The sequence below is a fragment of the Paenibacillus sp. J45TS6 genome (assembly GCF_018403285.1).
In the GTDB taxonomy this organism is placed as follows: domain Bacteria; phylum Bacillota; class Bacilli; order Paenibacillales; family Paenibacillaceae; genus Paenibacillus.
In genome coordinates this window covers 1-57671 of sequence record NZ_BOSJ01000011.1, presented here as the reverse complement: position 1 = coordinate 57671, position 57671 = coordinate 1, and the positions used below count along the sequence as shown (strand labels likewise).

Annotated in this window: 55 protein-coding genes and 1 pseudogene (1 of these 56 running past the window's edge); 49 read left to right on the top strand and 7 right to left on the bottom strand. The window is 42.2% G+C overall.

Going from position 1 to position 57671, the window contains the following annotated elements; translation table 11 throughout:
* Positions 1 to 913, bottom strand: the 5' portion of a protein-coding gene (locus KJS58_RS16390; RefSeq protein ID WP_213534006.1) for an aminotransferase class I/II-fold pyridoxal phosphate-dependent enzyme. The gene continues 386 nt to the left of window position 1, outside the view; only the first 913 of its 1299 coding nucleotides appear in the window; it begins with the start codon at positions 911 to 913; its stop codon lies beyond the left edge, outside the window.
* A 353-nt stretch (positions 914 to 1266) separates the two neighbouring features.
* On the opposite strand from KJS58_RS16390, the gene KJS58_RS16385 reads away from it, so the two are divergent.
* Entirely contained in the window at positions 1267 to 2052 is a 786-nt protein-coding gene (locus tag KJS58_RS16385; protein WP_213534004.1) for a helix-turn-helix domain-containing protein, read from the top strand.
* 283 nt (positions 2053 to 2335) lie between these two features.
* On the opposite strand, the gene asd is transcribed toward KJS58_RS16385, so the two are convergent.
* Together asd and KJS58_RS16375 are read right to left on the bottom strand one after the other, a co-directional pair.
* Positions 2336 to 3157 (bottom strand): archaetidylserine decarboxylase, encoded by an 822-nt coding sequence (gene asd, locus KJS58_RS16380; protein ID WP_213534002.1) that lies wholly within the window; start codon positions 3155 to 3157, stop codon positions 2336 to 2338.
* A gap of 144 nt (positions 3158 to 3301) precedes the next feature.
* The gene (locus KJS58_RS16375) at positions 3302 to 4384 is read right to left on the bottom strand and encodes a YheC/YheD family endospore coat-associated protein (protein WP_213534000.1); all 1083 of its coding nucleotides are present in this window, start codon (positions 4382 to 4384) and stop codon (positions 3302 to 3304) included.
* 352 nt (positions 4385 to 4736) lie between these two features.
* Here KJS58_RS16375 and KJS58_RS16370 point away from each other — a divergent pair, with 352 nt between their 5' ends.
* The 16 genes from KJS58_RS16370 to KJS58_RS16295 all read left to right on the top strand — a co-directional run bounded on the left by KJS58_RS16370 (position 4737) and on the right by KJS58_RS16295 (position 24187).
* Positions 4737 to 5726: a glycosyltransferase family 2 protein gene (locus tag KJS58_RS16370; protein ID WP_249717463.1), complete on the top strand. Its 990-nt coding sequence runs from the start codon at positions 4737 to 4739 to the stop codon at positions 5724 to 5726.
* A 76-nt stretch (positions 5727 to 5802) separates the two neighbouring features.
* Positions 5803 to 6828, top strand: coding sequence for a glycosyltransferase family 2 protein (locus KJS58_RS16365; RefSeq protein ID WP_249717460.1), 1026 nt, complete (start codon positions 5803 to 5805; stop codon positions 6826 to 6828).
* Positions 6825 to 7598 carry a glycosyltransferase family 2 protein gene (locus tag KJS58_RS16360; RefSeq protein ID WP_213533996.1) on the top strand — a complete coding sequence of 258 codons (774 nt, stop codon included), beginning with the start codon at positions 6825 to 6827 and terminating at the stop codon, positions 7596 to 7598. Before KJS58_RS16365 ends, KJS58_RS16360 begins: the two co-directional genes overlap by 4 nt.
* Before the next feature lie 2 nt (positions 7599 to 7600).
* Positions 7601 to 8332, top strand: a complete 732-nt coding sequence (locus tag KJS58_RS16355) for a sugar phosphate nucleotidyltransferase (protein WP_213533994.1) — start codon at positions 7601 to 7603, stop codon at positions 8330 to 8332.
* Between the two features lie 13 nt (positions 8333 to 8345).
* Positions 8346 to 9383, top strand: a complete 1038-nt coding sequence (locus KJS58_RS16350) for a GT-D fold domain-containing protein (RefSeq protein WP_213533992.1) — start codon at positions 8346 to 8348, stop codon at positions 9381 to 9383.
* Between the two features lie 16 nt (positions 9384 to 9399).
* The gene (locus KJS58_RS16345) at positions 9400 to 10812 is read left to right on the top strand and encodes a glycosyltransferase family 2 protein (RefSeq protein ID WP_213533991.1); all 1413 of its coding nucleotides are present in this window, start codon (positions 9400 to 9402) and stop codon (positions 10810 to 10812) included.
* Positions 10813 to 10947: 135 nt separating this feature from the next.
* The gene (locus KJS58_RS16340; RefSeq protein WP_213533989.1) at positions 10948 to 11559 is read left to right on the top strand and encodes a DedA family protein; all 612 of its coding nucleotides are present in this window, start codon (positions 10948 to 10950) and stop codon (positions 11557 to 11559) included.
* Positions 11560 to 11682: 123 nt separating this feature from the next.
* Positions 11683 to 13209, top strand: coding sequence for a helix-turn-helix domain-containing protein (locus tag KJS58_RS16335; RefSeq protein WP_213533987.1), 1527 nt, complete (start codon positions 11683 to 11685; stop codon positions 13207 to 13209).
* A gap of 28 nt (positions 13210 to 13237) precedes the next feature.
* Positions 13238 to 15076, top strand: coding sequence for a sensor histidine kinase (locus tag KJS58_RS16330; protein WP_249717458.1), 1839 nt, complete (start codon positions 13238 to 13240; stop codon positions 15074 to 15076).
* Positions 15066 to 16604: a response regulator gene (locus tag KJS58_RS16325; RefSeq protein WP_213533984.1), complete on the top strand. Its 1539-nt coding sequence runs from the start codon at positions 15066 to 15068 to the stop codon at positions 16602 to 16604. Before KJS58_RS16330 ends, KJS58_RS16325 begins: the two co-directional genes overlap by 11 nt.
* Positions 16605 to 16731: 127 nt before the next feature.
* Positions 16732 to 18414, top strand: coding sequence for a type 2 periplasmic-binding domain-containing protein (locus tag KJS58_RS16320; RefSeq protein WP_213533982.1), 1683 nt, complete (start codon positions 16732 to 16734; stop codon positions 18412 to 18414).
* Positions 18415 to 18554: 140 nt separating this feature from the next.
* Positions 18555 to 19520, top strand: a complete 966-nt coding sequence (locus tag KJS58_RS16315; RefSeq protein ID WP_213533980.1) for an ABC transporter permease — start codon at positions 18555 to 18557, stop codon at positions 19518 to 19520.
* Positions 19517 to 20461: a carbohydrate ABC transporter permease gene (locus tag KJS58_RS16310; protein WP_213533979.1), complete on the top strand. Its 945-nt coding sequence runs from the start codon at positions 19517 to 19519 to the stop codon at positions 20459 to 20461. Before KJS58_RS16315 ends, KJS58_RS16310 begins: the two co-directional genes overlap by 4 nt.
* Positions 20462 to 22021, top strand: coding sequence for a glycoside hydrolase family 43 protein (locus KJS58_RS16305; protein WP_213533976.1), 1560 nt, complete (start codon positions 20462 to 20464; stop codon positions 22019 to 22021).
* A gap of 53 nt (positions 22022 to 22074) precedes the next feature.
* Positions 22075 to 23112: an endo-1,4-beta-xylanase gene (locus KJS58_RS16300; protein WP_213533974.1), complete on the top strand. Its 1038-nt coding sequence runs from the start codon at positions 22075 to 22077 to the stop codon at positions 23110 to 23112.
* 82 nt (positions 23113 to 23194) lie between these two features.
* On the top strand, positions 23195 to 24187 hold the full coding sequence (locus tag KJS58_RS16295) for a glycoside hydrolase family 43 protein (protein WP_213534168.1): 993 nt from the start codon (positions 23195 to 23197) through the stop codon (positions 24185 to 24187).
* A 125-nt stretch (positions 24188 to 24312) separates the two neighbouring features.
* Here KJS58_RS16295 and galU read toward each other — a convergent pair whose 3' ends face one another.
* Positions 24313 to 25194 carry a UTP--glucose-1-phosphate uridylyltransferase GalU gene (galU, locus tag KJS58_RS16290; protein WP_213533972.1) on the bottom strand — a complete coding sequence of 294 codons (882 nt, stop codon included), beginning with the start codon at positions 25192 to 25194 and terminating at the stop codon, positions 24313 to 24315.
* A gap of 388 nt (positions 25195 to 25582) precedes the next feature.
* Between galU and KJS58_RS16285 the strand changes: the two genes are divergently transcribed.
* From KJS58_RS16285 to KJS58_RS16205, 17 genes are all read left to right on the top strand, one after another.
* Complete coding sequence (locus KJS58_RS16285) at positions 25583 to 27226, top strand: lactate permease LctP family transporter (protein WP_213533970.1); 1644 nt, start codon at positions 25583 to 25585, stop codon at positions 27224 to 27226.
* Between the two features lie 42 nt (positions 27227 to 27268).
* Positions 27269 to 28222 carry an L-lactate dehydrogenase gene (locus KJS58_RS16280; RefSeq protein WP_213533968.1) on the top strand — a complete coding sequence of 318 codons (954 nt, stop codon included), beginning with the start codon at positions 27269 to 27271 and terminating at the stop codon, positions 28220 to 28222.
* Between the two features lie 134 nt (positions 28223 to 28356).
* Positions 28357 to 28644 (top strand): nucleoside-diphosphate sugar epimerase, encoded by a 288-nt coding sequence (locus tag KJS58_RS16275; RefSeq protein WP_213533966.1) that lies wholly within the window; start codon positions 28357 to 28359, stop codon positions 28642 to 28644.
* Between the two features lie 33 nt (positions 28645 to 28677).
* Positions 28678 to 29001, top strand: coding sequence for an alpha-helical endospore appendage domain-containing protein (locus KJS58_RS16270; RefSeq protein ID WP_213534166.1), 324 nt, complete (start codon positions 28678 to 28680; stop codon positions 28999 to 29001).
* A gap of 2 nt (positions 29002 to 29003) precedes the next feature.
* Entirely contained in the window at positions 29004 to 29297 is a 294-nt protein-coding gene (locus KJS58_RS16265; RefSeq protein WP_213533964.1) for a hypothetical protein, read from the top strand.
* 15 nt (positions 29298 to 29312) lie between these two features.
* Positions 29313 to 29651 carry a hypothetical protein gene (locus KJS58_RS16260; RefSeq protein ID WP_249717455.1) on the top strand — a complete coding sequence of 113 codons (339 nt, stop codon included), beginning with the start codon at positions 29313 to 29315 and terminating at the stop codon, positions 29649 to 29651.
* 216 nt (positions 29652 to 29867) lie between these two features.
* Complete coding sequence (locus KJS58_RS16255) at positions 29868 to 30971, top strand: CgeB family protein (protein ID WP_213533962.1); 1104 nt, start codon at positions 29868 to 29870, stop codon at positions 30969 to 30971.
* 44 nt (positions 30972 to 31015) lie between these two features.
* Complete coding sequence (locus KJS58_RS16250) at positions 31016 to 32167, top strand: CgeB family protein (RefSeq protein ID WP_213533960.1); 1152 nt, start codon at positions 31016 to 31018, stop codon at positions 32165 to 32167.
* Between the two features lie 276 nt (positions 32168 to 32443).
* A complete protein-coding gene (locus KJS58_RS16245) occupies positions 32444 to 33790 on the top strand; it encodes a glycosyltransferase family 4 protein (RefSeq protein WP_213533958.1) in 1347 nt (448 codons plus the stop codon).
* Positions 33791 to 33806: 16 nt separating this feature from the next.
* Entirely contained in the window at positions 33807 to 34898 is a 1092-nt protein-coding gene (gene wecB / locus KJS58_RS16240) for a non-hydrolyzing UDP-N-acetylglucosamine 2-epimerase (RefSeq protein WP_213533956.1), read from the top strand.
* Complete coding sequence (locus KJS58_RS16235; protein ID WP_213533954.1) at positions 34891 to 35877, top strand: polysaccharide biosynthesis protein; 987 nt, start codon at positions 34891 to 34893, stop codon at positions 35875 to 35877. The genes wecB and KJS58_RS16235 overlap by 8 nt, the downstream gene beginning before the upstream one ends.
* Complete coding sequence (locus KJS58_RS16230) at positions 35874 to 36704, top strand: dTDP-4-dehydrorhamnose reductase family protein (protein WP_213533952.1); 831 nt, start codon at positions 35874 to 35876, stop codon at positions 36702 to 36704. Before KJS58_RS16235 ends, KJS58_RS16230 begins: the two co-directional genes overlap by 4 nt.
* Complete coding sequence (locus KJS58_RS16225) at positions 36686 to 37645, top strand: NAD-dependent epimerase/dehydratase family protein (protein WP_213533950.1); 960 nt, start codon at positions 36686 to 36688, stop codon at positions 37643 to 37645. The genes KJS58_RS16230 and KJS58_RS16225 overlap by 19 nt, the downstream gene beginning before the upstream one ends.
* Positions 37642 to 38364 (top strand): glycosyltransferase, encoded by a 723-nt coding sequence (locus KJS58_RS16220; protein ID WP_213533948.1) that lies wholly within the window; start codon positions 37642 to 37644, stop codon positions 38362 to 38364. Before KJS58_RS16225 ends, KJS58_RS16220 begins: the two co-directional genes overlap by 4 nt.
* Positions 38365 to 38380: 16 nt before the next feature.
* On the top strand, positions 38381 to 38962 hold the full coding sequence (locus KJS58_RS16215) for a class I SAM-dependent methyltransferase (RefSeq protein WP_213533946.1): 582 nt from the start codon (positions 38381 to 38383) through the stop codon (positions 38960 to 38962).
* Between the two features lie 18 nt (positions 38963 to 38980).
* The gene (locus KJS58_RS16210; protein ID WP_213533944.1) at positions 38981 to 39682 is read left to right on the top strand and encodes a glycosyltransferase family 2 protein; all 702 of its coding nucleotides are present in this window, start codon (positions 38981 to 38983) and stop codon (positions 39680 to 39682) included.
* Between the two features lie 21 nt (positions 39683 to 39703).
* Positions 39704 to 40750: a glycosyltransferase family 4 protein gene (locus KJS58_RS16205; protein ID WP_213533942.1), complete on the top strand. Its 1047-nt coding sequence runs from the start codon at positions 39704 to 39706 to the stop codon at positions 40748 to 40750.
* Positions 40751 to 40824: 74 nt separating this feature from the next.
* Here KJS58_RS16205 and KJS58_RS16200 read toward each other — a convergent pair whose 3' ends face one another.
* Together KJS58_RS16200 and KJS58_RS16195 are read right to left on the bottom strand one after the other, a co-directional pair.
* The gene (locus tag KJS58_RS16200; protein ID WP_213533941.1) at positions 40825 to 42102 is read right to left on the bottom strand and encodes an MFS transporter; all 1278 of its coding nucleotides are present in this window, start codon (positions 42100 to 42102) and stop codon (positions 40825 to 40827) included.
* Positions 42103 to 42272: 170 nt separating this feature from the next.
* Positions 42273 to 43178 carry a LysR family transcriptional regulator gene (locus KJS58_RS16195; RefSeq protein WP_213533939.1) on the bottom strand — a complete coding sequence of 302 codons (906 nt, stop codon included), beginning with the start codon at positions 43176 to 43178 and terminating at the stop codon, positions 42273 to 42275.
* A 354-nt stretch (positions 43179 to 43532) separates the two neighbouring features.
* Here KJS58_RS16195 and KJS58_RS16190 point away from each other — a divergent pair, with 354 nt between their 5' ends.
* The 6 genes from KJS58_RS16190 to KJS58_RS16165 all read left to right on the top strand — a co-directional run bounded on the left by KJS58_RS16190 (position 43533) and on the right by KJS58_RS16165 (position 50275).
* On the top strand, positions 43533 to 45518 hold the full coding sequence (locus tag KJS58_RS16190) for an NAD(P)/FAD-dependent oxidoreductase (RefSeq protein WP_213533937.1): 1986 nt from the start codon (positions 43533 to 43535) through the stop codon (positions 45516 to 45518).
* A 139-nt stretch (positions 45519 to 45657) separates the two neighbouring features.
* The gene (locus tag KJS58_RS16185; RefSeq protein WP_213533935.1) at positions 45658 to 46521 is read left to right on the top strand and encodes a shikimate dehydrogenase; all 864 of its coding nucleotides are present in this window, start codon (positions 45658 to 45660) and stop codon (positions 46519 to 46521) included.
* Between the two features lie 97 nt (positions 46522 to 46618).
* The gene (locus KJS58_RS16180; protein WP_213533933.1) at positions 46619 to 47833 is read left to right on the top strand and encodes an MFS transporter; all 1215 of its coding nucleotides are present in this window, start codon (positions 46619 to 46621) and stop codon (positions 47831 to 47833) included.
* Positions 47834 to 47906: 73 nt separating this feature from the next.
* On the top strand, positions 47907 to 48680 hold the full coding sequence (gene aroD / locus KJS58_RS16175; protein WP_213533931.1) for a type I 3-dehydroquinate dehydratase: 774 nt from the start codon (positions 47907 to 47909) through the stop codon (positions 48678 to 48680).
* A gap of 131 nt (positions 48681 to 48811) precedes the next feature.
* Complete coding sequence (locus KJS58_RS16170) at positions 48812 to 49408, top strand: hypothetical protein (RefSeq protein WP_213533929.1); 597 nt, start codon at positions 48812 to 48814, stop codon at positions 49406 to 49408.
* An 84-nt stretch (positions 49409 to 49492) separates the two neighbouring features.
* Entirely contained in the window at positions 49493 to 50275 is a 783-nt protein-coding gene (locus KJS58_RS16165; RefSeq protein WP_213533928.1) for a copper amine oxidase N-terminal domain-containing protein, read from the top strand.
* A gap of 168 nt (positions 50276 to 50443) precedes the next feature.
* Here the strand turns inward: KJS58_RS16165 and KJS58_RS16160 are convergent.
* Positions 50444 to 50550 (bottom strand): annotated as a pseudogene (locus KJS58_RS16160) (IS3 family transposase); the annotation flags it as partial.
* A 102-nt stretch (positions 50551 to 50652) separates the two neighbouring features.
* On the opposite strand from KJS58_RS16160, the gene KJS58_RS16155 reads away from it, so the two are divergent.
* The 9 genes from KJS58_RS16155 to KJS58_RS16115 all read left to right on the top strand — a co-directional run bounded on the left by KJS58_RS16155 (position 50653) and on the right by KJS58_RS16115 (position 57556).
* Positions 50653 to 51189 (top strand): hypothetical protein, encoded by a 537-nt coding sequence (locus KJS58_RS16155; protein WP_213533926.1) that lies wholly within the window; start codon positions 50653 to 50655, stop codon positions 51187 to 51189.
* Positions 51190 to 51318: 129 nt separating this feature from the next.
* The gene (locus KJS58_RS16150; RefSeq protein ID WP_213533924.1) at positions 51319 to 52161 is read left to right on the top strand and encodes a tyrosine-type recombinase/integrase; all 843 of its coding nucleotides are present in this window, start codon (positions 51319 to 51321) and stop codon (positions 52159 to 52161) included.
* Between the two features lie 208 nt (positions 52162 to 52369).
* Positions 52370 to 52807, top strand: coding sequence for a hypothetical protein (locus tag KJS58_RS16145; RefSeq protein ID WP_213533922.1), 438 nt, complete (start codon positions 52370 to 52372; stop codon positions 52805 to 52807).
* Between the two features lie 424 nt (positions 52808 to 53231).
* Complete coding sequence (locus tag KJS58_RS16140) at positions 53232 to 53555, top strand: hypothetical protein (RefSeq protein ID WP_160037194.1); 324 nt, start codon at positions 53232 to 53234, stop codon at positions 53553 to 53555.
* A gap of 156 nt (positions 53556 to 53711) precedes the next feature.
* Positions 53712 to 53915: a hypothetical protein gene (locus KJS58_RS16135; RefSeq protein WP_213533920.1), complete on the top strand. Its 204-nt coding sequence runs from the start codon at positions 53712 to 53714 to the stop codon at positions 53913 to 53915.
* Between the two features lie 187 nt (positions 53916 to 54102).
* A complete protein-coding gene (locus KJS58_RS16130; RefSeq protein ID WP_213533918.1) occupies positions 54103 to 54513 on the top strand; it encodes a hypothetical protein in 411 nt (136 codons plus the stop codon).
* A 653-nt stretch (positions 54514 to 55166) separates the two neighbouring features.
* A complete protein-coding gene (locus KJS58_RS16125) occupies positions 55167 to 56105 on the top strand; it encodes a hypothetical protein (protein ID WP_160037224.1) in 939 nt (312 codons plus the stop codon).
* A gap of 13 nt (positions 56106 to 56118) precedes the next feature.
* Entirely contained in the window at positions 56119 to 56511 is a 393-nt protein-coding gene (locus KJS58_RS16120; protein ID WP_160037223.1) for a hypothetical protein, read from the top strand.
* Between the two features lie 760 nt (positions 56512 to 57271).
* Complete coding sequence (locus tag KJS58_RS16115) at positions 57272 to 57556, top strand: hypothetical protein (RefSeq protein WP_213533916.1); 285 nt, start codon at positions 57272 to 57274, stop codon at positions 57554 to 57556.
* The last annotated feature ends 115 nt before the right edge of the window (positions 57557 to 57671 follow it).

Sequence of the window (57671 nt, the reverse complement as noted above, 5' to 3'; positions counted from 1 at the left end):
TAATACCCAGCGTTTTTTGCTCCAGTGCAGATAATACATCAGCACTTTCATGACCATAGGTAATGAAGCCAACACGGAACCCCCATACGAATTCTTCCTTCGTTGCGCCGTCCACTTTAACAGGCAGAATACGCGGGTGAATGTTAGTCAGACTTCCGAACAGGGATTCATGCAGTGAGTCTTCAAAGAAGAGACCGAAATAAGCATCATCGGTTACGACAACCACGTTAATACCTGCGTCTGCGGCTTCCTTCACGGCAGCCACAATTTCTTTGCCTTCCTCAGCCCCTGGAGTATACCCTGTTGGGTTATTCGGGAAATTAAGTACAACAATCGCTTTTCCTTGATCTTTTTGAGCGAGAAGAGCTTCTTTGAGTCCTGCGCTGTTAAACTGATTGTTCTCATTAAACAGCGGATAGTTAATGAGTCTAGCCTGTCTGCGAACTCCAAAAGTCAGTTCGTAGTTCTCCCAGTTTTTATCTGGATATATAACAGCATCTCCCTCGTCTACGAATAGGTCAGCAACAATGCTGAGACCATGGGTGAGTGCATTCGTAGCGACGGGATTACCAAATGATTTTCCTTGTAAAGAGGGGGTCTCTTCGAGCATTTTCTTACGCCATGCTTCCCGGAGAGCCGGTTTGCCTGCAGGAGGTGCATAAGGATACAAATCCTGTGGTTTATAGGCAGATAATTTTTCTTGAATGACTTGAAGGTGCATCGGTTTACCGTGTTCAGTGGCGATTCCGATTGTAGCATTATATTTCTTGGCACGGCTAGAAGCTTCTGCTGATTGACTCAAAATACCTTCCTTCGGATAATAAAGTTCTTTGCCAAGCTTCGAGAGCATGTCGTACACATGATTACTGCTCGCTTGAATGCTTTCGTTCAGCTGTAAAGCTAGTGGATTCATTTTATTCATCCTTCCAAGTCTTTGAATTGCATCCGTTCTGACCTTCTAAGGTGTTAATATAAGACGCAGCCCGGATAGTCACCATTTACTGCCTCATATTATAGCATCAACACCTAGTGCCGTCACGGAAAAAAGGCTTTAGGGGCGAGCTCCGGCTGCATGAACGCGTTACTTTTATGTTAGATCTGTATGGAAGGGGCAAAATTCACTATAAGTTCGGTTCTCTACATCCTTATTCGTTCCTCGACTAAGAACCTTCACAGATCGCTGCAGCCGTCTGTTTTTTTTCAAGACGTTTCACGCTATAATAGAAAAAGTACATAGGAACCACTTTTATAAGGAGGAAGGACGACATGTTACAGGCGTCACCGTCGTCTTTTGTGATTTTGCCCGCCGTCGCCAAGATTGTCTGTGAGCCAGGCTGGAAATGGCAGAAGCGCGAAAAACCGATGCAAAACTATGATTTATTTTATGTGTGGAGCGGAGAAGGTACCGTTATCCTGAATGATGAACCTTTTTCTGCCCAAAAAGGAAGCTGTTTTTTATTTCGACCTGGTGACCATACGAGTGCGACTCATAATCCACAAAAACCGTTTGTCCTGACATATATTCATTTTGATGTGGAAGGTTTGGTAGAGGAAGTTCCTGATCCTTATCGCAAACTGAGAGAAACGGTTGACTTTGAACACATGCTGGCTAGGTATGTGCGTTTGTTCTTGTCTAATTCGTATGGCAGAGAGGAAGAAATCAAACTGATCCTTAAACAGCTGATGATTCATCTGCTTCGGGTTGACAAAGAGGAGCCTGAGGAAAGGAAAGTAAGTAATCAGCTTGCACAAGCGATCCAGGAGATTGCAAATTACGTAAGGCAGCATCCGGGAATTAACCATCGTGTGGAGGATTTGGCTGCACGTGCAGGGTTATCTCCGCGTTATTTTTCAATTAAATTTAAAGAACTGGTCGGTTATTCGGTACAGTCTTATATTATAAAGATGAGAATTGAACGTGCCGAGCATCTGTTGGTTCATGCAGGTATGAATGTTACTGAAGTTGCCGATGCGCTGGGATATCGTGATATTTTCTTTTTTAGCAGGCAATTTAAACAGTACACTGGAAAGAGTCCATCCGAAATTCGGTGAGACAAGACCGTTTCAAACTCTTTTGTGCAGGGTATTTACTTGAAATAGTAGATTGAAGATGCTTGTACAGTGAGGAGGGTGTAATCGTGAACGGCATACGGAGAATTCGTAATCGTTGCTGCTCGGGTAAAGGGTGGAATTTATTCCGCACGCGTATGCGCCGTAAACCAGCAGAAGACATATGGTTTTAATATTAATGATAATTAAATCTCAGTCCATAAGATGATTGGCCATAGATAAAAAGCAGCGAGCTTGTCAGGATATCCTGAAAGCGGCTGCTTTTTTAGGTATGTGGTTGAGTGGAAACGGAACGTGATTTTTTAGGCTTTAACAAGCCAAGAGGCTGCCCCATTTTCACATTTTGTCCTAGAGAAAGATCATGGTTCGGTTCAAAAGTTCCTTCTTCACAGAGGAGAACCACTGTAGAACCAAATTCAAAATAAGCAAGCTCATCTCCGCGTTCCCAGGCGGTTGCTGTATTGTCTGTATATTGAATGCTGCTTACATTCATGGCCCCGACTTTGACCACCGCGATCTCACCAAATTCGTGTTTGATATATGTAATCCGTCTTTCATTTCGGCTGAGCACCGATCTCATATGACGAAGACCAAAATCATTCACAGGATATACTTTACCGCGTATATGTTCACTTTCTACCAATTTTCCAGATACGGGAGAGTGGATTCGATGATAATCTTTGGGACTGAGATACAGGACAAAAGCCCAGCCATTCTTATACTTTTCAAGATGAGGCGAATGGTTGAGAAGGTCTGATAATGTGTAATCATGGCCTTTTACATTTAGGAGTGTTCCTCCCGTAATAGGACTCATCGCTGTAATCTTACCGTCCACAGGACTCAGGAGCATATTTGGTTCTTCGTAAATCATTCTTGCACCGGTCTGTAATCTCCTCGTAAAAAAGGCATTCAGTGAGGGATATTCTTTGGGTGAAAGTTCTGCTTCATGTGCAGGGATCTCATATGTTTTAATAAACCATGGAATCAGCAGTCGGCTTGCGCTGCTTTTCGAAAAAGTGCCGGTAATCCGGGAGATCCATTTACGTGAAGAAAGCTCTGTCATCAGACGAAGCAATGGTTTCGACATGCATATCCCCCTTATAAAACGTACCTTATAGACCGGGTTTCTACAGCCCGGCCACTCTGCATTATATTGACACAGAACGCAGGCGAAATCAATACAGCTTTTTTCGTATTCAAATGATCTGCATAGAGAGATTCAGAGGATGCCTTAGCCCTGATCCAACAAAAGTCTTGCATACGCTATAGGTCTTTTATAACTTTCCAGCCATTCCTTATCCATTCCTGCTTTACGAAAACCGTAGCGCTGGTCTCTGCCATTACATTCGATGAAATAGATTTCTCCCTGTGAAGTAAGCGCCATATCAAATCCTAGATCAGCTAGACCAGGTAACGTACGGGAAAGATGCCGAGCGGCTGTTACAGCCAGGTGATGGATCTGTTGGACAACAGCAGGTAATGAGTGCGAGGGAAGAACGAAGGGATGAATTACGTCGTAAGGCAATGCCATTCCGCCTTGAGCCACATTGGTCACAAAATGATCCCGCGGAGCAACCTTCGCATACATCCCTGTGACATGCCAGCAGCCCGTGCTTCCTCGCTGCACAGAGACACGAAGATCAATAGGACGCCCTACATAGGTGGCTAGGGGAATACGCTCTTGAACTAGGTAATTCTTTTCCCGAATACGAGCATATAGTTCAGGAGGCAATTTTCCTTTTTTGATCGGATAATGAACCTGCTTTTTATCTCGAGCCGATGAGATATAAATCTTCCCATTTCCATGTTCGTGAATGATACGCATGATTCCTTTTCCTATACTGCTGCTTACCGGTTTAAGTATCAAATCACGGTGTCTTTCGAGCATTCGCTGAATCGCCCCGATGGATGCAAGTTCTGTTTCCGGCAGATGAGTGGATAGTTCCGTGTTGTTCATGAGCAATCGGTAAATCTCATCTTTACCATAACGGTTTCGCACATTAAAAATAGTAATGCCGCGCTGAATGAGACCAGCAATTAAGTAATGACTGATTTTAGAGAAATGCATGGCCCGGTTGTGAATTACTTTAGGGATTTCGATATGATGCATTTGGTAACGTTGATTTTTACGAATGTAAGCTTTGCATTTTCCCGCAAGTAGGTCCACATCTTCTAATCTTAGATAACAGACAGTCAGACCATAGCTAGCAGCAGCAAGCTCATAACAAGCAAGAGATTCCTGTCTAGTTCTACCTGCAGGGATGCCCCGAAGTATACTCGAATCCAGTAAAATTCCTACACGGTTCATCACCATACCCCTTCCTCTTTATTTCCTGTCCTAGTTGTTATTCTTCTTATTCTATGAAAAAAGAGAACAGCCCGGGTAGGGCAACAGCTGAACTCGCAGAAATGATACAAGCCTGATTCGGGAGTCTGGGAGTTAACCCGCAGAGAGGCGGGGGAAGAGAGGAGATATGAATAACAGTGTCAGCCGCCCAAAGGGTAGCATAGAATGCTAAGATTACAGCCCTATGTTGATCTGTTCACCCGAGAAGGTTATTCAGAAAAGGAAGGGCAACTGCCGTTTCCAAAAATGACAATGGTCATAAGATGTACGTGATAACTCCATCTATATGCTGGAGGCCTGCAAGGGAGGTATACAGCGCATGGGAGATTTGAGCGAAAGACAGCAGAAGAGAAAAAACGGGTCAGGAAAAAATTCAGAACCTAAACGCCCGGGAATGATTAGAAAAAAAACAAAGAAAGGTTCCATGACACCTCATCGAACCCATCAAATAAAAAGATCTGGCAGTAAGAACAAGAAACGCAGAAGCAAGAGAGCTAGACCCATCTGGGCGACGGTATCCCAACTAGAGCAGGATCAATTCATGGCACTGACCCGGAGTATTCCTTCTGATGAACCGGTAGTTTCGGTTATTATTCCTGCGATGAATGAAGAATCTACGATTGCAGAAGCAGTCCTCGAGGGCCGCCGAATACATCCCTCCAGTGAAGTAATTGTAGTGGCTAACGGCTCTACAGATGGGACAGCAGTACGAGCGGAGACAGCGGGAGCCCAAGTGTTATATTATCATGATCCGCTTGGTCATGATGTCGGGAGACATGTGGGGGCAGAAGCAGCAAAGGGACGTGTGCTTTTGTTTATAGATGGGGATATGGTCATACCGGCTCATCAGCTTCGGCCGTTTGTTCGGGCAGTTCTGTCTGGTGTTGATATTGCACTTAACGACTATAAAGGTCCGATACAGCGCACACCGGTTCATCCGGTCGTTGAAGCCAAGTATGTGTTAAATATTATGCTTGGAAGGTCCGACCTTGGGGGGGCTTCACTGACGGCAGTTCCTCATGCGATCAGCCGTAAGGCATATGAGATGATTGGATCAAGTATCCTTAGCTCTCCGCCGCTTGCACAGGCGATAGGAATAGCAAGAGGACTGAATGTTCAGGCGGTTCATCCTATTCCCGTGGGTCAGCTGAATCCAACTCGGCGCAAAGGCGGAGCAGATCTACTGACAGAGGTTATTCTCAGAGACCATCAAGAAGCGGTACATTGGCTGACCGAGAACTATGGTCCAAGAGCAGGTTACACCGATCTATATCGAGATCGGCAGTTAGTTCGAAGTGAAGTGAAGTGAATGAGACGAGGTGAGGAGAATGAGAAACTCCACTGCAAAGAAAACGATAAAGCCGCGAAAGCGGAAAAATAAAAGCGTGAAGCGAATCCATGTTTCTCGCACCTCATCTGTCCCTAAGACCCTTCGGATACTAGGAGTAAAGGCAGGTCTCGCTGCTTCGAAGAAACTGCGTCGCCAGTCCTCAAAATCCATACAAAATGTGCATGCGGAATTTACGTCATGGTATTTTCAATCCGTAACGAAACCCCTGCCATATGGTCAAGTTAGACAGATTGCAGAAGCCTATCAGCATGCTTTTTATCTCAAAAAGAAAAGTACTAACCTGCCTATATTGCTGCCACTTGCGCATTCAGCTGCAGCCGTTGTATCCGCATCAGATGAAGAAAAAACGCTGGGTGCTGTTTTAAATGAACTAAGCAGACTGCCTTTGCAAGAGATCATCGTAGTACTCAATGGATGCAGCGACAATAGTTATGCTTTGGCGAGAGAATACCCCCTCGTGACAATTATCTATGAGCCGGAGCGGGTCGGTCATGATGTCGGGCGGGCGATCGGTGCTCAAATGACGACCGCAGATACGGTATTGTTCACAGATGGTGATATGGTCATCAAAGCAGAACAATTGGCTCCTTTTCTATATGCTGTAGATACAGGGGTAGATATGGCTCTAAATGATCTTCGTTCCTACTTACCGTCTTTTGCAAATCAGGATGCGGTAACACGTCTGAAAAGTTATCTGAATTCGGTACTGAACAGGCGAGATCTGGGTGCAAGTTCCCTTATCTCTGTTCCGCACGCCCTGTCAAAAAAATGTATACAAACGATAGGATACTCTAGCTTGGTTGTTCCGCCGCTTGCTCAAACGACAGCAATCCAAAAAGGGTGCACTGTACAGGTGGCTGCATCTGTTGATGTCATTACAAAAAATCGCCGCAGAATAGGGAATGTGGGGAAAGGGAATTCGGTGGAACAAATGATTATTGGAGATCATGCAGAGGCTCTGTCATCGCTGCTAAGCACTTTACATGCGGAAGCTGAGGCAATAACCGAAGCCTCTCTCTTAAGCAGAGTAGAGGTAGCGCGCTGGAGGAATGCCAAATGAACCATTACCCTCTAACGAGTATAGTGATCCCCTCATTTAATGGGAGAGGTTGGCTAAAGCAATGTATCGATTCCATCCGTCAGTACACGGATGAACCTTATGAAATTATAGTCGTCGATGATGGTTCTACGGATGATACATTTGGCTATTGTGCTTCGGAGAAGGTTCGTTTCATTTCTTTACCGAAGAATGGAGGGTTTCCTGCCGCCTGTAATGCAGGGTTAAGATTGGCAAGAGGGGAATCACTGCTGCTGCTTAACAACGATGTAACGGTTACGAAAGACTGGCTTACCTTGCTCTTGCAAGGACTTTATAGTGACCCTTCTATTGGAATTGTAGGTCCGGTCACCAATTATGCGAGTGGGATTCAGCAGATTCCGGTGGAGTTTCACTCGGTGGAACAGTTTCAACAAATAGTGACTGAACATAATAGGCCGGACCCTCAGAAATGGTTAGAAGTAAACCGGATTGTAGGCCTCTGTTTTTTGTTCAAACGTGAGGTTCTTGAGACAATCGGCTATCTTGATGAACGATTCAGCCCAGGTCATTATGAAGATGATGATTATTGTTATCGTGCTCGGCTTGCGGGATATCGTCTCCTCGTTTTGGGTAATATTCTGGTCCATCATGAGGGAAGTGCAAGTTTTAATAAAGAAAAAAAGGATAAATTACAGCAAATTCTTAACCGCAATCGGATGTTATATATGGAGAAGTGGAAGGTCGATCCACTGCAATTTATTGATAAGTCACATGATGCGAAGGAGGGATAGACTTGAAAGGAGTAATCCTTGCAGGAGGAACAGGAACACGTCTTCGTCCGCTTACCCTGTATTTAAATAAACACCTGTTGCCAGTCGGGAAGTATCCTATGATTGTGTACGGAATTAAATCTTTGCGTAAAGCGGGAATAAAGGATATTTTTATGGTCATAAGTAAGCAGTCTTCAGGTCTATACACCGACTTTCTAGGCAGCGGAGCAGCTTTTGGCGTGAGCATTACCTACCGAATCCAAGAACAGGCGGGTGGAATCGCTGAAGCGCTAGATCTAGCCAAAGGATTTATTTTGCCAGAGGAGAAATTCGTCGTACTGCTGGGGGATAACCTGTTCGCAGATGATCTAAGTCCCTATGTTGCGTCTTATGCAAAACAGCCACAAGGAACGGCCCGGGTGCTGCTGAAAGAAGTGGATGATCCGAGAAGGTACGGCGTCCCTGTATTTGACACAGCTAACAAAAACCTTATTTCTCATATTGAAGAAAAACCGGATCAACCTAAGTCTGATTATAGTGTAACTGGGTTCTACATGTTCGATGCTTCCGTATTTCAGCTCATCAGCGGACTTGCTCCCTCGGCAAGGGGAGAACTTGAAATTACGGACGTGAACAATGTTTATGCCGCAGCAGGAGGATTAGAGTATGATATTGTTCCTGGATTTTGGAGTGATGCAGGGACTTTTGAATCTTTACAAGAGGCCGCCGAAAAAATGAAAGACCTGCTGCCATAGGAGAGTGGTCCAAATGAGTCGCAAGCAAGTCTCCAAACATAAGAAAGGGAGTCGTTCCAATAAAAACTTGTTCAAATTAAGGGCCAAAGCGAGAGGAAGAGGTAACTTTCGCGGCTCTAGATCAACCTCTGCAGGGTCAAAGCGCCGTCGTAAGGCTTCTAAGCAACCGGCTGACAAGCAGTTAACAAATAAAAGAAAGCAGGCTGTGAAAGCTGAATCAAAAAATCAACCTTCTCTTCATTCCTTATATAGAGAAGCAATTTATTCAGGTGGAGAGGCCCTCGTAGAGAAATGGATGCCTGACGGGATGCTGCTGCCTGATGTCACTTGTGAAGATATAATCCAGGCAGGACTTGAGTATTATCGATCTCATATGTTGCAACTTGCAGGCATCTCGGAGGTTAGAGATCTCTTGTGGACTGCAATCGTTGAGAAAAGGCCGTTATCGCTGGTAAGGATTGGTGATGGGGAGCTGCTAAGTCTTGCTTATGATACAGTGATGTCTCCAGCAGAAGTCGATGAGTTAGGGGCATTCCTACCTTATGCTGGAGTGCCTGTACCTGATGCTTCTGTACAGATGTCTTTAATCGAAGCGATTAAATCTGCTGATTATATCGGGGTGCCTGTATCACGTAAGCCAGCTTTTCAGATGCTGATGTTTCGTATATTCAAGCATTACCAGCTGCCTATCAGAGAGATGAGACTCACGACTTCTACTATAAACTACAGCCTGTATCACACAGGGTATTTGATACCGCTTCTGTACGGAAGGCGCATACTGCTGATCGGGAACAAAGCTGTAAGTACAGCGCAGGTCCTGCGGGAAAAAGGAATCAATGTGACCGGTACAATCTATCCGGTCTCTGATTTTTCTGACATCGACCAGGTTCTTGCTTCCTGTTTGGAATACGAATATGATATTGCACTTGTAGCAGCGGGTGTCCCAGCTGTCGTCATCTGTCAGCGGATTGCTTCAACGTACCGAAAGGTTGCTATTGATATAGGTCATGTTGCGGATGAAATGATAAAGAATGAAGCAGCACCTGGCTGATAAAAGGGGAATCCGTATGAAAAAAAGTTTCAGCAATAAAGGGATCATCTCTAGAAAAAGGAAGCAAAAACAAGGAGGAGCAGTCACACAGCGATCCAACCCTGCTTATCAAGATGGATACCTGCTGGGCTATGAAGAGGGCCTAAAAGCAGGGACAGTATCATATGGGAACTACATGGATGGGACCAGCATTGTTATTCCTACATTTAATCAGCTTGCTTATCTTAAAGAATGCATTAACAGTATAAAGGCAAACACCGACGTGCCGTACGAGATCATTGTCGTGGACAATGCATCAAGTGATGGCACAGCAGCTTATTTAAGGAATCAAAAATTAGGGATACGCTATACAATTCTTGAAGAAAACCGCGGGTTTTCAGGGGGAATTAATCACGGGCTGATGATGGCACGAGGCAACTATATCGTCATGCTGAACAATGATACAGTAGTAACAAAAGGGTGGTTAACTCATATGCTCCATTGTCTACAGAGTGATGAGCAGATCGCAGCCGTGGGTCCCGTCACGAATTACATTGGAGGAGACCAGCAGATTGAAGTATCTTATCAACGGATCCAGGACATGTGGGCATTTGCGGAAAGATACAGTGTCCCCGATCCTTCTCAGTGGCGGATAACAGACAGGCTTGTGGGATTCTGTCTATTGTTTCGGCGTGAGCTTATCTCAGAAGTTGGATATTTGGACGAAGGATATCGCATCGGAAACTATGAAGATGAAGATTGGAACATTCGTATTCGCTTACTAGACCGCAAATTAGCTGTGGCAGGAGACAGTTTTATTCACCATTATGGCAGTGTGAGTATGAAAAGACTTGCGGATCAGTTCCAGCAGACGAATGATCATAATGCGAAGTTCTATGCAGCCAAGTGGGGAAATCCCCATGAACTTGTTCTGAGAACAAAAGAAATACGAAGAACAAAAAACGCTCCTGAATTAAATAAATACGCCTACCATCTATATCCAAACTATCGATGGATTCAGAGTACAGCAGGAAGTCTACACTGGTTAGCTGATGGACAGAAACATCGCGTTAGCTTTGTTGGAGAAGAGGCGGACTATCATCAGCTTCAGAAGAAAGCGGTCACTTTATCAAGACCGGAGCTTCGCCAAATTCCTACAGGGATGGACATTACGGCAAGCACTGAACAAGAAATTACTGAAATAATAAGGGGGCAAAACTACACTTTTGGCTTACCCGAGGGAAGTATCATTACGGAGGATTCCCTGAACGGAAATTCGGAATGGTTTCAACTGTGTCGTGGGAAGCGAAGACCGTTTGTTACCAGGTATGCTGCGGAGTACTGGTTGAACGATACGGATACCGTTCATATTCTTAGCAGTCAAGTCATTCAAACCTTACCGCTGGGGCTTCCCCTGATTGCACCTTCTGTGATGAAACATCCGCTATAAACCATGCGCAAGAACCTTCTGCTTTTCTCTATGATTCTTTTGAAAGGCAGAAGGGTAAACTTGATTAAAGTTCTACATTTGGATTACTATTTCTAGAAGAGAAAATACATTTATTTCTGTACATAAGGAGACTTCATGAATCTGATTGATGTAGTAGAAAGATTGTTCGATCAATACGGGTACTATGTATTACTTATCGGATTGCCTTTAGATTTTATTGCTTTGCCCATTCCTCCGGGAAATAGTACGTTAACATATACGGGATATTTAGTATACCTAGGTCTGCTGCACTGGCTTCCTGCTTATTTATTTGCCCTGGCAGGTGCCATTCTAGGTGTAACGATTACATATAGTATTGGTTATCGGTTTGGAACTCCGCTTGTATATCGGTTTGGAAAATGGCTGTCTATTCATCCGGAGTTCCTAGAGAAGACAAGGAAACGATATGATAAATATGGGGACAAGCTGTTGCTATACGTCTTTTTTGTTCCCGGCGTGAGACAATTTATCGGCTATTTCATCGGCATTATCCGTCTCCCTTACCGTACAGTAGCAACGTACGCCTACGCAGGCACAGCCATCTGGGTCACTGTATTTTTCTCTATTGGTTACGTGTTTGGTGAACAGTGGAAGCAAGTATTTCAGATCGTTGAACGTTCGCTGACCCGGACGCTTATTTTGCTTGGAGTCATATTTGTACTGTATCAGCTCATCCGCTGGGTCATCCGTCGCTCACGTAAGCGATAATCATAGTCTGGGCAATTCATGCGAAAATGTGATATATTACAATAAATATTGTTATTTTAACAAGTATTTACATTCGCTTTCGAACACCGTGAAAGCTTCATTCAAATGAAGGAGGAAGCAAGTATGATGAATGTTTTATTGGTGGATGATGAGCCATGGGTGCTGGAGGGCTTGCGAACCATGGTGAATTGGGACAAATATGGATTTCAAATCTGCGGAGAGGTCGAAAACGGACATGCTGCCTGGTCCTTAATCGAGGATCTTCAGCCGGATCTGGTGCTTACAGATATTCATATGCCTTCTCTGAGTGGTCTCGAACTGATTGACCGTTCTATGCAGGAACTGGCTAAGCCGCCTAGATTCGTCATATTAAGCGGTTATGATAGCTTTGAATATGCGAAAACAGCGCTTGAACAGCGTGTCGAGGATTATTTGCTTAAACCCATTGATGAAGTTGAGATAGAAAATGTTCTGGAACAGATCAGCCGTAAAATTCAGGAAGAGCAGGCTTTCGAGGATGTACATCAACGCGAGCATGCTTTATATGTAAATAGCTTGTTCAATCGACTGCTCCAGGGCGAAGACTGCAGCATACTAAAAACGGAAGTAGAAGCGATACTGCAAATGAAAGGCCATGAGAATATCGCCTGTCTCTTAATTGAGACGGAGACTTATAAGGAAGACATAAAATCGCAGGTTCGCAGCCTAACGTGTGCTTATCGCGCCGAGCTCTTTACGGATGCAGAAGGAAGAGTAGGAGTATTCTCTGCGATGGCAGAACCATCCCAGGAGCGGATGGAGGTACTTGGAAAAGAACTCTATGAGCTGTACTCCAGTCATACGCAAATGACTATGGCACTTGGACATCATCCAGGCGGAGCAGGGGCTACGAAGCAGGCATACGAAAAAGCATTATTTGCACTTAAATGGAAGCGCTATCAAAGAGAAAATGGCATTATTCATTATGAGGATCTACCACAGAATGAGGGTATGACGAGTGTGAATCAGAAAGCGTTGACGATTCTGATGGAAACGATTTTGTCGGGTGAACAGGAAAAATTGGAAGGAGCAGTGCACGATCTGCTTGCTAACTCTGATTCTAGGATGCCGGTATCGGATATTGAATATGCCCGGGTTCAATTACTTGCACTCGAAATGGGTGTTCGTAAGCAGTTGAAGGAGCTGGATGGAGATGTGGATCACTTTATGCGGGACATGCAAAATACGCTGGGTCTTACTACCGGAATGAGCTCCTATTCTGCGTTTCGGGAATATGCGCTCGAGTTATCTCAGAATGCGATGAAGATGCTGATGGAGCTGCGGAAAGAAAAAGAGTACAGCACGATTTTCCAGGTAGTACAGTATGTTAATCAGGAGTTTCGAGAGAAATTACAACTACAGGAACTTGCACAAAAATTCCATATGAATGCTAACTATTTGGGGCAAGCATTCAAACAGCAGACCGGCAAATCTTTTCGTGAGTATCTAAATGACAAACGAATGGAGGAAGCAAAGCGATTGTTGCGCCAGAGTCGTTTCAATATCGCTGAGGTTTCAATGAATTCAGGGTATCCCAATGTCGACTATTTTGTAAGTCAGTTCAAACGAATGACCGGGATGGCACCTTCTGCATATCGAAAACAACGATGAGGACGACTTGATAAGTAACAAATGGAGGATGGCGATAGCAACCATGTTTAAGAAATTTCGATTTCGCGGCATCGTGAATGATATTCCTTTGAACTACAAGTTTATGCTGATCTATATTATTGGAATTTTGCTTCCTATCATCGTGAGTAATTCTCTGTTCATGGATCGGATGTCTGGGCTGATTAAAGAACGGGAAGAGCAAAATTTACAAATATCCCTGGAGCGGGCAAGAAAGGATATCCATACAATGATTGATGGCGGTGTTGCTGTCAGTCATGCCTTGATCACGGACAAGGTGTTGTCTGAAGCCATGGACCGGCAGTACGACGGCCAATTAGATTTCTACAGGACGCTTGATGCGCAGCTTCGTCACCGAGTGACCTCTTATATTCCTGTAAATAACCAAATTCAGCGAATTGGTATTTACACAGACAATCCAACCATCGTGCCCGGAGGTGATTATTACAATCTGGATAGTTCGGTGCGCTTGAGCAACTGGTTTAAGACTTGGGAAGCGGTGGGGGAACCTCTGCAAGTGGTCGCTTACCGCGATCAAGCTGCTAATGATCGGACTATGACCTCGTCTTATTTTAGCGTTATTGAAAAAATGGACTATTACTATGCGGATAATGCCTATCAGAAGCTGGTGCGCATCGATTTTTACCTAAATCGTTTTTACGACGTGATTGCGAGAGAAGAGAGCTCGCTCGATCTGTATCTAGTCAATGCCCAGAATCAAATTATCGTGTCTGCAAATGACAAGTACCAGGGCGAGATGGGCAGCGATTATGCGCTATTTGATACGAGCAAGACGACAGAGCAGGACTTACATATTGTTCCGATTGGCAATGCCAGCTATGTGAAGGGATGGAAACTGATTGGCGTGCCTCAGGAAACGCGTACGAAACAAGCGATGCTGTCCATGCAGCTTTATTTTGGCATGCTGGCAGGCATCATTACTTTGATTACCTCGATTTTCATATATATTATGCTGCGTTCGTATAATTACCGAGTGAAGCGCCTGTCCAGGCATATGCAAAAGGTGGGGAACGAGAAATTCGATCTGATTAACATCGATGGTGGAAAAGACGAAATCGGTGATTTGATCCGGAATTTCAATATGATGACCGCTCAGATCCAATCCTTGATTAACAACGTGTACAAGCTTGAAATTCAGCAACGAAGTTTAGAGGCTGAGCGTATTCGTGCTGAGCTTAATTTGTTGCAAAGCCAAATGAATCCCCATTTTTTATTCAATACATTGAATGCGCTGCTAGTGGTTAGTACCAAGAACAATTATGTGGATGTTAAGGACATTATCAAAGACCTGTCCAAGCTGCTTCGTCGTCTGCTGAATTGGAAGGATGATTTGGTCACCTTGGAAGAGGAGATGAGTTTTACGGTAATGTACCTGGGGATTGAGAAATTCCGTTTTCGGGACAAGTTTGAGTATTACATTGATATCAGTGATGAGGCGCGGCACTATAAAATACCAAAAATGAGTATCCAGCAATTGGCGGAAAATGCTTGCAAACATGGGATACAAGCCACTCCGGGGCTTGGTTATGTGAAGATCCAAGCGGAAATCATGAGCGATTGCCTGCGTATCGTTGTATCTGATAATGGCAAGGGCATGGATAAAGAACGGCTGCAAGAGGTGATGTACCATATGAGGGGCAAAGAGGAAAGTGGAGGAAATAACATTGGCATGCAGAACGTTTATCGCCGTCTCGAATTGTATTATGACGATAAAGTAAATTTTAGAATTGTGAGTAAATTGGGTGAAGGGACCGAGGTGTCCTTTGAAATTCCTCTACAGCTGCTTGAGAGTCAAGGTGGAGAAGGAGGCAGAGACAATGACATTTAAAGTGCTGCTGATTGATGATGAGCCATGGGCGCTCGAGGGCTTGGAGCTCTGGATTCCCTGGGAACAGCTTGGGTTTGAAATATGCGGTGTCTGTGAGAATGGGGCGGAAGGACTGAAACGGATGGAGGAACTGAATCCTGATCTTGTCATGGTCGATATCCATATGCCAGTGATGGATGGATTAGAAATGATTGAGGAGTGGCGGCGCAGAGGTAACGGGACGACTAAATTCATTATTATAACGGGGTACAGTGATTTCGAATATGCAAGAAAAGCACTTAAATTTCGAGTGTCCCGTTATTTGCTCAAACCTCTTGATGAGGACCAGGCAGTGCTCGAAATTCGTGCGGTAGTGCAGGAACTGATCAAGGAGCAGGAACAGCTTCATATTGGACAAGTCGTACAGAGAGAACACGAGATTTTGTCGATAAAGGAGGCGCTCATGGGGAAAGAGTTATCCATAGAAGCGAATCAGGTTATAGAGTCTCTCTCCCCGTCCGCCGCAGAGTGGAATGTATGCCTGGTTCAGGTGCCCCAAGAGAACGCTGCCCGGTGGATCAGCCTTGCTGCAGACTTTCTAAACAAATGGGATACCGTTTATTTGGTTCGTTTGCGAAATAATCTGGTTTCCATTGTATTCGGTGATGTTGCTCATGAAACGAGTGAACCCATCAGAAAACAATTGGAAATAATGGCTCGCCGTCTGGCGAGCTTTCGTGCATTTATGGCTGCTGGTTCTGCCGTACCTTCACTGACTCATATTAGAAATTCCCAAATAACAGCAGAAGAAGCGCTGCTGCATGCCTTTTATGAACAGGAAAATAGTTTTATTTTGGATTATGACAAGCTCAAGGATCAGAACTTTTCTAAGCATTATAACCAGCTGGAGATACTGGAGCGCATACTGGCAGCATTTCAGCTCATTGATCACGCGGCCTACCGATCTGTCGTCGAGTATATGCAGCAGACCTTCCGGCAAACACGGGTCCACCCGGATGAAGCTCAGAAATTTGTGATCTATCTTCTTCATGAGATTCGGACGTATATGGATAAACAGATGACGCAGAATTCAGGGATTCCAAACCAATTGTTCGAAATTCCTAATCTAGATGAAGCCCTGCTGACCTTTGATGTTCTGATGGATATGCTGTATTCGTGCGGACGAGTCTGCTTTGAACTTTTGCTTAAGGAAAATCCAGCTGAAGCCCAAGGCATTGTGCAAGATATCAATGATTATATTCATGTGCATTTTCGTGAGGGATTGACCATTAAAATGCTGGCGGAACATTTCTTCCTGCATCCGGCCTACTTAGGGCAGTTATTAATACGTAAAAATGGGATTGGATTTAATGAAATGCTTCATAATCTGCGGATTGAGGAAGCTTGCCGTTTACTCCAGATGAATCAGTACAAAAACAGTGAAATTTCAGAAAAGATCGGGTATTCAAGCTACCCTCTTTTTTTAAAGCAATTTGAGAAACGGATGAACATGTCGCCTAATGATTACAAGAAAAATGTCCAAATATAAGAAAACCTGTACTTTTCTCGGAAAAAGCTATAATTCAGATATAGTTTCCATGACACGTTAAATCTATAATGAAATTACGCAATGTAAGGGCTTTCAACATGGCAAGACCAAAATTTGGAGGTGCTTTATGGGGGAAAGAAAAAAACCGTTTTTTCGCGCGGGGGCAACATTGTTGTTGTCACTGGGTGTAGTACTGGCCGGCTGCTCAGGCGGCAGTGCGAGTGAATCAGGCAGCGGAGAAACAAACAGTAAGGGCGGCGAAGTTGGAACTGATAATCCGATAGAAATCTCGGTATTCCTAAACGAGGCCGGACAACAGCCAACTGCAGACAACAAAATCTACAAGAAAATCAAGGAAGAGCTTGGCGTTACATTTAATTTCGAATTTTTGGCCGGTGACAAGAACCAAAAGCTCGGGGTTATGATTGCTGGCGGTGATTATCCAGACTTGATCTCTGCGGATACCAAGCTGACAGCGGCGGGTTCGGTAATTCCACTGGAAGATTTGATCGAGGAACACGCACCTAATTTGAAGAAACACTACGAGAAGTACTGGAATCAGATGAAGGACCCTAATGATGGACATATCTACTATCTGCCTAACTACGGGGCATATAACGGTGAAGTGTCTGATACTTATTACAGCGGACCTGCATTCTGGGTTCAAAAAGAAGTGTTGAAGGAATTTGGATATCCAAAACTGAAGACACTCGATGAGTACTTTGACTTGATCGAGAAATATAAGGAGAAGTATCCAACGATCGACGGCAAGCCAACCATTGGTTTTGAAGTACTGAACTATGACTGGAAAAACTGGGGCTTGCTAAACGCACCACAACATTTGATCGGTCATCCAAATGATGGCGGTGTGGTTGTAAATGATGGCAAAGCCGAGATTTTTGCGGATAAAGATTATGCCAAACAGTATTATCAAAAACTCAATGAAATTAATTCCAAAGGCTTGCTAGATAAGGAAGCGTTTGCGCAAAACTATGATCAGTACATGGCTAAATTGTCCAGTGGGGCAGTACTCGGCATGTTCGACCAGAAGTGGAACTTCCAACAAGCGGAAGATTCCTTGATAACGCAAAATAAAATCGAACGAACATATGTAGGTTTCCCGCTTGTATTTGACACCAGCACGCAAGACTATTACCGTGACCGTGCAGCACTGAACTTAAACAATGGATTTGGTATTACGGTAAGTGCCAAAGACCCAGTGAAAATTATCAAAGTACTTGATAAGTTGATCGAAGAAGATTGGCAGAAGTTATTCACTTGGGGTGTTGTGGACGAAGATTACTATGTTAACGACGAAGGACGTTTCATGAAGACACAAGAACAGCGTGACAAAGCAACCGACGCGACTTGGAAGCTTGCAAACAAAGCAGATGCTTTCTATGCAACTGCACCGAAGCTGGAAGGTTACTTCAGTGATGGAAACGCAACTTCGGCAAGTAATCAGCCGGAAGAATATCAAGCAAGCCTGAAACCGTTTGATAAAGAAGTTTTGGATGCATACGGATTTAACAGCTATATTGACTTCTTCAGTGCTCCACCGGAAAATCCGGTTTATTACCCAGCATGGTCAGTTGATCTGGTTGAAGGATCTCCAGCCAAGATTGCAAATACGAAGTTGACCGAAGCGTCTACCAAGTATTTACCTAGAGCAATTCTGGCTAAACCAACTGAATTTGACGGTGTTTGGAATGAATACGTTTCTGAGATTCAAAAACTGGACGTTAAAGCTTATGAAGATCGCATCAATGAAGTATTGCAGTGGAGAATTGATAACTGGTCTGCGAAGTAAGGCTATTTCTATCGGGAAGGAAGGTATCCTTCCTTCCCGATTTTTTATTCAAAAAGAATGTTTAACACGTTGTTATATGGAAGATGCGCTACTCTACGTTTTTCTTTTCATGACAAAGATGGATAGGGAGTTTGATATTTATGGAGGAAATTGTAGTGGGCACCAAGCCCCACAGCCCGAAGAAAAAACCGAAAAACAAGCGGCTGACCTGGCAAACGATTAAAGAACAGAAACAGCTCATATTCATGTCTGTTCCTCTGTTAGCATATATCATCACTTTTTCATATGTACCTGTCTGGGGTTGGACGATGGCTTTTCAGGATTACAAACCTGCACGAAGCTTCTCGGATCAAACTTGGGTGGGATTTAAACATTTTAAATTTTTGTTCACAGATGACAACTTTCTACGCGTACTTCGCAATACGCTAGGAATGAGTATTATCAACTTAATACTCGGATTTGTAACTGCCATTATTCTAGCCCTTCTGCTTAATGAGATCAAAAAGGTACTATGGAAGCGGACGGTGCAGACCATTTCCTATCTGCCTCACTTTTTATCCTGGATTATCGTTACCGGCATCGTGGCAACATCGCTTGCTTCCGATGGGATTGTCAATGATATTCTAATGAAACTGCATTTGATAGATCAGCCGATCCTGTGGTTGACGGAAGGAAAGTATTTCTGGGGAGTCGTCGCAGCCTCCCATGTATGGAAAGAAGTGGGATGGAATACAATCATTTATTTGGCAGCCATTGCCTCTATTGATCCGGCGCTGTATGAAGCATCCGACATCGATGGAGCTAACCGCTATCAAAAAATGTGGAATATTACTTTGCCAGGAATCAAGCCTACGATTGTCATCCTGTTGATTATGTCTATCGGACATATTCTAGAAGCGGGCTTTGAGGTTCAATATTTGCTTGGCAACGGACTTGTTGTTGATTGGTCAGAAACGATTGATATCTTCGTGCTTAAATACGGGATTGCACAAGGCAACTATTCACTCGCTACTGCAGGCGGGATATTCAAATCTGTGGTCAGCATTACCATGTTGCTCTTTGCGAATTGGACCGCCAAGCGGCTTGGGGAAGAGAGGCTGTTATGATGAAAAAAACACCATTGTCTGGTTCAGCGGTAGTTTCTACACGCCGCTCGGGAAACGGAACCATCGAACCAATCCTGTTCAATACCTTCAATATCATTTTCATGATCATGCTCGTGACAGTGACACTGTATCCATTTTTGAACACGATCGTTGTTTCATTTAATGCAGGAAATGATACCATTCGGGGAGGATTATACTTATGGCCTCGTGATTTCACCCTGCAGAATTACAAAGCAGTATTTGCTTCAGGTACCATTTATAGCGCATTCCTAGTTTCTGTGGCACGTACCGTTTTATCCACCGTGTTGAATATTTTCTTGACTAGTATGCTGGCCTATACGCTGAGCCGGCGAGATTATGTCTTCCGTAAGCTGATTACTACGATCTTTGTTCTCACAATGTATTTCAACGCAGGACTTATTCCAGGGTATTTCCTGATCAAAGACCTGCATTTAATTAATTCGTTCTGGGTGTATGTCTTACCATCACTTATCAGTGCATTTAACCTTATCGTTATTCGGACTTATATTTATACCATTCCAGAAGCCTTGATCGAATCAGCAAAAATCGACGGTGCGGGAGAATTCAAAATTTTTTGGAAAGTCATCTTTCCGTTATGTACACCTGTTCTTGCAACCATTGCCCTTTTTGTTGCGGTCGGTGCATGGAATACCTGGTTTGATGCATTTCTATACACGTCGTCTCGTCAAGAACTGAGCACACTGCAATATGAATTGATGAAACTTTTATCTTCCAGTATGAATGCCAACAGCAATCCTTCAGTTGCCAACGGTGTGGGAATGGAAAACGCAACCCAGGTGACGCCGATTTCCATCCGAGCAGCAGTTACCATTGTTGCGTCAGTGCCAATCTTAGTGGTTTACCCGTTCATGCAAAAATACTTTGTTGTAGGACTTAATGTAGGGAGTGTGAAGGAATAGATGAAGGATCAGCTATTATCAAAAACGATCCGTTACACGAATCCAATCCTTCCTGGGTTCTATCCCGATCCTAGTATCGTGAAAGCAGAAGATTATTTTTATCTCATCTGCAGCTCATTTGAATACTTCCCCGGCGTTCCGATTTTTCGGAGCCGGGATTTAATCCATTGGGAGCAGATAGGCAATGTGCTAGATCGGTTCAGCCAGCTTGATTTAACGGGACAGAAAAGTTCTGACGGGATTTATGCTCCTGTACTTAGATATCATGAAGGCATTTTCTATATGATTACGACAGATGTGAGAGGCATCGGTAACTTTTATGTTACGGCAACGAACCCCGCGGGGCCTTGGTCAGATCCGATTCGCATTCCTTATGGAGGGATCGACCCATCGTTGTTTTTTGATGATGACGGCAAAGTGTATGTTACTGCTCAGCAAGGCGCCGATTACGACTCTCACGCCATTCAGTATGAGATCAATATTGCTACAGGAGAGGCACTCTCTAATCCGCAAATCGTCTGGTATGGAGATGGCGGTCCATGGACGGAAGGACCGCATTTATATAAGATCAATGGTTTGTATTACATGATGTCCGCTTCTGGAGGTACGGCCAAGGAGCACCGTGAAATCATCGGCCGAAGTGACAAGCCGTATGGTCCGTTTGAACGCTACCCTGAGCCGATTCTAACTCATCGTGATCTGGATCATCCTATCCAGTATCTGGGTCATGCCGATCTAGTCGAAGATCATCAAGGCGACTGGTGGGCTGTATTCCTTGGTGTTCGATTGACAGATGGCGGATACAGCGTGCTTGGACGAGAAACGTTTCTCGCACCTGTCGTTTGGAAGGATGGTTGGCCGCACATCGACAACAATGAAGGGACAGTTAGCCTGGATATGTCAGTCCAGCGGTTAGAGATGACAGCACCTTCTATCTTAGACAGGAATGAAGCAATCGTTGTTGGCCGGGAGGACTTTGACGCAGAGCTTGGACCGCACTGGCTGTATGTTCGCAATCCAACAGATGGGAAATGTACGGTTACGGAAAGACCAGGTTTCCTTACTTTGTATGGTCATGAAGCAGGGCTTAACGACACCCGGCAGATCACATTTGTTGGCCGAAGACAGCAACATCTCAATGCCAGTTTTACCGCTAGCATATCATTCGTGCCGGTTCTCGAAGGAGAAGAGGCGGGGCTTTGTATTCGCCGAGATGAGGATGCACATTATGAAATTGGCATTAGGCGATCGGCAGGTCAGAATATTATTTTTGCCCGCCTGACGGAACGTGGAGAGTCCGAAATTGTGCATGAGAGCGAGCTAGGAACGGAGCAACTATTACTCCGAATCGAATCGACAGAGAAGGAATATACACTAACTTGTTCGGAGGATGGACAGAACTGGTTACGTTTAGGTTCAGGTACAGCCCGTGCAATCTCTCCAGAGGCTTTTGTGCATAAAATGTGCTTCACCGGGGCAGTGGTCGGGCTATATGCTACCGGTAATGGCCAGGAAAGTCAGACACCTGCTCGCTTCGACTGGTTTGAGTATCTTGTTTGATTCGCAGTAATGCATACGAGGCGGGTGAACGGCAAGAGAAGAGGAGGGGAAACATGGAACCGATCAGAACAGAAGCTTCACTGAAGGATTTATACAAGGACGCTTTCCAGATGGGAGCAGCGGTTAATCCGACAACAATTGTAACCCAAGAATCACTGCTAGCATATCACTTCAACAGCTTAACAGCAGAAAATGAGATGAAATTCGAAAGTTTGCATCCGCAGGAAGAGGTGTACACGTTCGAAAAAGCGGACATCATAGCTGCATTTGCCAAAGAGCATAACATGGCGCTGCGCGGGCATACACTGGTATGGCATAACCAAACTGCAGGCTGGTTGTTCGAGAATGGAATAGGAGGACTTGCGGAACGTGATGTATTACTTGCACGTTTGCGTAAGCATATTCAGACCGTCGTTGGCCGATATAAAGACGTCATTTACTCCTGGGATGTCGTGAATGAAGCGATTTCAGATGATGCGAATGATGAGAATGCATTTTTACGGCCATCGAAATGGTTGGATATTGCGGGAGAGGACTTCATTGCCAAAGCTTTTGAATTCGCCCATGAAGCAGATCCTCAGGCGCTTTTGTTCTATAACGATTATAATGAGTCCCATCCGCATAAGCGGGAGCGCATTTATCGCCTCGTTCGTTCCTTGTTAGATCAAGGTGTGCCGATTCATGGCGTTGGTTTGCAGGCACACTGGAATCTGTACGATCCATCTCTGGATGATATTCGTGCCGCGATTGAACGGTATGCAGAGCTAGGTCTACAGCTGCAGCTTACTGAGCTGGATGTGTCGGTATTTCGCTTCGAAGATAGGCGCACGGATCTTGCTCAACCTACGCAGGACATGCTGGAATTACAAGCCGCAAGATATGAGTCCATTTTCCGCGTGCTTTATGAGTATCGTGAACATATCAGTGCCGTAACCTTCTGGGGAGCTGCTGACGATTATACCTGGCTTGATGATTTTCCGGTCAGAGGACGCAAAAACTGGCCTTTCCTATTTGATGAGGCTCATCATCCCAAGGAAGCTTATCAGCGAGTTGCCCGAATTCCTGATCTAAATATGAACAAGAGGAACTAATGCAATAACTTGAACCTGTAGAACATCGATATAAAAGAGCAATTCATTATACCTTTTGGAAGGAGTTATTTGAATGTCTACCATGCCTAAACAGCCTAAACCGCATGAACCTTTAGTCACTCATATTTACACTGCCGATCCGTCAGCTCATGTGTTCGAGGGTCGTATCTATATTTATCCTTCCCATGATTTGGATCACGACGGTCCAATTAATGACAATGGTGATCAATATAAGATGGAGGATTACCATGTTTTATCAATGGATGATCTGGATTCACCCGTGACAGACCACGGTGAGGCGCTGCATGTAAAGGATGTCCCGTGGGCGTCTTGTCAGATGTGGGCACCGGATGCCGTCTTCAAAAACGGAAAATATTACTTGTTTTTCCCTGCACGGGATCATGAAGGTATTTTTCGCATCGGCGTAGCTACGTCATCGTCCCCGGCAGGTCCATTTAAACCCGAGGAACAGTATATTCAGGGCAGCTTCAGTATTGATCCTGCTGTCTTTATTGATGAAGATGAACAGGCTTACATGCTCTTTGGCGGGCTGTGGGGCGGGCAATTAGAGAAGTGGCAGACGGGAAGCTATGTGGAAGATGCAGAAGGTCCAGCTCCGGATGAGCCGGCGCTTGGTCCAAGAATAGCGAAGCTAAGTGAAGATATGCTCTCAATGGTTTCCGAAGCGATGGAGATTGTTATCGTGGACCAGGAAGGACAGCCGCTGACCGCAGGCAACGAGGAATGCAGGTATTTTGAAGGACCATGGATGCACAAGTATAATGACAAATATTATCTGTCCTACTCTACGGGTTCGACACACAAGCTGGTGTATGCGATCGGTGACAGTCCGATGGGACCTTTCACATATCAAGGCACCATTTTACCGCCTGTTATAGGCTGGACAACACATCATTCAATTGTGCAATTCCAGGAGAAATGGTATTTATTCTATCACGATTGTTCTCTTTCCGGCGGCATTGATTACAAGCGTTGCGTAAAATTTGCGGAGCTTACGTACAATTCGGATGGCACGATTCGTATGATTGATCCTTATCCCGAAGAAGTAAAGTAGATTTGAGGGCTAACACAGAATGTTGTCGGATTAAAGCAGCAAAGCAGAAACCTTAAAAGGAGTATGTCTCATAACATGGGACATACTCCTTTATTTTAATCAAAACATACTCTATCCTTGTAAAATTATCGATGTAAAGAGGGATTCTCAAGTTTGGTATGTAACATGCGTAATACCTCATCGCGGTACTTAGGATTAGCTAGGGCAAATTCAATATTCGTATCAAGAAATCCTAGTATATCACCTACATCATATCGTTTACCTTCAAATTCGTAACCGTATACAGGCGTAATTTGATTTAATCTCTCAATGGCATCAGTTAACTGAATTTCGCCGCCAAGACCAATGTGGTGATCTTCCAGCAACGGAAAGATATCAGGTGTCAGTACATACCGACCGATAATCGCAAGATTGGAGGGAGAGGATCCAGATTTCGGTTTCTCGACAAATCGCAGTGCTGAATAACTTCGACCTCTTTTTTCAAGCGGTTCCATAATTCCATATTTGTGTGTTTCTTCATCGGGTACTTGCATGACCCCCAGTACGGAAGCGCCTACCTTTTCATGCTCATCAATCAATTGTTTCAAGCAAGGTACAGGATTTACAACAATGTCATCTCCAAGTAAAACCGCAAATGGTTCATCTCCGACAAATTTACGAGCACACCAGATTGCATGGCCAAGACCTTTTGGTTCCTTTTGACGGATATAATGAATATTGGGCACGTTAGAGGAAGAGAGAACTTCTTCCAAAGCGAGGGATTTTCCTTTGTCAGCAAGCAGCTGTTCGAGTTCAAAAGCATGATCGAAATGATCCTCAATCGCTCTTTTTCCCTTTCCGGTAACGATAATAATATCTTCTACTCCAGCAGCGATCGCTTCTTCGACAATATATTGAATGGTTGGTTTATTCAGGATTGGCATCATTTCTTTTGGCATGGCTTTTGTAGCGGGAAGAAATCGGGTTCCAAGTCCTGCAGCAGGAATTACTGCCTTTTTTACTGTCATAAATCTCATCACCTTCCTAGTTTATCTGCTTATGATCATCATATCAAGATTAGGGAATAAAGTCACAGTGAGGGGAATTTGAGGGGATTATCATCTCATTATTAGAAAAAGTTAGAAAATAGTTCACTGGAATATAATGTATTATCTATATTGTGTGATGAAAATCACATACAAAACCTATAAGTATCGCTATAGTAAAAAAACGCGGCCGGGCATTGTGACAAACATCATAAATGAAAATGAGCGGCTTTTTTTAATCACTTCGAAGTGAAAGTTTTCACATACTTGGATTAGAAGACAAGCATCTCTATTTTGTCGGCAATGTGAATAGGATAATCTAGCGCGGCTCACAATATCTAAACAATTAGGATTAAGGAGTGGGATACAAGTGGGGGTTTGGAATCAAATATACGACCCGATGGGCAATATATGGCTATCTGCTTTGGTGGCTGCCATACCCATCATATTCTTTATCGTGGCTTTAACGGTCTTTAAAATGAAAGGTTATGTAGCAGGAATCCTCAGCATCGTTGTTGCAGCATGCGTTGCTCTATTCTTCTATAAAATGCCTTTCGTTAAAGTGATTGGTACTGGTTTCTATGGTGTACTTGCTGGTTTATGGCCAGTAGCTTCAATTGTACTTGCAGCAATTTTCTTGTACAAACTTACGGTAAAAACAGGAAAATTTGATATAATCAAGAATAGTATAGCAACAATTACCGAAGATCAGCGGTTGCAAGTACTCCTTGTTGCTTTTTCCTTTGGTGCATTCTTGGAAGGAGCGGCTGGCTTTGGTGCTCCTGTGGCAATTACAGCGGTAATCCTGATTGGTTTGGGATTCAAGCCTGTATATGCAGCTGGTCTTTGTCTTGTGGCTAACATTGCCGGAGGTTCTTATGGTGCGATGGGTATTCCTGTTACGACACCAGCTACGCTTACGGGACTTTCTGGACTTGATGTTGCAAGCCGAACATCGTATGTTATTCCGATTATCAGTTTAATGATTGCTTTTCTGTTGGTTTACTTAATTGATGGATTTAAAGGAATGAGACAAACTTGGCCAGCGATCCTGGTAAGCGGAGGTTCATTTGCTATCACTCAGTTTATTGTACTTAATACCCTGGGTGCTGAACTCGTAGATATTATCTCTGCCCTTGTCAGTCTGGTTGTGCTTGCACTCTTCCTGCGTGTATGGAAACCAAAAGAAATTTACCGTTTGGATAAAGAGGAATCAGCGAAACAAACGAAACAAGCGAAACAAGCGGTTAAGAAAGAAACATATAGTTTGGGACAAGTTGCTTTTGCTTGGTTACCCTTTATTTTGCTAACGATTATGGTTATTTTGTTCTCACTGAAACCAGTCAAAGCGTTGTTCGCAGCAGGTGGACCGCTTAACAATCTGGTCTTCAGTTTCCCTATAAAAGGAGTTCACAACCAAATTCTGAGACAACCTCCGGTTGTTCCGGAAGAGACACCTTACGCTGCTGTATTTAATCTTGATTTATTCTCATCTACTACCACCGCAATTGTCATTGCAGCGCTTCTAACCATTTTGATTTATCGAATCAAAGGAAGCATCATTAAAGAAGCAGCAGTAGAAACGTTTAAAGAATTGTACATCCCGATCATTACCATTTGCAGCGTGCTTGCATTTGCTTACATTTGTAACTATTCAGGTATGTCTTCAACACTCGGTCTTGCTTTTGCATCAACGGGCAGTATCTTCCCATTGTTCGCACCAATTCTGGGTTGGATTGGGGTATTCTTGACCGGTTCTGTTGTTAACAGCGGATCTCTATTTGCACCATTGCAGGCTGTAACGGCAAATCAAATCGGCATTTTGCCAGAAGCTATGGTTGCTGCGAACGTAATGGGTGGTGCAATGGCTAAAATGATCTCGCCGCAATCGGTAGCAGTAGCTGCAGCGGCAGTAGGTCTTGCGGGTAAAGAGAATGAATTGTTTAAATTTACAATCAAGATCAGTGTAATTTTACTCGTTGTTGTTGGGATAATAAACTGGGCTCTTTATTAAGAACAAAAATTCAGCTTTTGAGATTGAAGGGAGATTATTATTATGGTAGGTAATAAAATTAATCGTGTTGTATTGGTAGGTACTGGAGCAGTAGGTTGCAGTTACGCTTACGCTATGATTAACCAAGGGATTGCTGAGGAACTCGTTCTTGTTGACGTAAATGCTGCAAAAGCTGAAGGCGAAGCAATGGACCTTAATCATGGTGTACCATTCGCACCTTCTCCAACTAAAGTTTGGAGCGGTTCTTATAAAGAATGCAAAGATGCTGACCTTGTTGTTATTACAGCAGGTTTGCCGCAAAAACCAGGTGAAACCCGTCTTGATCTTGTAGACAAAAATGCGAAGATCTTCAAAACGATCGTACGTGAAATCATGGACAGCGGATTTGATGGCATTTTCCTAATCGCTTCTAACCCGGTAGATATCCTTACTTATGTAACTTGGAAAGAGTCCGGATTGCCAAAAGAGCGTGTGCTTGGTTCTGGTACAACTCTCGATACAGCTCGTCTTCGTTATATGGTGGGTGAATACCTGGAAGTGGATACACGTAACGTTCACGCAGCCATTATTGGTGAGCATGGTGATACAGAATTTGCTGTATGGAGTCAAGCTTCCATCGGTATCGAAACCCTTGATAAAGTAATTGAGCGTCGTAATAACCCAGAAGACCGCGCAAAACTTGATGAAATTTTCGTCAATGTTCGTGATGCAGCGTATCACATCATTGAGCGTAAAGGTGCAACTTACTATGCAATTGGTATGGCACTCGCTCGTGTTACCAAAGCAATTCTTGGTAATGAGAACAGTATCCTAACTGTTTCTTCGCTTCTTGAAGGACAATATGGTCAAGAAGATCTATATATCGGTGTGCCATCCGTTGTTAACCGCGGCGGTGTGCGTGAAGTCATCGAGATTGATCTGAACGAAGAAGAAAAAGCGAAATTCAATCACTCTGCAAAAGTACTCAAAGAATTGATCGCTAAAGTTTATAGCTAATCCCCTCCATATATAGGAACTGAGTTCCCCGGCCCGGCATATGCTACTTAAGGCAAATGCGAAGGCCGGGGATTTTTTTGTTCTTTCGAAAAATCAAATAACCGATCTCAAATTTTATATGGAGGGGCCGGGACATGCAAAACAAATTAGATGAAATGCTTGCACATATGGCGCATGCTCATCAACAAGTCGCCAGAGTACTCGATGCGGAACGAGAGGTCAATGTCCGTATGGCAGAACTCATGAATGAAATGCCAGATTTGATGCCGCAATTTGCAGATGCTCAAGGCTTGCTTGATGGTTCTGCTTCTGTGAATGCAGGGATTGTAGCTTATCTCAGCGGACTTGCTGATTTACAAGAGATGATTGCGGATTCCATTTCTCATTTGGTAAAGGAACTGGCAGTAGCTGATGAAGAGTAAATTTCTATATTTTAAAGGCAGGTGATCGTGGAAATGAACAGAGAGAAGTCACTGCTCCAAATGCTCGATGCTGCGGTCAAAGTCCAGTACAATATTTCCCTTATATTGGAAGCAAAGGCACTCGAAGCAGAAAAGATGAGAAACTGGTCCGTCAACCACTTAAGTGGTGCCACCTATGACAGTCATGAGGATCAACTAACCGTCTCCCTTAAATTACAGGAGCAGTTAATTGAACTGCTCGAGGGTATTAACCGAATGGAAGCAGGACTGAACAAGAATTTGAAAGCACTGCTTCATCAAAGTGAAGAGAATGGTTTTGATCAAATGATGATGGACTACGATAACGGTAAAGGATAGAGATGAATTTACTATCCAAAGAAAAAGAAGCGAAAATCGCATTTCTTGAATCCATGACAAGAAGTCAGCTAGCACTGTCACGGATATTGACCATCATTGCCGATCGCTATGAGCTAATTAGCTTCACCGAGGACATCGTACCTGAGCATATGCTTCTTATTGAACGCTGTCGCCTGGAGATGGCAGAGATGTCCGGAATGATCAAGTTTAGACCACTGAATAAGGGAACTCCAGCACCTCCATGGTATGCAAATCAGCTATTGCCATGCAAGGGCGCATCCCAAGACGGAGCTTAGACAGGAGGAATGATGGTGAAAAGAAAAAAGTCTTCAAAAGCGGGACCCTTAAAAAAAGGTACTGCCAAAAAGGTAACTCGTTCGGCGCCGAAATCAGGGGGATCAGCGAAGAAAAAAAAGAAGATGACAGGGCGGAAGACCAAATCTCTGTTAAGAAAGAAAACCTCTTCAATAATCAAAAAGAAGAACCGAAAACGAAAGATCTCACGAAAAACTACCGAGAGACGACACTCGCAAGCAAAAAAAACCGGACTCAAATCGTACAACGACGCTTACAACGAAGGGTTCAACGTCGGATTTGCCAAAGGGTTCGAAGATGGTCATGCACTCGCTTATCAAGGTGAAGAGATCTAAGCTCGTGAGGGCCGTCATCTTTGTCTGTCTTATGTAAAACAGACGTGCAAGATGACGGCTTAGGCTCTATTTTCGGAAGGACAAGTCACTCGAATAGACTTACATATACATAACGCAACATAGACAAATGTCTGCTGTACAAACGCCAATTTTCTTAGGCTCCGGACACACGTCCATGATGCATCTAACCTTAGGGCATATAGTTAGAAGGACTACATGAACTCATGTACAAGAGAGATAGGGGAGTGTGAGGTGAAACTTACAAGGAGGAAGCAGAGCTATCGTGACGGATATGCGGAAGGGGTTCGGTTCGGTGGGTGTGAAGCAATCCTTCAGAGAGTAAAGCAACCGGGGACCGTTATCCGAAACATGAAAGTATTTTATGTTCCGCAAGGTTTTGAAGCGATCGATGAGGGCGTGATTGCTGCGCTTCAAATGACGGTCTCTGAATGTATCGTAGTGGGTCCAGCTCATATGAAAGAATATGCAACGATCCATAGGCCGGATCTTGTGCTTGTCATGAATGGTCTTCATGTCTTTCCTGAGAATCATTTATCACAAATTGACGAGATTCGATCTTTGGGTATCCGCACAGCGATCTGGTTTGTAGATGATCCTTATTTTACAGAAGATACAGCAGACATTTGTCTGCACTACGATCTAGTGTTCACCCATGAAATTAGGGCGATACCATTCTATCAGAACCAGGGAGCTAAGCATGTCCATCATGTTCCACTCGGTGTAAATACATCCCTTTTCTCACCTCGTAAGACATCCTTAGATTATCAATATGATGTTTGCTTCATTGGCAATGGATTCTGGAATCGTATTTCTTTATTTGATGAACTCGCTCCTTTTCTGAGAAATAAACGTGTCCTGATTGCAGGAGGACAGTGGGGCAGACTGCAGAGACAAGACTTACTCGCTTCTTTTATCAAGCCGGACTGGATTCCTCCAGTGGAAACGGTAGATTACTACAACGGAGCAAAAATCGTGATTAATATGCATAGACCTCATGAATATGGGCTGGATAATCGGAACACTCATCAGATTACCGCAGGTTCTATTAATCCCAGAACGTATGAAATTAACGCCTGTGGAACCCTGCAAATCACAGATATTAGAGAGGATCTATCGAATTACTACAGGCCCGGATACGATATAGAGACTTATGAAAATGGTGCTGAGCTGCAGGATAAGATTGCCTATTATCTTAGGAATGAAAAAGAAAGGTTAGATGTTGCTTGGAGAAGTCTATATACAACACATGAGAATCATACCTTTCAGGCACGCATTCAGATGCTGCTGAGTTATGTGTAAACTATTCACCTCGTGAACAAACAAGAAGAAGGAGGGTGATCGTGATGGCCATAAAGCGAGTAAAGCCTTCGAAAAAGAAAACAGTACGAGCAAGACCGAAGCGGTTACCGTATTCAGTAAATCCAGCGAATCAGAGTACATCTTTCCAAAGAGGTTATGAAGATGGATATCTGCGCGGACGCGCTAATTTTATGATGAACCGAGCAGTAGAGCCTTTTCCTGTAAGCCCTGTTCATGTTCTATATATTTCTTCTGGCAAGGGGTTTCCTTATTCGCCGCTGGATGAGGCAATAAGAGGGACGTTGCAAGACTTGGTTACGACTCTTCATGTAGCTGAACCTCATGAACCTATTGCAGAAATGGCAGCTTTGCTGAAGCCTGATCTTGTGCTGGCCTTAGATGGAATGTACTTTCCGGTTGAACAGGTAGATGCGATTCGAAATCAAGGGATTAGAACTGCAGTCTGGCTGACAGATGATCCTTACTATACAGATATAACGCTAAATATTGCTCCCCGCTATGATTATGTATTCACACTTGAACTCAATTGTATCGAGCTATATGAGAGTCATGGATGTCCTGAGGTGCATTATTTACCTTTTGCTGCTTATCTCCCCCAGTTTCATCCGAATACGCTGCCTACCATTCATCGTAGAGACGTCAGCTTCATTGGGTCAGGATATTGGAATCGTGTGAATTACTTCAATCCTCTTCTCCCCCGCATGATGTCGCATCAAACCGTATTCAACGGAATATGGTGGGATCGACTCCCTGACTTTGAAAAATATAAACGGAAGATTGAACTGAATCGCTGGATGAGTCCAGAAGAGACAAAAGATGTATACAACGGAACAAAGATTGTGCTCAACTTACACCGTTCCCATGAAGACGATTCTGTAAATAATAACAGTCTTAAAATCCCCGCTTTATCACCCAATCCTCGTACTTTTGAAATTTCAGCCTGTGCAACCCTGCAGCTTACCGATGCCAGAGGAGATTTAGCCCGTTTTTATACACCTGGAGTAGAGATTGAGACGTACGAGACGGCTGCTGAGATGATGGACAAAATTGAATACTATCTTGCTAATGAAGATAAACGGAGAGAAATCGCGCTAAGAGGCTTTGAGCGCACTTGGAAAGAGCACTCGTATCATCACCGTATTCACTCCCTGCTTCAGACGATATTCGGCTCATAGCGAGCATGCTGTAAATTATGTGCGAATGATAGGGTTCATATGTCGTGCCGTCATTTGCCGTATTTCATATATTGAGGTAGAGCCATGATCCTTCAAACGCACAATCGAAGGAGGTGAACAACGCACATCCTTTCGCTGGCTAATAGTTAGGCAAGTAAGCAGGAAGGTTGTACGACCGAGATGACACGAAAGCCAAAACTAATGTTATTCAGTCATATCAGTCACAGCCAAAGTATTACGGGGGCAGAAAAGCTGTTGTTGCGTTTTTGCCAAGAAATGAGTTTTTACTTTCGCTGTGTACTCGTGGTCCCTAGTGAAGGATTGATCTCCTCGCTAGCTCGAAAGAATGGAATTCGGGTAAAAGTCCAGTCTTATGAACTGCTTCACACCATATACACCCCCTATGAGGGACTTAGGCATGAAGCAGATCGGTTAATGCATACCCCTTCTTCCCACGCTGTGATCCGTCTGCTGCAAAAAGAATCCCCCCAAATCGTACTCACGAATACCTGTGTGAATGCGGTACCTGCCATGGCAGCACGAATGCTTAACATCCCGGTGATTTGGAAAATTACCGAAACCATTACCATGAACGCGTATACTGGTGAATCCATAAAGATCATGGATGAGTTCAGCAACTGGGTAATCGGCATCTCGCAAACCGTCTTCGAACCTTTACAAGGCGGCAATATCTCCGCAAAATCCACCGTATTATCGCCCACATGGGATGCTTCTCTTGCTGCAATTCATCAGTGGAACGATCTTCGAGCAACAAGGCGCAGCATGATTGGACTATCGCCTGAACATTTCTGCATTGGTTATATCTCCACATTTATATACGATGCCAAAGGGTTGCTGCCTTTCGTACGAAGTGCTCTGTCTTTATGTGAATCATATCCCCATAGCAGGTTTTGGATTATAGGAAACCCTGTTGATGAAGTCTATTACAACGAGTGTGTGAGAATGATTGCTGAATCGAGGTACCGTCATCAATTCATCTTTACTCCTTTTCTTGAACAAGTTAGCGAAGCATACTGTGCGATGGATCTTACCGTCGTTCCGAGTATGGTCAAAGAAGGTTTTGGGATGACGGCACTGGAGAGTCTTTACTTTGGAACACCGGTTGTTGCCTTTGGGCAGGGAGGTCTTCAGGAGATGATGGAGGCAGTCGGTAATTCTCATCTACTCGCTGAGCCGGGTAGCGTTGAGGAACTAGCAAGCAGGATGGCTGTCTGTATACAAAATCCAGAAGAGACCGCACGTACGGGAGAACGAAGTAAATCAGCCGCAGAGCAGTTATATGGTGCAGAAGCTTATAAGAACCGCGCGGAAGAGATGATTCGTAACCTCATGAGCCGATTCCCGGATTGGTTTGGTACACCCTCTGCTTGTCTGCGAACTCATGCCAAAAAGCGTAAACCGGCGAAAAGTAAGAAAAAGATTATTCATCAAAGAAAGAAAAAATCAACCTCTGCGCGGTTGAGAAAAACCGTTAAAAAATCGAGGAATACAATGAAGATAAAGCCAATCAAGACAAAGCCAATGAAGAAGAATAAAAGGAAACAAACACGTTCTGCCATGAAGCCTCTGAGGTCTCAGAAAAAACGAAAGTTGACTTCATGAAAAAGGAGGGGTCACCTTGAAGATCATGACGGTACTTGGAACAAGACCGGAAATTATCCGGCTGAGTCTTATTATTCCTAAGCTGGACCGTTATGCAGATCGGCACATCCTAGTGCATACAGGACAGAATTTCACAGAAAGTCTCAGCGGCCAATTTTTTAGAGAATTAGGTCTGAGATCTCCAGATTATGTACTTCAGGATGAAGCAGCTACGCTTGGTCAGCAATTGTCTGTGATGTTCAGTCAGCTGGAAACAATTCTAATACAGGAAAAGCCGGATAAAATCTTGCTGCTAGGAGATACGAACAGTGCTTTATCGGCCATTCTTGCGGAAAGAATGGGTATTCCGGTCATTCACATGGAAGCAGGGAATCGGTGTTACGACCTCAATGTACCAGAAGAGAAAAACCGCCGGGTAATTGATGCCATATCAAGCATTAATATGCCATATACAGAACAAAGCAAAGCACACTTAATCCGGGAAGGTGTTCCTAGTCAGCGAATCGTACTCACGGGCAATCCCATATACGAAGTAATGAAGCATTATGAAAATCGTATGCTGGACAGCAAAATTATGAAAACCTTAGGACTTGAAAAAGGAGAGTACTTTCTCGTTACAGCCCACCGTGCAGAAAATGTAGATCATCCCGGGCATCTAGCAGCCATTATGACAGGACTCAATCTCGTAGCAGAGAAACATGGAAAACGGATCATTTGCAGTATTCACCCTCGTACAGCTGCGCGGATTAAAGAACATTTGAAGCTTACGATGCATCCGCTAGTAGAATTTCATGAGCCTTTCGGATTTTTCGATTTTCTTTTACTGGAGCAAAATGCATGCTGCGCCTTAACGGACAGCGGAACGGTCCAGGAAGAGTGCTGCATTATGGGAGTGCCTACCGTGACCATGCGTAAGACGACCGAACGGCCAGAGACCGTCGATTGCGGAAGTAACATTGTATCAGGGCTTGAAGCAGACCGCATTGCTGCATCCGCAGCGCTGATGATGGAACTAAATCGTTCCTGGGAGTGTCCCAAAGGGTATCTTGCCGAGGATGTATCGGATAAAGTAGTTAAATTTCTGCTTGGAGGGAAGCTGCATGTTTGAAAATCAACGAATTCTCGTTACCGGAGGTACCGGTTCTTGGGGGCATGAATTAATCACTCAATTACTGACTTTAAATCCTAAAGAAGTCATCGTATATTCTCGCGGTGAATCAAGTCAAGTAGCCATGAGCCGTGAATTTGAAGACAGCCGCCTCAGTTTTTGCATCGGAGATATCAGGGATAAGGAAGCGCTCGTTGCCGCTTGTAAAGAAGTCGATTATGTATATCATTTAGCAGCGCTGAAGCATGTACCTGTCTGCGAAGATCAACCCTATGAAGCGTTAAAGACCAATGTCATTGGTACTCAGAATGTAATTGAGGCAGCGGTAGAGAATGAAGTAAAGAAAGTGATCTATATCTCCACGGATAAAGCAGCAAATCCATCGAACTTTTATGGAATGACCAAGGCGATTGGAGAAAAGCTGATTGTATATGCGAACTTACTCCGCAGCAAAACAGCATTCGTAACCGTGCGGGGCGGTAATGTGCTGGGTACAAACGGAAGTGTAGTCCATCTATTTAAGGATCAGATTAAGAATAAAGGCGTAGTATCGATTACGGATATGGAGATGACACGATTCTTCCTTACGCTTCGCGATGCGATATCGCTTTTATTTGATGCTTCTGTAAAAAGTGTGGGCGGAGAAATTTTTGTGATGACGATGCCTACCTGCAAAATTGTAGATCTGGCAGAAGTATTAATCGAAGATGCAGGGGTATCTGGTGTTCAAATCGTGGAACGAGGTACTCGGCCAGGAGAAAAAATTCACGAAATTCTGATGAGTGAGTTCGAGAGCAGAACAACCGTTGTTTATGATGAAAAATATCTTGTCATTCTTCCGACGATTAATCTGCCTGAACTAAAAGAACACTATAAATACTACGAGCCGGTGACCTTCTCCAGTTTCAGTTCGGAATTTAATCTGATGTCGAAAGAGGAGATTAAGGAAATCCTGCAGCGCGGGGGGTTCCTTGGATGAAACTGCTCATCATTGGTGGTCAAGGTATGGCAGGACACATGATGGTTCAATACTTCAAACAACAAGGACACCACACGGTGTTTTATACATCTCGTAATAAGAAAGATCCGAACGGACTGATCCTGGATGTGAATGATATTCACAGTGTCGACCTGCTCGTAAAAGCGGTTCACCCTGATGTCATTATCAACGCAGTGGGGATTTTAAATCAGTACGCAGAGAAAAATATAATTCAAGCCTACCATGTAAATGGTTTTTTACCGCATCGCCTTGCAAATCTAGCTGATCAAATCGGTGCAAAACTCATTCATATCAGCACAGATTGTGTATTCAAAGGGGACCGGTTAGGAGGTTATACAGAAGAAAATTTACCAGATGGAGAGACGATATATGCGATTACCAAATCACTCGGGGAAGTTTGTTCCCCGGGTCATCTTACGATACGTACCTCCATTATCGGACCGGAAGTGCGTAAGAACGGGATCGGTCTCATGCATTGGTTCTTTCAGCAAAAAGGGGTTGTGCAAGGGTATGCGAAAGCAAGGTGGAATGGAGTGACTACACTCATGCTTGCTAAGGTGGTGGATGAGTACATGACTTCGAAAGTGTCGGGTCTGATTCATCTGGCTCATCCTGAACCCGTATCGAAGTATGAGCTATTATTACTTTTTAAAGAAATATGGGATCTGAAAGAAACAGTAATCGTCCCCAATAGTACATTTGTACAGGATCGAACCCTCGCTGTCACTCGGGAGGATGTAAACCCTCTTCTGCCGTCTTATCGTGACATGCTGAAGGAGTTGAAAGAATGGATACAACAAGGCTGAAAGACAAAGTCGTGCTGGTAACCGGCGCTTCTGGATTTACGGGTCGGCATGCAGTTCAGCTTCTTCGTGCCTGTGGTGCAAAGGTTGCGGCCGTCACCCGATCTCTTTCTGCAGATTTGCAAGATGATCACGTAACCGTCCATTTATGTGATCTCCGAGATCGTCAAGCAGTGAATCGGCTAGTGAGTCATACTCAGCCTGATTATATCTTACATCTAGCAGGTCAGAATTCCGTACCTGCCTCCTGGGCAGACCCCGTGTCTACGATTGAAATGAATGTGATGTCCCCGCTTTACCTGCTCGATGCCATGCGAACGCTGCCCGAATGCCGGGCAGTCATCGTTGGTTCACGTCTGAAATACATTCCTGTTCCCGATCTCCCTCTATCGCCTCCTCACCCTTATAGTCTCAGTAAGTACATGGAGGAACTCGTTTCTATGTCATTCTCAGCGATGTATAGCCAGCAGATGATCTACGCCGAACCAGGAAATCTGATTGGGCCCGGACCTTCCACTGGCATATGTTCATTACTTGCTGCACATGTCATTTCGGCTGAACAAGGGAAAAATCCCAATCCTTTTCGCTTATCATCCCGTGATGATGCTCGTGATTATTTAGATGTGCGGGATGCCGTTTGGGCATATCTTGCGCTTTTGCTAAATGGGGAGCCAGGCAGAATCTATCCTGTTATTTCAGGGAAAGAAAGAACGCTTGGAGAGATCGCTGACGTACTCCTTTCTAGTACAAAAGTGCAGGTACCACTGCTGTGGGGATCGCCTTCTTCTGGTCCTGGAGGTGTCTCTGCTATAGAGGATGATTCGGAGTCCTGCGCTTCTCTTACCAAATTAGGATGGAAACCAGAAATCCCATTTGCCTCTTCTATAGAAGATGTACTACAAGATCACCGTCATCGCCGAAGTAAGGAAGGAGGGCAAGCATGAATTCGCTCCCTCTGGTCACGGTGGTCATTCCTTTCTATAACTGTCCCTATATCTCGCAAGCCATTCGCAGTGCACTCAGCCAAACGTATTCTATGGTAGAAATTATCGTAGTGGATGACGGATCTACACAATATACAGAACAAATTCATCCCTATCTGCCTTTTATTTATTATCTTGGTAAGGCGAATGGCGGAACGGCTTCCGCACTCAATCACGGAATTCGGTATGCCTCTGGAGAGTACATCGTTTGGCTCAGCTCGGATGACCGGTTCTATCCAGAGAAAATAGAGAAACAAGTGCAGTTCATGATGAATCAGCAGGCTGTCATTTCTCATACCAATTTTAATTATATTAATGAAGATAACAGTGTCACCCAGCACCGTGCCGGTATTTCTCCCATGACAGACAAAGAAATGCTGCGAGTTTTTCTTACAGGGAATCCGGTGAATGGATGTACGGTTATGTTTCATAAATCACTGGTTCAGAACATCGGATTGTTCGATGAATCTCTTCCGTATACGCATGATTATGATTTATGGTACCGTGTTCTGCTAAAGGGATATTCAGTTCCTTATTTGCCAGAACCGCTGACGGCCTACCGTAAACATCATGGCATGGGGTCTGTTAAATATGCAGATGTAATCCAGCAAGAAATTCGAATGATTCAAGAGAGGTATGTGGAACAGATTCAGCAGATGATTCAAGTGCAAGGACGGTAGGGAAGGGGGAAAGCGAGTGTATCATGAAATACAGAAGTCTGATTTTTTACCATTACTCAGCGAACTGCTTCGGTTCTCAGATAGTGTGCTTGATGTTGGCAGCGGTCTAGGTGTTTTACTAGAATATTACGAGTCCAGGCTCATAGTAGCACTGGATATCCACCGGCCCTATCTGGAACATCGCGTCTGCCGAGCTCCCCATGTCATCCCTCTGAATGCAGATGCGAAAATATTAGATCAATTATTTCTTCCCAAATCATTTTCTGCGGTAACCATGATTGATTCTTTGGAACACTTTACAAAAGAAGAGGGAATCTCAATCCTTCAGCAAGCCGAAAAAATCGCCAAAAATCGGATTGTTATTTTTACACCGCGCGGTTTTTTTCATCAAGAAGGAGTCGATCATTACAACTTACAGGGTGAAGTGTATCAGAATCATTACAGCGGTTGGGAAGCAGAGGAACTCGAGAGCATTGGATATCAGGTCATTGTCCTTAAAGGATTTCATAATCAGAAGAACCCCTCTTTCGAGGAGTCCTATGGAACAGAACACGAGCCTGTTGATGCCCTATTGGCCTGGAAGATCCTTGATGAGTAAAAGTGAGGTGAGATGCTTGTGATTAGCAAACCTGTCGTGACCATCGTCATTCCCTTTTATAATTGCAAATATATTGGAGAAGCCATCGAGAGTGCTTTACAGCAAACCTATCCCCATATTGAAATTATTGTTGTAGATGATGGATCAACTCAGCATACAGAACTGATTACACCTTATAAAGATCAAATTCGCTATATCCGTAAAGTGAATGGCGGGACAGCTACGGCACTAAATACAGGAATTGTACATGCGAAGGGGCAGTATTTTGCTTGGCTGAGCAGTGATGATGCCTTTCTTCCCTATAAAGTGGAGACACAAGTGAATTATATGCTTGAAAAAGGCTTATCTTTTACCCAATCGGCTTATCATTATATGAATTCACTCAGTGAGCAGACCGAAACGATCTATCCGAAACTCGGTAGCAGGTCAGACATGATTCATACTCTTTTATCCTATTGTCCGATCAACGGTTGTTCCGTCATGCTGGCTATGAAGGTATTCGGTAAAGTAGGGCTGTTCAATCCGAATTTCCGCTATGCACATGATTATGAGATGTGGCTTAGATTACTTCCATTTTATGAACTTGGGTGTGTGGATATCCCGCTGATCAAGTACCGGATGCACGAACAGATGGGGACTGCAAGACATATGGAAGAGATCGAAAAAGAGGTAGCTGCCATTCAGAATCTTCATCGGTCTGCTTTGCTATCTTTACTGTGAATGGATGGAGGTGAAGGGCAGTTGCGTTACATTTTACCTGTATATACATTATGTCACGGCGGAGCACAGCGAATGATCGCGGAACTTGCGAATCGACTTGTCGACACGGGGCATGAAGTTTTAATTGTAATGCCAAGCCAAGGTGTAGTGGAATATGAGATCAAAGCACGAATTCTGCAAGTGAAGGAGACCATTTTACAATCACGCCATATCCCTAAGGGGGATGTCATTTTATCTAATTTTTACACAACAGCTTATCCGGCCCAGCAAGCCAGCGAAGAAGGCAAAGGGCTGCATGTTAGGTTGTCCTTGTGTTATGAGCCTACTTTTCTGAGAGATAACCAGTATTCATTTCCTTCCTATCATCTAACCCCTCATTTACTTGTACTATCCAGATGGCAGCAAGATATGATTTTTCTTAATCATGGAATCAAAGGCAGAATTGTACCTGTCGGTGTCAGCCGCTTTTTTCATAATATGCAGATCCGGGAGCAATTAAATGGTCCGCTGCGTATTACTTCGATCTACCGGAAAGAAGAAGGGAATTTCTCGTGGCATCGGGAACAAAAATATCTACTTGCCGAGCTTGATCTTGTGAAGGCCGCTCATCCAGAAGTGATTTTGAACTTAATCACACCTCCTGGAGAATATGCAGAATCTGAGGATATACAGTTTCTTCAATCGACGGGAAAATATAATATCTACACGCCAGAGAACGATGAAGAATTGAGATATCATTATAACCAGACAGATATCTATGTTAGTTCAGGCTCATACGATACTGGTTCACTTCCGGGTCTTGAAGCCATGAGATGCGGAGCAGCTCTTGTCGCTTGTTATTCAGGAGGCAACACAGAATATGCAGTGCATGAACGAAACTGTCTTATGTCTTATCGATATGAAAATCGGTTAGCTAAAGATGTCATCAGGCTGATTGAAGATGATCATCTGAGATTAAAACTGGCGAAGAATGGAGAACGCGACTCGAATGTCTTCACCTGGGAGAAAAGCTATTCCGAGCTGGAACGGATTGTGAACGATATCGTGAGCAGAGCCCACGCGAATTAGCCCTAAGTTTCTTATAAGGTTAGTTCTATATGAAAAAACCCCTGTTTAGAAGGCAGGGGCTGTTTCATTTGTTTTTAACGATACAAAAGATTTCGTTTTTCTTTTCGAGAATCTGCTTTTTTTCGGAAAAACAGTGTTCTGGTAAAAAACACACTAGCGTATCTGTAATTGACCACAATGGCTAATACAATACTGATTAGATTGATAGCAACAGCGAGTTCAAATACACTTCGAACATGGAAATGCTCTAGCAACAGTCCTGTGACAAAGGGGATTGTCGTATAGGAAATGGAGGTAGCAGTGTACATGAAACCAGTAATTTGTCCTTTTCGTTCGCTAAAAAATTCACTCATTACAGTAAGCGATAACTGTAATACGCCTGAAATGGTAAATCCAATCAAGAAGACTGCTGCAATCACAGCCATATGAGATTTCACGGTCAGAAGCAGTATAAATGCGAATAGGGAAAGAATAGGATATAAAAGAATGACACTCACTGGTTTTAACCACTTGCTAAGTGCAATAACAAGAAAAAATACAGAGACTAAGGAGCCGATATTATAGTAGCTGATCAGCTTAAGCGACTCTGCTTCGGTTAGTCCGATCATCTGCTGTCCATACGTAGGCAGCCAGAGCTGCATAACATATAGAAGAGCAGGTCCTGTGAACCCAAGTAAGATTAAGCAAAGTCCTTCTATCCGAAACTTCGGGGGAGAATGAAATACCGGTTTTTGGGGTGCTTCTTCCGTAACAGTCTTAGTTTCTTTGTTTTCGTCATTACACTTTATACTCGGAAACTTTGCTCTATAGATCAAAAAGGTATTGAGCAGAAAGATAACAGCAGGCAGGAAAAAGGCATATCCATAAAACCAACCTTGGTTCATGATAAATAAAATCATAATCGGCAGCAGCGATGCTCCGACAGAGATAACACCTCTTACTAATACCGTTGCTGAGCCAGCAGCCTTTGGAAATGCTTCAATGAGCGCGGGATAGGTACCCGAATCCATACAGGCGTTGGCAACCCCTGCGAGCACTGCAAAAATAACGGCTGTTCCTAAGTTTGGACTGAGCGGAATTCCGACGAGGAAGACAGCCATGAGAATACCTGCAATGATAATAAACGGTTTTCGTCCAAATCGATCCGATAATAAGCCTGATACGTATAGTGTAGCCAGGCGTCCAAATCCGATAGCAGATACCAGCAAGCTGATACCGGCTGCATTCGTATGAAGTGATTCGGTTAGAAATGACATATGAGATGCCAGAATAATATTAACCATCCCGTATAAGAAATAGTTGATGTACATACCAGATGCTGCGTGAAGATAACTATTTTTCAGGATATTCATAATGTACTCCACCTAACCGATAATGATAGTGAAAAAAATCACAAACGATAACTCATTAACATAAAAACGGATTGAAACTCTCAAACTGGAGTATAAAGTACAATTTTATATAAATCAATAGATTAAATATTAAGAAAATATGGTATTAAATGAAAAATATAAAGATAACTTTAGATAAACTTCTTACTATTTCCCTGACAATGTGCAATGACATAATCACGAAATGCAACGGCTGCGGGTGATAAATAGCGATTTTTTATTGTAGCCATATAGATATATCGCTCATAGCTTGGGTTAGAGATGGGCAGTGCTTTGACCTGAAAATGATTTAACGTACTGATCCGGGGCATAATGCCAATCCCATAATTTACAGATACAAGTCCTGCCATCGCATTATCCTCCTCAATCTCACAGATAATGTGCGGAGTCACGTCCACTTGGGCAAATAGGTCGTCAATAATGGGCCTTACACCGCTCGCCTCATTAAAGAAAATGAATGGATAACCGGCTGTATCTTTTAAATCAATAGAATCCTGATTCGCTAAAGGATGCTCTGGATGAACAATTACCACCAGTTCTTCTTTTGTGACGGGAATGAACTCAATATGTTCTTGTTCTTCAGGGAGAAAGGAACAGAACGCGATATCAAAGGTGTCATTTTTTAATTCCTGAATTAAAGTTTGTGTATTTCCTTGATGAAAAGAGAGCGTAATATCCTTGAATTCCTCACGAGAAGTAAAGGATTGAATCAGAGAAGGGGCAAAGTGCGGTCCGAGTGTGTAGATAAAAGCTAGATCAACTCGGCCATGATTGGGACTAGCAAGTTCCTGGATTTTCTGCTCACCTTTACTAAGCTCTGACAAAGCCTTGTCAACATGCTCGAGGAATACACGGCCATACTTGGTCAGACGAACATTCCGTCCTTTTTTCTCGAATAAGGGAACGCCAAGCTTCTTCTCTAGTTCTGAGATGGCGTGACTTAGACTTGGTTGTGTAATATGCAGTTTAGCTGAAGCCTGGGTGAAGTGTTCTAGTTCGGCTAGGACTTGAAAGTACTGTAGATGCCTAAGGTTCATAAGTACAACTTCCTTTCCTATGAGTTAGAAAGCAGAGTTATTATAAAATAATCTATAGAAGAAATCTATTAATTTTCACAAAAATATGAATTTGATTTATTGGATAGCTGGTTTTATGATGTAGCCATAACGTTCAGCTGAATGAAATTCAATTAGATAATGAATAGTGATTAGACTTACGGGCAAACGAAAAAGTACAGATGATCTCTCACAACAATAGAGCCGCTCAATCAGCGGTTATATTTTAGACTTGATATGTGAATTAATTCACATTAAGCGATTCACATAGAAAGTGTAAGAAGTTAAGGATGCGGGTCTTAAACATCTTAGATTGAATAACTGGAGGAAAAGTAAATGTATCCTACGATTTTTTCACCTTTAACAGTGAAAAGCATGACTCTTAAGAACCGAATTGTTATGCCGCCGATGGGAACGAACTTTGCTGGTACAAACGGCGAAATGACACCCAATCATATGAAGTATTATGAGCAAAGGGCAAAAGGCGGAACGGGACTTATTATTGTAGAGAATGCTTGTCTCGATTTCCCTTTAGGCTCCAACGGAACGACTCAGCTGCGTATAGATCATGATCGTTATATTCCAGGGTTCTACGAGCTGACAGAACGTCTTCATAATCAAGGCGCCAAAGTAGCAATCCAGATTAACCATGCAGGTGCTTCGGCAGCACCCGATCGAATTGGACAGCAGCCGGTATCGTCTTCTAATATTCCTTCAAAAGCAGGCGGAGCGGTTCCTCGTCCGCTTACGAAAGAAGAAATTCTAGAGATTGTAGAAAAGTACGGAAAAGCAGCCAAACGAGTGAAAATGGCAGGTTTTGATGCGATTGAAATTCATGCAGGACACTCCTATTTGTTATGTCAGTTCTTGTCTCCTGTATATAACAAACGTACAGATGAGTTCGGCGGCAGTTACGAGAATCGTGCCCGCTTCGCTCGCATGGTTATTGACCGGATCAGAGCAGAGGTTGGACCCATGTTCCCGATCATGCTTCGAATCAGTGCGGATGAATTTGTTGCCGGAGGCAACACTTTAGAAGATTCACTCCAGCTTCTTGATTATCTGCATGAGGAAGTCGACGTCATTAATGTGTCCGCGGCACTGAATGATTCTCTGCAATATCAGATTGATCAAATGAATCTGCCTGATGGATGGCGCTCCTATCTGGCAAAAGCAGTACGTGATAAATTTAATAAACCGACGATTGCGAGCGGTAATTTCCGTCATCCACAGGTGGCTGAAAATGTACTCTCTAAAGGAGAAGCGGATCTCATTGCGATCGGGCGCGGACTTATTGCGGATCCTGACTGGGTAAGCAAAGTAAGCCGTGGTGAAGAAGAAATGCTTCGTAAATGTATTTCTTGTAACATTGGATGCGCTGGTCACCGAATTGCACTCAATCGTCCAATTAAATGTACAGTAAATCCAGATGTCATCAATGGAGATGAATATAAAGAAAAGCAAGTGAAGAAACAAACGAATGTTGTAGTTATCGGCGGAGGTACAGCTGGACTCGAGGCAGCATGTACAGCAGCAGAAGTAGGCTGTAATACATTCCTAATTGAACAGAAATCGTATCTCGGCGGACTCGCTGCTGAAATCTCAAGATTGCCGGACAAAAAACGGATTGCTGATTTCCCTAAATATTTAAATCAAAGAAGCAAACGGTTGAAAAATCTCATTACCTTTACGGATACCGTTGCCGATATTGCTCGCATTGAGAATTTGAAACCGGATGTGATTGTAAATGCAACAGGATCTAAACCACTGCTTCCGCCAATTCAAGGGTTATTAGAACATATTGATAAACCGGGCAGCCGTGTTCATTCTATTTTCAGTCTGCTGAGTGACGTGAATCAGTTCCCTAATATGGAAGGAAAGAAAGTAGCCGTTATCGGCGGTGGTGCAGTTGGGCTGGATGTAGTTGAATTTTTCTCATCTCAAAAAGCTGAGGTTACCATTGTAGAACGACTTCCTGAGCTAGGTAAGGATCTTGATATTATTACGAAACTCTCTATGATGGACATGCTGAAGAAACATGAAGTTGATGTGAGAACAAGCACATCCTTGGTTGAAGTGGCAGGGGATCATTTCAAACTAGAATATGAGGGTGAAGTGAGCTCACTTGATTTTGACTTTGGATTTGTCTGCCTGGGTATGAGACCAGAACGTCCTGAACTTAGTGAGGTAGAGAAGCATTTTATTCCTCAGGGAGTAGAAGTTATTAATATTGGAGACAGTCTTGGCGCACGTAAAATCTTGGATGGGGTACGCGAAGGAAGAAATATTCTTTCTACCTTGAAAAAGATAGGTTCCTTGTAAGATTCAGTTAGAGGTGTCTGCGTGCTGGAATAAAAAGTTCTGGCACGAGGCTGCCCAAGGGAATGACAAACGAGTTAAAGATCTTGTGTATTGTCTATTGATAAATAATGAAGGTAAACAACTAAAGGAGATGTTAATCATGGCAGAACGTATTTCAGGAAAAACAAAACTTATTGGTTTATTAGGAACTCCGATTTCTCACAGTTTGTCCCCAAAAATGCATAACGAAGCTTTCGCTAAACTCGGATTAGACTATGTGTATTTAGCATTTGATGTGGATAATGAGCAGCTTCCTGGGGTAATTCAAGGCTTCCGCTCCCTTAATGTACGCGGCTGCAACGTGACGATGCCGAATAAAACGGTTGTTCTTCAATATCTAGATAAGTTATCACCAGCAGCAGAACTTGCGGGGGCAGTTAACACGGTTGTTAATGATAACGGAGTACTTACCGGCCATATCACGGATGGGGTAGGGTACATGAGAGCACTGAAAGAAGATGGTATCGATATCATCGGCAAAAAAATGACGATTACAGGTGCCGGCGGAGCAGCCACAGCGATCTGCATTCAAGCAGCACTGGATGGCGTTAAAGAAATCTCTATTTTTAATAGAAAAGATGCATTCTATGAGCGTGCGGAACAAACCGTTAAAAATATTATGGAAAAAACAGATTGCAACGTGAAGCTGTTTGACCTGGAAGACACAAACACTCTTTATAAGGAAATTGAAGACAGTACAATCTTTACGAATGCAACAGGTGTGGGCATGAAACCACTCGTAGGTCAAAGCCTCATTACCGACCCTGCTGTACTGCGCAGTGATCTGATTGTATCTGATGTCGTTTATATTCCTGAAAAAACACGTCTGCTTGAGATGGCAGAAGAACAAGGATGCCGTACAATTAACGGTCTTGGCATGATGCTATGGCAAGGTGCAGAAGCATTCAAAATCTGGACAGGGGAAGATATGCCTGTTGATTATATTAAAGAATTGTTGTTCTAGGAAGGCGTCTGCCTTCTCACGGCAACTCTTGTGAAAAAACGAACAAACTAATTCGATCTTAACAAACGAATCTACTCTAAAGGAGCAGTGGAATGTTGTGAAGAACAAGTATATGCCGACGGCATTAGCTTTGTATATTAACTATTTTGTACATGGTATGGGTGCTATTATCCTGGCACAGAATATGGGTTTCCTAAGCGAACAGTTAAATACCGATAGCGCCGGGATATCCTATGTTATTTCTGCACTTGGTATCGGACGATTACTCGTTCTGTTTATCTCTGGTGTACTGTCGGACAAATTAGGACGGAAACCATTTGTTTTTATCGGGATGGCCATGTATGCCGTATTCTTTATCGGAATCCTGTTATCACCGAACGTGACCGTCGCCTTTATTTTTGCCTTGCTTGCAGGGATGGCGAACTCAGTGCTTGATTCCGGTACCTATCCTGCACTTATGGAAGCTTTTCCGAAAGCAGCAGGAACCGCAAATGTTATTATCAAAGCGTTCATTTCTGGTGGTCAGTTTGCACTTCCGATGATCATCAGTGTACTCATTAGCAGCAACTTGTATTATGGTTACTCCTTCTTGATCTGTGTAGCGATCTTTATCGTGAATGGTCTATTCCTTATTCGCTTGCCATTCCCAGATCAGGAACAGCAGCAAGAACAGGCGGCTGCAGTAAGCTCTGTAGACGACAACAATTCTGCTAGAAAACCTAGCTTCTGGATTGAAGGTCTGTGCCTGATTCTGATTGGTTATACCGCAACAGCAACGTTTTATCTAATTTCCGTATGGCTCCCAACGTATGGAGAGCAGGTGGCAGGGATGTCAAATACTTCATCTTTGCAGTTGATCAGTTACTATAGTATCGGTTCCTTGATTTCCGTATTTGTTACCTCTTTCCTTGTGAAGAGTCTTGTGAAACCTGTAACTTTTGTATTTATTTATCCGTTAATATCCTTTATTGCACTAATGGTACTATGGGCATACCCATCTGCGGCTGTATGCGTAATCGCAGGGTTTGTCATTGGTTTCTCTGCTGCTGGCGGCGTATTGCAGCTCGCACTTACAACGATGTCCGAACTCTTTCCGACCAGCAAAGGAAAAATTACAGGGATTGTATATACGGCATCAAGTCTTGCTACATTCTCAATTCCTGTAATAACAGGTATACTATCCAAAACGAGTATTAGCAGCATTATCCTATTCGATGCGGTTGTTACGCTGATCGGTGTGGTTCTAGCTATTGTTGTTAATATCCGTTACCGGAAAGTAATGAATGCACCGCTAAAAGCAGTACAAGGCTAAGCTACAAGTTAATAGATAGTCTTTATCTCATAGTAGTAACAACCTTATACAGAAGACAAAGGAGTCTACCAACATGCAAAACACGCTAAAACCCGTTATCGTTAAGAACGTCGCAATTGGCGAAGGCGCCCCTAAAATTTGTGTTCCTCTCGTGGGTGAGACGATTGAACAATTAAAAGAGGAAGCGAATTTTCTAACATCCCAGGATTTTGATGTCATTGAATGGCGCGTCGACTTCTATGAACATGTAGAAGATATCGAAAAAGTGAAAGAAGCTCTAGCGGAGATCCGCTTGATTCTTCCTTCCCAGCCGATTGTCTTTACGTTCCGCAGCGCAAAAGAAGGCGGAGAAAAAGAAGTAAGCACCGCTTATTATGTAGAACTGAACCAAGCTATTGCGGCAACCGGACAAGTAGATATTGTGGATGCTGAGCTGTTCACTGGTGATGCAGAAGTAAAAGCGATTATTGATGAAGCACATAAGCATAATGTCTATGTGATCATCTCAAATCACGATTTTGACAAAACACCTTCTAAGGAAGAAATCGTATCCCGTCTTCGAAAGGCACAAGAACTCGGCGGCGATATTCCGAAACTGGCAGCGATGCCGCAAAGTGTCGCTGATGTGCTAATGCTGATGGATGCAACTCATACGATGAAAGAAGAGTATGCAGATAGACCGATCATTACCATGTCCATGGCGGGCAAAGGTGTGATCAGCCGGATCGCGGGTGAACTATTTGGTTCAGCACTCACTTTTGGTGCTGCTAAGAAAGCATCTGCGCCAGGTCAGGTGCCTGTCGAAGAACTTCGCAGTGTGCTGAACACGCTGCACAAGCATATGTAAATGAAGAATGAGAAACGTTTGAGCCCTTTGGGTTCAAACGTTTTTTTATTTATAGGTAAATTATGGCTTCATTTAAATCGTACGAAACATTATAATTCATTCTGGTATTCGTTTTTAAGGAGTTGAATTATTTGGATTATCCATTAATGCACCCACCATTTGAGATAAACGATTTTGAGGAGATAACGAGAAAAGAAGCACGGATTCATTTTGAATGGTATATAGGTGAGATACCAACAAGAATGGAACTTTTGAGAAAAGCGTATCATTTCACAACTGGTTGCTCAGAAAAAGACCTTGATTATTCCCCGGAATCTTTAATTCCTTTATGGGAATGGTTCGTTAATGATATAGCTGAAGTGATGAATCGGCCAAAAGAAGAGCTAGAAAAAGAGTTAGCTGAAACACCTAAATGGGTTCATGAATTTATTCGAGCTAAGAAACTAAGTGTCCATAGTCAAGGGGTTTCAATGGATATGGGATTATACCTAGCTGAGACACTTAGAAAGAATATAGAGTCATTATTTTGGGGCTTTCGTTCAACTCCAAAAAACTTATATTGCGTAAATAGACCCATTTTAATGGATACTTCAGATCGTGCTTTTATATATGCTCCAGCTCATAAGTTAAGCATCTTAAATTACAAGCTAGTAGATGGAGAAACTGATATAAACGGCTTATACAAATTATACGAAATTAATTATGAAAGACTTACTGAAGAAGCCTAACATTACCTAAATCGTTCGATAAGCACTTGATCAAACACATTTTAAATGTAGCTTTTTATTTATTAACAGCAGGGAGAAGACATCATGAGAAGAATATTCACGTCACTAATAATAGCCATTTTATTATTTTCAATCCAATTACCTCGCACGACATTTGCTGCTTTTGAAGAACCACCGATTGTTATTGATACGGGCAAAATAGTAAACGGCAGGACTTTAATTCCGATAAGAGTTGTTTCTGAAAAATTTGGTTTTAAAGTACAATGGGATCAAAATCTAAAGACGGTTGTAATTAGTGATAAAACAACGAAAATAACTTTAAAAGTGAACTCTAAAGAGGCAACTATTAATGAAAACAAGGTTTCTTTGGATGTTCCTGCTCAGATCCATAAAGGAACGACGTATGTACCTCTCAAATTCTTGAGTCACGCGTTTGGGGCAAGCGTGGAGTGGAATCAATCATTTAAGGTAGCTCATGTAACGTTTGAGAAAATCAATATCCTAATTTACACTCAGATAAAGCCGATTCCTTTAGTAACGGATGAACAGTTTAAAACCTTTTCTCAAATCGCAAATGAGGCTGCGGTAATAACGGATATTCGACAGGCTAAAGCATATTTTAAACCTTATTTTACAGACAAGTTACTGGGGAATATTATTTGGTATAAAGGTCTGCCATTTGATACACAATTTGATGCGGAAAAGAATAGTATGATTACTTATAAAGATATATACAATTCTGAAGCGACGATTTCACAAAGTACTCACTTTGTTAGTCTTGTTTGGCTTACACGTACGATGCAGTTAACATTTACAGATGAGGGCTGGAAAATACAAAAAATAGATTTTAAATATTTATATTTATAGATTGCAAAGTAACCCTACAAGTTAAACACGGTTATTATTATCAAGCAACTTGCTTAAAATGGGTTCGGTATTGTACCGGACTCATTTTTAGTTTTGACTGTATGACGATATACTTTCATTTGATAGTGCCATCCTTGATCAGAATGATAAATAATTCATGTTGCTCCGGCGTACCATGCATTTTAAACCGAGTTCGTGCATAAGACGTTGAACCTTTTTATGATTCACTTTTTTCCTCGATTGACTAATTCATTGCGAATCGGTAAGCAGCCGTACAATCGATCGGCTGTTTTTTTTATTAAGGTAAAGGGCAGGTTAGTTTAATGACAAGGGAATAACTCACCTCATATAGAATACTGAAAGGGGAGGGGAACACATTGCATAATATGATGAATAAGAGACAATTTATTGAGATGACAGTTAAAGAACAACGTTCTGTAGTATTTAAAGTTAATAAACAAGATGAATTTTTCCGTGGTATTTCTACAGAATTAAATGAGGACTACCTATTTGTTGAAACAGAAGAAGGTATAAACTTGAAATTTCTAATTGATGACATCACTGAGATCTATGCTGTCAATTCTTCATCTCCAATGCATAGTGCTATCCAATCCCACAGTTTGTTGAAAGGTAGCAAGGATGACCTTGAAAACCTTGTACTCCAGTTCGAAAGTTTAAATGACGATGTAAAGAAACAAATTACCTCTTCTTTATCAAAAGTGCTTGGTAAGCAAGTGATCATTTCGAAAATGGATATAACTTCATACAATTTATCTGAAATTGAAATGATTGCAAACACGATCAATGGATATATACTCACTATTAAAACACTGGATATTCGTTCCGAATTTTTCGAATCATACAACAATATGGATTTACCTGAAAAGACTTGTTTTGGAAAAGTGCTAGATTAACCGAGAATAAGCTAATGACAAGGTAACGTTTTATTAATCAACTAACAGGAAACGCTAGTTTAATCTACAGTTTATAACCCTCCTATTAGAAGCAAACTAGAATTAATTGCTCTAATAGGAGGGTTTATTATGATTTTAAGCGAACTTTGGCGTCATTATGAAGCGGACAAGCGAATCCAAGGGTTTAGTCCAAATACATTGAAAGCATATGCTTTGCAGCTCCGGATGTTAGTTACAGATCTTGGGGATATAGATATTTCCAAGGTTACTCTGAATCTGCTGAAGGAATACCTAGCTAAGCAGTCCGATCGATTAAAGGCAAGTAGCTTAGGGCATCGCATCCGTTTTGTACGTTCCCTATTTCGTTATGCATATGAAGAAGCCTATTTACCCACTAACCCTTCGCTCAAATTACGTGAGCCCAAAATGGATAAGCGAATCCCTAAGTTTTTGATGGAGGAAGATGTGATTCATCTGAAGATTTCCTGTCAGACACGAAGAGAAAGAGCTCTACTTGAGTTTCTTTACAGCACAGGCTGCAGAATTGGAGAGGTCGAAAAATTAAATATTGAGGATCTAAACTGGGAGAATTGCTCTGCCATTGTAAACGGGAAGGGTGCAAAGCAAAGAGAAGTTTACTTCACTACGGAGTGTAAAGTATGGTTGAAGAAGTATTTAGCAAGTCGGGAAGACTCCCGTAAAGCCTTATTTGTAACGGATACAAATCCTGTTAAGCGAATGGCCATTCCAACGCTAAGGTGGGTATTAAAGCGACTGGCAGATCGCGGAGCGGTGGAGGCAAATGTGTATCCCCATCGATTCCGTCATACTTATGCATGCCAGCTGCTTGATAACGGGGCACCGTTAGATTTTATCCAAGGCATGCTAGGTCATGAAAAAGCTTCAACCACACAAATCTATGCTCAGCTTCGTGGAGAGCGCCGGAGAGAACTGTATCGTCGATTTTTTTAGTATGTTTTAGAGGCGGATTCTCCTTTAGAGCTCCGCCTCTTATTCAACTAAACGGCAGGATAGTTCTAAAGTTTCCCGAATACCCTACATATAGAATTGTTTAGGAAGTTCGTGAATAATATGTTATGCGAAACCCTGCAAAGACATATATAAAATCTAAAAACCTTGACAAGGAGGTAGTATGCGAACTAATACAATGATTCTTATCATGTCATTATTTTTAATAATTTCGGGATGCTCTACTGAGGAAAAAGCAAATTTAGAAGACAGTATGAATGCTATTATCGATTATAAGTTGTATGAAATCGACTCAGAACAATCAGATAAGGTAAAACAATGGTTAACTAATGCTCGTTTGACAGGGGAAGAAGGACAATATTTTATTTTTCAAGATGGTAGTGAAGGTAAAGACTATATGTATTCTTATGTATATCGAAAAGGCTACTCCGATTATGAGGTTTCATTTATTTACGACCCATCTGATCCAATTAACAGGGGGAAAATCCATATAGCTGGTATAGAGGAAAATCCAATAAATGAAAAAATAGTAGGGATTAAATCCATAAATGACTTGTCTATACTTTTTATTTTATCTGATGAAAGATTAAAGAATAAATTGGAAAAGAAACTTGAAGTAGCTCAATGAAGACAGGGTATCGCATAACAATGTATCTTCGCTGCGGGCTTAGAGCCCTTGGTTCGCTAGATGAGATATGCAGAGAAGCAGATTCAGCTCACAACCCTGCGAGGCAAAGTCCGTTGGACCCGGTCGCTTGTGCTCCCTTAAGCCTCTCGGGTTCGTAGATACAAGAACGATAGTTTAATTAGAAAAAGTAAGCAACCGATCAATAGACCGGTTGCTTTTTCTTTAAGCTCCTGGACAGTTTAGGACCCATATTCACATTGCATGGATTAATAATGAAACCTACAATTTTAATCGTATTTCCATATTTTAACCTATAGTTATAAACAGACGATATGTTAGAATCTACGATTAAGTAAAAATTGGAAGGGAAAATTCATTAGTTCACGATTACAAAAGAAAGTTAAATAAAATAAAGGAGATGCTTATGTTTAAATTAGTAAAGGTTCATTATCAGAGAGATGCGAAAAAAATTTTATTTACATGTTTTATAATATTTTTTTTACTTTATTTGTTTTTCTATAGCTCAAGTATAACTACTATTACAAAGGTAGAAGGTAAGGAAGTTGGGAAATTCAAGAACTATATCACAATTACTAGTGGGAATGGCGAACGAGAAAAAATATCTGTGCCTGAATCTACATATAGTTTGGTAGAGACTAATCAAACTTACTTCATTACGTATTACCATAACTTTATAAGAGGTAATTATATTAAAAATCTCAAAATTACTGAGCCACTTAGAAAATAAATTAAAGAAAAAGTTTGTCGGACGATGGGATCTTCTACATAAATCCGTTGGACTATAAGCGTACGTAAAACTTTAGATAAATAAGATTACAGTCGATTAGGCTGTTCGGGTTAGTATAGGTAGCTGGGAACTGGTATAAACCTAGGAGGTGAATTTGTGAAAGAAGTTATTAAAAATGCTCTATTGGGTTTTGTCGTTTTTGTTGTTGGCTTTGCCATTATTTTAGTTCTTACAAGATCCGGTATTGAAGCTGAACTGACATATTATGCTGCTATAGCATATGCTCTTTTATACTTAGCTAGTGTTATATCTGTCTGTACAGCAGTAATTCTAAGAAAAATTACTCAATTAAAAAAATGAACTACTCATTTGAACTAACGAAAAAACGTTAGTTGAAAACAAAAGGGATCAGCTTGCCAGTTGGTAACTGCCCCTTTTTGCTAATCGGCAGGTTAACTTTCTGCTCCTTCCTCCCTTACTTTCGCAACTTATAGCAATCTTTCAGGTATAACTTATATAGATTCTAAAAAAAGGAGTCAACGACAACGTGAAAACGAAAAAGAATATATTATTTCTTCTAATCGCATTAATACTGGCTGTAATTGTCTTACTAAGTTTTTGGCTTTACTCTAGTAAAGCTTATTATCCAACGCTTCCTTTTGAAGGTGTATCAAAGAAAGAAGTTGTTGAGAAATTGGATAAGAGTAACAATGAACTAGTTGAGTTAGCAAATGTTAATGGGTTTTATTGGCTTGGTTATAGTGGAAATCAACAAGAAGGAAGAGACAAAGTCATAAGGGAAATGGAGAATCAAGGGTTAAAGTATGACTCTTATGAGGGTTCTGGGATATTTTTTGAAGGTGAAGGAAGGATTATTATAACAGGGCAGATGTGGACTAGCGACTATGTATTATACAAAGTGCCAGTAGAAAGTTATTTAGGTGCAGGGGATCATTAACTTCACAACAGGTTGATTACACTAACTGGAAAACAATAGTTGAATACAGTAGGGAGCAGCTTGCCATGAACCTGAACCCTATTAAGTAGACAGTTATAAAAAAAGGATGTGCCGCTATTCTACCGATCTTTAGATCTTTTACACTTGATGTATAAACGTGAGAAAGTCCTCCGTCCTGATCATTGTTTCTATTACCAAAGTACACGTAATCATGTGCTACTGACCAAATAGTACTGTTTTGAGATCCTTGATACCACCAAATTAAAGGATCACCCCACGAGGTAAAGTTAGTGCAGTTGGTTACAAACTGTCTGAAGCAAAAATAAGTGATGACTAGCATTCGTTGCACTTCCCAGGCAAGGTCATCCGAAAAAGATTTTACTAACATTAGGTAGCCTGACTCAGTTAAAAGAATTAATCCATTAAGTGCCCTTTGAAGAACTCACAAGCTCCTCTAATTGCATATATACAGGTTTCTTGAATATAGTCATATAGGCTCATTAATACCTTATTATTCGACAAATTTATACATAGTAGATCACGTATATCCTCCTATTTTATTAATTTTTTCTTTCTGTTACCATTATTAATATTAATATTTCAATTATTTGAACATTGTTTATTAAAAAAGGAAGAGAAAGCAGGGATTAATTTTGTTAATTAGTAAAACGATCAAAAGAGTAACAGTTTTGGCTTCAGCTTCCCTAATTTGTGCATCATTACTTGGTAATTCAACTACTTTTGCAAGTGAAAAGTTGTCTATTGAAGAAAAAAGGTCAGCAGTACATCAAGCATACGGTTTATCTGAAGATTGGGTAAATGATCTAATTGACGAAGATCTACAGTATTATTATGATGGTATTTCCGAACTAGTTACTTCTTCAGTTGATGAAAATTACTTCAAACTAGAAGAGGTCTATGATTATACTTTAGCAACTCCAGATAACGGATATAGTCCACTTCAAATTGTAGACACAAATGTATCTGAAGTTTCCAAACAGGAAGCAATGGAACAATCTAATAATAAAGATAATGGAATTACTACCATGGGAGCATCTACGACCACAACTAGTTGGCTTAAACTTGAGACAAGCAATGAGAAATATTCTACATCTCAAGGCGGTGCTTCTGCTCGGTTCGAATGGCTTAAGACACCAACACAAAAACAGAAAGATGTCCTTGCTCTTGGAACAAATAGTAACATGAGTGTTATACCCGGAACAGCATCAAATGTATTTAAATATACTTATTTAGATCAAATTAATCCCAGCAAAGTAATCCAAAAAACCAATAATCCAGTAGCCTTTCAAAGCGTTCTAGGTTATGCGTATGAGATGCAACTTCCACAAGTTAATGATGGAAACAGCCCTTCTCATCCCGATTATGCAAGAAACATAATAGGTTACATGAAGTATAGATATACTCCAAATGTATCGACATTGACAAAGGCAGATATCTATGCTAAATACGGTCATAATATTACAATTCTAAACTCCTCATTAAGTGTAGACATAAAAGGAACTGCTGGTATAAGTATTGGTCCAGCAAGCAAAACAATGGAAGTTTACAATCACAATCAAATTTCTTGGTAAAGAAGGATTTTAATTGAAAAAAAAAGCATATATTCCTCTATTGATACTTCTTATTGGATCTCTATTCTTTAATATATTTTTATATCAATCCCATAACGCTAAACAGGATTTATTTCAGCAAAACCTCAACCAGAGATTATTAAGTGAGCTTTCTTTCTTTTCTTCGAAACTTGAAGAAGGCAAAGTCCCTAACACTTCTGTTCTCAGTTCTGCTTCAAGAATTGATATCTTATCGTATTACTCTGATTTAGAAGTGAATACCAGTTTAGCAGAAATTATTGCAGAAAAAATTGATAATAATCAACCTTTGAAAAACGTAGGAAAAGTACAAGAGAAAATCATTGATATACAAGATGATCCGGATCAAGAAAAAATATTGGAACTAAACAATTTTCTTAAAAAATAAGACCCCTAGGGGTCTTATTTTCAGATTGTAGACAAAAGGCATTCTGAATGCCTTTTGTCTACAATCTGAGAAGGTCTATCGACCTTCTTTTTATATTAGGATCAAAGTTCATTTTGATTTTTTTAGAGTAGTTGTGTACAGCAGGGAGCAGCTTGCCATTTGGCAACTGCTCCCTTTTATTAGGACAGCCTATGTGTTTCTTGTATTTTAACTGAATTCTAGATGTAAATTTCTGCATTGTGATTGGAGGTTATTATCCTATATAGTTAATGCTTCCATCCTGCCTAGCGAAACCATAAATAACAACATTCAAGATTATCAGGCACATATGATCGTTTAAGATCCTACAAAATCCATCGGATATTTCTTATGCTTAATTAGCTATATGAGGAGGTGAAATTTATGAGAGAAAAAATAAATTCATGGTCTTTCTTTCTTTCAATAATTTGTTTAGTTTCGTATTTAGCAATGCCATATTGGATAGAAATCTATAGACATATCCATATGATATCCGTTCCAGACGCCTTTAATATTGTTTACATTCTTTCGTTAACAACTTTAATACTTGGAATAATAGGACTAACAGGTAAGAAAAATTTAAAGTCTATTTCAAGAGGAACAGTAACTATCTTAATCACATTCTGCATAACAGGATTTCTGAGCTTCTTAATGTGGATACAACAATCGTTCTTATTTTAATGAAGTAATCATTTATCAAAGTCATTATAATAAAAAAATACATAAAATTGGAGGCTACTGTTTGAAGGTTAACCTTAGTGTAATTAGTTATGTAGCTTATCTATTAGTTATATCAACCACATCATTCTTATTTTACTGGGTATTTAAGATATGGATAGCAATGGGACGATTCACAGCAGCAGATGCCCCACCAGGTGACATTGGTGCAACAGAAAAAGTATTTTATAGTTTCGTTATACCGATTGGGTACTTTGCTATCATGACCTTACTTTCATTTGTTTTTCGTCGCTACTTAATAAAATATTCAGTTAATCTGAAAACAATATTTATACTTGACGGATTGTAATATGAAGTGCGACACCTAGTTCAAAATAAAAAATGGCCCATGGCCGGATTCGTGTAGAATGGAGTTACCACACAACACCTACAAGGAGAATCCGCCATGAGCTATACACATCTTA

Bases quoted from the DNA above. Each gene is read 5' to 3' on its own strand.
- KJS58_RS16385 (WP_213534004.1), top strand. From the start codon at position 1,267: ATGTTACAGGCGTCACCGTCGTCTTTTGTGATTTTGCCCGCCGTCGCC.
- asd (WP_213534002.1), bottom strand. From the start codon at position 3,157: ATGTCGAAACCATTGCTTCGTCTGATGACAGAGCTTTCTTCACGTAAA.
- KJS58_RS16375 (WP_213534000.1), bottom strand. From the start codon at position 4,384: ATGGTGATGAACCGTGTAGGAATTTTACTGGATTCGAGTATACTTCGG.
- KJS58_RS16370 (WP_249717463.1), top strand. From the start codon at position 4,737: ATGGGAGATTTGAGCGAAAGACAGCAGAAGAGAAAAAACGGGTCAGGA.
- KJS58_RS16360 (WP_213533996.1), top strand. From the start codon at position 6,825: ATGAACCATTACCCTCTAACGAGTATAGTGATCCCCTCATTTAATGGG.
- KJS58_RS16350 (WP_213533992.1), top strand. From the start codon at position 8,346: ATGAGTCGCAAGCAAGTCTCCAAACATAAGAAAGGGAGTCGTTCCAAT.
- KJS58_RS16345 (WP_213533991.1), top strand. From the start codon at position 9,400: ATGAAAAAAAGTTTCAGCAATAAAGGGATCATCTCTAGAAAAAGGAAG.
- KJS58_RS16340 (WP_213533989.1), top strand. From the start codon at position 10,948: ATGAATCTGATTGATGTAGTAGAAAGATTGTTCGATCAATACGGGTAC.
- KJS58_RS16335 (WP_213533987.1), top strand. From the start codon at position 11,683: ATGATGAATGTTTTATTGGTGGATGATGAGCCATGGGTGCTGGAGGGC.
- KJS58_RS16330 (WP_249717458.1), top strand. From the start codon at position 13,238: ATGGCGATAGCAACCATGTTTAAGAAATTTCGATTTCGCGGCATCGTG.
- KJS58_RS16325 (WP_213533984.1), top strand. From the start codon at position 15,066: ATGACATTTAAAGTGCTGCTGATTGATGATGAGCCATGGGCGCTCGAG.
- KJS58_RS16320 (WP_213533982.1), top strand. From the start codon at position 16,732: ATGGGGGAAAGAAAAAAACCGTTTTTTCGCGCGGGGGCAACATTGTTG.
- KJS58_RS16315 (WP_213533980.1), top strand. From the start codon at position 18,555: ATGGAGGAAATTGTAGTGGGCACCAAGCCCCACAGCCCGAAGAAAAAA.
- KJS58_RS16310 (WP_213533979.1), top strand. From the start codon at position 19,517: ATGATGAAAAAAACACCATTGTCTGGTTCAGCGGTAGTTTCTACACGC.
- KJS58_RS16305 (WP_213533976.1), top strand. From the start codon at position 20,462: ATGAAGGATCAGCTATTATCAAAAACGATCCGTTACACGAATCCAATC.
- KJS58_RS16300 (WP_213533974.1), top strand. From the start codon at position 22,075: ATGGAACCGATCAGAACAGAAGCTTCACTGAAGGATTTATACAAGGAC.
- KJS58_RS16295 (WP_213534168.1), top strand. From the start codon at position 23,195: ATGCCTAAACAGCCTAAACCGCATGAACCTTTAGTCACTCATATTTAC.
- galU (WP_213533972.1), bottom strand. From the start codon at position 25,194: ATGACAGTAAAAAAGGCAGTAATTCCTGCTGCAGGACTTGGAACCCGA.
- KJS58_RS16280 (WP_213533968.1), top strand. From the start codon at position 27,269: ATGGTAGGTAATAAAATTAATCGTGTTGTATTGGTAGGTACTGGAGCA.
- KJS58_RS16275 (WP_213533966.1), top strand. From the start codon at position 28,357: ATGCAAAACAAATTAGATGAAATGCTTGCACATATGGCGCATGCTCAT.
- KJS58_RS16270 (WP_213534166.1), top strand. From the start codon at position 28,678: ATGAACAGAGAGAAGTCACTGCTCCAAATGCTCGATGCTGCGGTCAAA.
- KJS58_RS16265 (WP_213533964.1), top strand. From the start codon at position 29,004: ATGAATTTACTATCCAAAGAAAAAGAAGCGAAAATCGCATTTCTTGAA.
- KJS58_RS16255 (WP_213533962.1), top strand. From the start codon at position 29,868: ATGAACTCATGTACAAGAGAGATAGGGGAGTGTGAGGTGAAACTTACA.
- KJS58_RS16250 (WP_213533960.1), top strand. From the start codon at position 31,016: ATGGCCATAAAGCGAGTAAAGCCTTCGAAAAAGAAAACAGTACGAGCA.
- KJS58_RS16245 (WP_213533958.1), top strand. From the start codon at position 32,444: ATGAGTTTTTACTTTCGCTGTGTACTCGTGGTCCCTAGTGAAGGATTG.
- KJS58_RS16235 (WP_213533954.1), top strand. From the start codon at position 34,891: ATGTTTGAAAATCAACGAATTCTCGTTACCGGAGGTACCGGTTCTTGG.
- KJS58_RS16230 (WP_213533952.1), top strand. From the start codon at position 35,874: ATGAAACTGCTCATCATTGGTGGTCAAGGTATGGCAGGACACATGATG.
- KJS58_RS16225 (WP_213533950.1), top strand. From the start codon at position 36,686: ATGGATACAACAAGGCTGAAAGACAAAGTCGTGCTGGTAACCGGCGCT.
- KJS58_RS16220 (WP_213533948.1), top strand. From the start codon at position 37,642: ATGAATTCGCTCCCTCTGGTCACGGTGGTCATTCCTTTCTATAACTGT.
- KJS58_RS16200 (WP_213533941.1), bottom strand. From the start codon at position 42,102: ATGAATATCCTGAAAAATAGTTATCTTCACGCAGCATCTGGTATGTAC.
- KJS58_RS16195 (WP_213533939.1), bottom strand. From the start codon at position 43,178: ATGAACCTTAGGCATCTACAGTACTTTCAAGTCCTAGCCGAACTAGAA.
- KJS58_RS16190 (WP_213533937.1), top strand. From the start codon at position 43,533: ATGTATCCTACGATTTTTTCACCTTTAACAGTGAAAAGCATGACTCTT.
- KJS58_RS16185 (WP_213533935.1), top strand. From the start codon at position 45,658: ATGGCAGAACGTATTTCAGGAAAAACAAAACTTATTGGTTTATTAGGA.
- aroD (WP_213533931.1), top strand. From the start codon at position 47,907: ATGCAAAACACGCTAAAACCCGTTATCGTTAAGAACGTCGCAATTGGC.
- KJS58_RS16165 (WP_213533928.1), top strand. From the start codon at position 49,493: ATGAGAAGAATATTCACGTCACTAATAATAGCCATTTTATTATTTTCA.
- KJS58_RS16150 (WP_213533924.1), top strand. From the start codon at position 51,319: ATGATTTTAAGCGAACTTTGGCGTCATTATGAAGCGGACAAGCGAATC.
- KJS58_RS16145 (WP_213533922.1), top strand. From the start codon at position 52,370: ATGTCATTATTTTTAATAATTTCGGGATGCTCTACTGAGGAAAAAGCA.
- KJS58_RS16140 (WP_160037194.1), top strand. From the start codon at position 53,232: ATGTTTAAATTAGTAAAGGTTCATTATCAGAGAGATGCGAAAAAAATT.